Below are 55,808 nucleotides of genomic sequence, written 5' to 3'. Positions count from 1 at the left end.
CCTGGACGCTGCGCCGCAGCTGCTGGTGGCTTTCGCACTGGTCCACGGCGATGCGGTGATCGCCGACGCGCAGCGACAGCACGACGGTTTCTCCGCTGGCGTCGCGCAGTTCGGCCATGATCGGCTGGGCCAGCCGCTGAAGCTCCTCCGGGCCGTTCTGCCGGGCGCTCAACGCGATGATCGCCGGGCCGATGGCGAAACGCTGCGTCTTCGGGTCGCGGACCACGGCGCCGCGTTCCTCCAGCACGGTGAGGAAACGATGCGTCGTGCTTTTGCTGAGTCCGGTCCGTTCGCTCAGCTCGCTGAGGTTCAGCTCCGTGGCGGTCTTGAAGCAGTCGAGAATGTCGAACGCGCGATCAACGGCTCTAATCATCGTTTCACACCATGATGGCAGCGTCCATCCGCGGGGGCATGACCGCTTCCGGCGAAATGGGTCATCCTGCACAATGGAACAACCGGGCGAACGGCGCAACCGCGCCGCTCCTCGGACGGCTCTTCAGAAGAAGGTCGTGATGTTCTTGGCGAGGAGGACGTTCTGGTCGAGGAAGATCTCGCGGCGGGCGATCTTCCAGGCGCCGTCGAGCTTGCGCAGGGTGTCGCGGCGCTTGCCGACATAGATGTCGACCTCGTCGTGCAGGCGGTTGCGGTAGACCAGGAAGCGGCTGCGCACCTGCACCTCGGCCGGGTTGCCGGCGGCGTCGGGGGTGACCTCGGTGACGCGGATGTTGGTGATCAGGTGGGAGACGCGCGACTGCGGCTCCTCGGCCCAATGGATGCCGGTGGCGAGCTGCTTGACGCGCTGGGTCAGCGTCTCCTTGCCCTCGTCGATCCAGCAGGTGTCCATCTGCTCGCGGGTGTACTCATTGGCGGTCTTGTTGAACTGGACGTTGCGCGCCATCGGCATCCAGTAGCGGATGTCGTCGGTGCACAGCGCCAGCCAGTCGGCGAAGCGGCGGTCGTCGAGCAGGTCGGCTTCCATGAGCAGGAAGTCCTCGACCTCGCGGTGCAGCAGCAGCGCCTTCAGGGCGGTGTCGTCCATGGCGGGTTTCCTCAAACGGATTGGGCCGGCATCAGCTCCGACCAGCTCTTGCCGGCCATGAACTGGGCCCAGCGGTTGTAGAGGATGCGGGCGTTTTCCTCGGTGGTGTCGCCGCCCTGGACGGCGCCCTTGAGGCCCTCCACCGGCTTGGCGTAGCCGTTGCCCATCTGGTAATTGTAGGGGTGCCGGCGCGCGATGGTGCCGCGGCTGGCCTCCGACGCGTACATCCAGTTCTCCATGTCGTCGGATTCGGTCAGGCCGCCGGGGCCGGAGTAGCGCAGGTAATAGTGGCGAAGGACGTCCTTCACCTCCTGCGGCGCGTCCTTGTCCACCAGGTAGAAGCGCCACATTTCCATTTCCGTCGCGCTGATCGGGTGGAAGACGGCGAGCGTGCGCGGCTGGCGGCCGTGGAAGGACATGTTCGGGAAGATGCTCGCCGCCCCGGTGGCGACGCGCATTTTGTTGCCCAGCCGCTTGACCCGCGCCTCATAGACCTGGCGGTCGTATTCCTGGACCGCGGGGTGGCGCTGGTAGGCCGGCGCGTAGGGCGGCTCCTCATAGCGCGGCAGGTGCCCGATGACGCCGTGGCCGAGCGCCGGGAAGCCGATGATGATGTTCTGGAAGGAGCCGGTGCTTTCCATGTCGCGCCGGCCGCGCCCGGCGCTCGGCCCGATGCCGACGAGGTCGACGGAGCGGTGGCTGATGTTGTGGTAATGGTCGCCGATGAAGTTTTCCACGGCGAACTTCCAGTTGCACTTGACGCGCCATTTCTGGACGCCGCCGATGACCTCCGATCCGCCCTCCGTGCCGTCGCGGTGGTCGAGTGCGGCATCCAGGTACAGGCGCATGTCGCCGAGATAGTCGTGGAAGGACGGGGCGTTCTCGTCCCAGCTTGCCCAGATGGTGCCCTTGTGGTTCACCACGTTGGGGCAGCGGACGAGGCCCCAGGCCTTCTTGTCGAGTTCGCAGCGGTAATGCTCCTCGAAGCCGGGCACGCCGACCAGCTGGCCCGGCGCCTCGACGAGGCGGCCGTCGGTGGAATAGCTCCAGCCATGGTAGGGGCAGCTGAAGCTGCGCGTGTTGCCCTGGTCGTAGCGGCAGACCTTCATGCCGCGGTGCATGCAGCTGTTCAGAAGCACGTGGATGTTGTTCTGCCGGTCGCGCGTCAGGATGACGGAGTCGTTGCCCATGCGCGAGACGAAGAAGTCGTCCGGGTTCGGGATCAGGCTCTCGTGGCCGACCAGAAGCCAGGCGCGCGTGAAAATCCGTTCCAGTTCATGCGTGTAGATCTCGTCATTGACGAAGATCTCCCGGCTGATCTCGCCGGTCTTCACGTTGACGAGACGCTCGTACATGTCGGGTGTGATGGTCATCGATGTCTCCAGCCCTGCTCTGGTTCGGGCCCCATTCTGGTTCGGGAGCTTGCGGTTACCGTGCCCGGCGGTCTTGGGGCGTTGTGCGCCCCGTGAAAATGGAATTGCCGGTTCCGTACAGCGGTACAAAGTCAGTCTATGGACGCCTCCTGTTCACTGTCAAGGCGATGCGGCCGTTCGAATCTCCACCGCGTTCCAGAGTGTGGCACTCGGCACCCATGGCATGGGCTCGGGCCGGCGGCGCTGTTCCGAACAGGCGACGGTGCGGGTTTCCCCGGCCATTCAGCTGTATGATAACCACATGATCAGTCCTGGCAAGCGCCATGCGTCGCTTGGCCGTCGATTCGGGTGGCGTTTGGACTGAAATGGAAGGATCCTGCAGGCGCCAGCCCTGGCTTGCTGCGTGGCGGCGCGTGATTCTCTTACTGCGAGAATAGTGCTTCTTCCCACAGCCGTGTTTCGCAAGTCGGGCTGGAGACTGCGTAAAAGCCGCAAGACGATTGCGGTTATTTTTGGAATTTCATTCACCATTTGCGTTCCAAGATCGCTACCCAACTGGCCAAATGTTTGCATACTATACAAATCCTGCGGCCGATTCCGGGCCGCGCGTGGCGGAGGATGGCGCACAATGATGCGGATCAGCGGAAATGCTGCGTATCTGGGCAGCGGGCGGGCATTGCTGGACAGCCCCGCAATCGAAGTCCCCATGTCGACTCTGCCTGAATCCGTTCCAATCCGGCCAAGAAAAACCGGGGCCAGCCAATTTTGATGGTTGCGTGGCCTGTATGATAACCTTATCGTCGTTCAGCACGATGAATTCCGCCTCCGCGGAGGCGTTCACCTGGAGCGGGGAGAAGGCGACACCGGCAAGGGCGGCGCTTTGCGCGTCTCGCGGCCGCCGAACGATGCCATCCCGAAATCCCGTCGCCGTTCCCGCACGTACGAGGATTGCCATTGCATGACCAGCGATCATAAACCCCGCGTCATTCTTCTGGCCGCCGTGCCCCCGGACCTGCGCGCCGCGATCGACGCGTCCTGCGAGGTTGTGGCGGCTCCGGGAGCGGCCCTGCCGCCCGGGACGGACCTCGCGGAGCTGCTCAAGGGTGTCCGCGGAGCGCTCACCACCATCCGCGCCGGCATCGACGATCCGCTCCTGGCGCGCTGTCCGGACCTGAAGGTCGTCTCCAACGTGGCGGTCGGCTACGACAACATCGATGTCCCCGCGGCCACGCGGCGCGGCGTGCTCGTCTGCAACACGCCGGGCGTGCTCGACGCCGCCGTGGCCGACCTGACCATGGTGATGCTGCTCAGCCTGGGTCGTGGCGCCCTGGACGCGGATCGGTTCGTCCGTTCCGGAGGGTGGAACGCAGGTGCCTTCCCGCTGACCCGCGACATCGCCGGCAAGACGCTGGGCATTGTCGGACTCGGACGCATCGGCCGGATGGTAGCGCGCCGCGCGCGCGCCTTCGACATGGACGTCGTCTACTACAAGCCGAACCGCGACGCCGGTGCCGAGGCCGAGGGCCTGGCGACCTATTGCGACCGCGACGACCTGTTCAAACGGGCCGACTTCGTCAGCCTGCACCTGCCGTTCAATGAGGCCACCCGGCGCGGCATCGGCGCCCGCGAGTTCGCGCTGATGAAGCCCACGGCCTATTTCATCAACACCGCGCGCGGCAGCGTGGTGGACGAGGCGGCCCTGATCGCGGCGCTGAAGGCCAACACCATCGCCGGCGCCGCGCTCGACGTCATGGAGAAGGAGCCGATCGGCGCCGACCACCCGCTGTGCGGGCTTCCCAACGTCATGCTGCTGCCGCACATCGGCAGCGCCACCGTGGAAACCCGGCGCGCGATGATGGAACTGGCGGTCAAGAACCTGATCGCCGCCGCCTGCGGCGACCGGGCGCCCGCCATGGTCAATCCGGAGGTGCTCGACCGCTAACATCGGGGACACCGCTGCCAAAGGCTCAAACGAAAACGGCGACGCGCGAAATCCGGCGTCCGACATGGCAGAACAGGGAGCATGGGACGATGCACGATCTGACACGACGAGATGTCCTGCGGGGCGGGGCGGCCCTGGCCAGTGCCGCAACGGTTGGGCTTTCGATCAGCCGGCCTGCGGCGGCGGCGCCCGCCAACCTGGTCGATCTGAAGGCGCTTTACGAAGCGGCGAAGAAGGAAGGGGAGATCACCTACTACGCGTCCGACAACCCGACGGTGTCGCAGCGGGTGGTCGCCGCCTTCAACGCCAAATACCCCGGCATCAAGGTGCAGATCATGCGCCTTGCCAGCGGGCCGATGGCCAAACGCTATGCGACGGAGGCGCAGGCCGGCAACGTGGTCGCCGACGTTCTCCAACTGGCGGACCCCGTCCTGATCGAGGACGCCTACGCCAAGGGCTGGATCACCGACATCGACACGCTGCCCGAGCACGCGGCGTGGCCGGCGGCGTTCAAGTCCCCTCACAACGCCTACATCGGCCTGTTTCCGCAGACCATCACCTTCAACACCACGCTGGCCAAGGCGGACGATTTCGCCAACGGCTGGCCGGACCTGCTGAAGCCCAACCTGAAGGGCCAGATCATCATCCCCGACGTGCGCAACAGCCCCGGCCTGATGGACTGGGTGTGCATGCTTGCGGACATCTACGGCAACGACTTCGTGCGCCGTCTCGGCGCGCAGGAGATCCGCTGGGCGCCGAGCGCCGTGCCCGGCACCCAGATGCTGGCGGCCGGCGAGGCGGCCTGTCTGGCGCCGAACATGCGCCAGACCAGCAACCAGGTCATCGACAAGGGGGCTCCCCTGGTCGATATCGACCCGCTGCCCACCGTCGGGCATGAGTCGCAGATCACCGTGTCGACCAAGGCGCCGCATCCCAACGGCGCGCGGCTGCTCGTCGACTTCATCCTGTCGCGCGAAGGGCAGGAGGCCTACTGCAAGAACGTCTGCGCCTCGCCGCGCTGGAACGACATTCCCGGCGCGCTGAAGCTGCCCGCGGAATACCGCCGCGCGAACATTCCCGACGCGCTGCGCCGTGCACCGGAAATGCTCAGCCTTCTGGGCCTGAAGTGAGGGGACATCGCGCCATGACCATCGCCACCAGCCCCGTGCGGCTCGTCGCGGACGACGTCCCCATGTCCACCCCCCTGCCGGCCGACGTGCGCATCCGGGTGCGCAACCTCACCAAGCGCTACCGCACCCCGCGCGGCGACGTGCTGGCGCTGAACAACGTGTCGATGACCGTCAACGCCGGCGAGAAGCTGGTCCTGCTGGGGCCGAGCGGCTGCGGCAAGACGACCCTGCTGCGCTGCGTCGCCGGGCTGGAGCAGCCGGACGAGGGCGAGATCGAGATCAACGGCACGGTCGTCTTCTCCTCAGACCGCGGCATCCTGGTGCCGCCGGAGAAGCGCGGCGTCAGCATGGTCTTCCAGTCCTACGCGCTGTGGCCGCACATGACGGTGTTCGACAACGTCGCCTTTCCGCTGACCAATGCTCGCGTGCCGAAGTCGGACATCCGCGACCGCGTGCGGGCCGCGCTGGCCATGGTCGGTTGCGCGGCGTTTGAGAACCGCTTCCCGGGGCAGCTCAGCGGCGGCCAGCAGCAGCGCATCGCGCTCGCCCGCGCCATCGTCAGCAATTCCGGCGTCATCCTGTTCGACGAGCCGCTGTCCAACGTGGACGCCAAGGTGCGCGAGCAGCTGCGCATCGAGCTGGTGAGCATGCAGAAGAAGCTCGGCTTCTCGGCACTCTACGTCACCCACGATCAGACGGAGGCCACCGCCGTGGCGCACCGGATCGCCGTGATGAACACCGGCAGCGTGGCGCAGATCGGCTCCCCCTACGAGATCTACGAGCGGCCGGATTCGCGCTACGTCGCCGACTTTGTCGGCGCGACCAACGAGTTCCCGGGCACGGTGGTCGGCCGCAAGGACGGGCTGCTGCTGGTCGACACGGTCATCGGGCGGCTGGCGTCGCGCGATGCCGTCGACGTGGACGCCGGTCAGCCGGTCGTCGTCCTCATCCGTCCGGAGAACCTGCACGTCACGGCCGAGGAGGAGGGCCTGAATGTGATGGGCGCCACCCTGGAAAGCACGATGTTCCTGGGGCTTTTCACGGAGTACGTCGCGTTGGTCGGCGACAAGCGCGTGATCCTGCGCAGCATGCGCCAGGAACTGGTCCGCGAGGGGGGCGCCATCGGCATCGGGGTCCATCCGGAGCATGTCCGCGTCTTCCGCTGACCGGAGCCATTCCGTTCCGCGGGCCGCTCCGCACGCTTCGTAGGGATTGGGGAACGAACACCATGCAAGCAACGGGCAGCGCTTTCGCCCCGCTTGCCGGCGCTGCGCGTCTCGCGGGCCGGCTTTCGCCGTTCAACGTCGTGGTCACGCTGCTGATCCTGCTGACCCTGGCGCTCGTCGTCTATCCGGTCGGCGGCATCCTCCTCCGCGCCTTCGTCATCGACGGCCGGATCGGCCTGTCCGGCTTCACCGCCGCGGTGACCAACCCGGATCTCCTCGCCGCGCTGTTGAACACCGTCGTTCTGGTCGCCGTGAGCGGCACGCTGGCGCTCTTCGTGGGCGCAGCCTTCGCCTGGCTGAACGAGCGCACCGACGCGAGCACCGGTTGGACGGCGGACATCCTGCCGCTGATCCCGCTGCTCGTGCCGCAGATCGCCGGCGTGACGGGCTGGGTGATGCTGCTGGCCCCGAAGGCCGGCGTGCTCAACGGCCTGTTGCGCGGCCTGCTCGATGCCGTCGGCGTACCGATGCGCGAGGGGCCGCTGGACATCTACACCTACCCTGGCCTCGTCATCATCACCGCGCTCTATCTGGTGCCCTACGTCTACCTGATCGTGTCGGCGGCGCTGCGGAACCTTAACCCGTACTTCGAGGAAGCGGCGCGCATGAACGGCGCGGGGCCGATGAAGACGTTGTTCGTCGTGACCCTCCCGGCGATCCGGCCGGCGCTTCTCGCCTCGGCGCTGATCCTGGTGATGTTGGGCTTCGCCTTCTTCTCCGTCCCGATGATCATCGGCACGGGCGCCGGGATCGAGGTGCTGTCGGTGAAGGCCTACCGGCTGCTCTACAACTACCCGCCGAAGACCGATCTGGCGATCATGCTCAGCATCTTCATGATGATCATCGTGCAGGGCGCGCTGCTGCTGCAGGCCTGGATCGTGCGCAGCGGGCGCTTCGCGACCATCGGCGGCAAGGGCGCGCCGGCCTCGCGGATCCGGCTCGGCCGCTGGCGCTGGCTGGCGCAGGGAACGATGGTCGCCTACGTCCTGGCGACCGCGGTCATTCCGGTCGTCGGCTTGGTCATCGTCTCGCTCCAGCCCTTCTGGACGCCGCGGGTGGTATGGAGCCAGCTGAGCTTCCACAACTACCATTTCGTGCTGTTCGAGAACGACATGACGACCCAGGCGCTGGTCAACAGCCTGTCGCTGGGCGCGGTGGGTGCGACCATCGGCATGTTCGTGGCGGCGGTGCTGGCGCTGGCCGCCCACAATTCGGGAGGCCGGCTGCGCGCCGTCATCGACGCCGTCGCCACCCTGCCGGCGGCGATCCCGCACACGGTCATCGGCGTCGGCTTCCTGGTGTCCTTCAGCCAGGGCTGGCTCAACCTCTACGGCACGCTGACCATCCTGCTGTTGGCCTATCTGGTGATGTTCCTGCCCCAGGCGACCCGCTCCGCGAGTTCGGCGGTGTCGCAGGTGGGGCGGGAACTGATCGAGGCGGCCCAGGTCTTCCGCACCCCGCCCGGCCGCACCTTCCTGCGCATCCTGCTGCCCCTGATGCTGCCCGGTCTGGCGGCGGGCTGGATCATCCTGTTCGTCCAGATGTCCGGCGACCTGACGGCCTCGGTGCTGCTGGGCGGCACGAACAACCCGGTCATCGGCCAGACCCTGCTCGACCTGTGGGAGAACGGCTCCTTCCCGCAGCTGGCGGCGCTGGCGGTCATCATCACCGTGCTGGACTGCGCGGTCGTGCTTCTGGTGCTCCGCTACTTCCGCGGATCGCTGCAGAACTGATCGCGTCGGGTTCGTCTGGGCAAGCAAAAGCCCGGCGCCGTAGAGTGGCACCGGGCTTTTGTTTGGGATTGACCGGTGCGGTCAGGGCACCGTGCCGGTGATGGTCGTGTTGCGCAGGAAGGCGAAGTCGCAGCCCTCGTCCGCTTGCAGCACTTGATCGAACCACAGGCGGCGGTAGCCGCGCTCGGCCTCCGTCCATTCCGGCGGGGCCCATTCGGCGCGACGGCGGATCAGCTCGTCCTCGTCCACCAGCAACTCAAGTTGGCCGGCGGGGACGTCGAGGCGGATAAGGTCGCCGGTGCGCACCAGCGCGATCGGGCCGCCCACCGCGGCTTCGGGGCAGGCGTGCAGCACGATGGTGCCGAAGGCCGTGCCGCTCATCCGCGCGTCGGACAGGCGGACCATGTCCTTGACGCCCTGCTGGGCGAGCTTGCGCGGGATGGGGATGTAGCCGGATTCCGGCATGCCCGGCGCGCCCTTCGGGCCGGCGTTGCGCAGGACGAGCACGTCGTCGGCGCGCGCGTCCAGGTCGGGGCTGTCGATCCGGCGATCCATGTCCTCCAGCGATTCGAACACCACCGCGCGGCCGGTGTGCTGCATCAGGACGGGGGAGGCGGCGGACTCCTTGATGATGGCCCCCTTGGGCGCGAGGTTGCCGCGCAGCAGGCGGATGCCGCCCTTGGAATAGATCGGGTTGTCGAGCGGGCGGACGACCTCCTGCGGCCAGGAGGGCGGGGCCTCCTCGATCTGCTGCCCCAGCGTCTTGCCCGACACGGTGATGCAGTCGAGGTTCATCAGCGGCTTGATCTCGCGCAGGATCGTCGCCAAGCCGCCGGCCCGGTGCAGATCCTCCATGTAATGCTGGCCCGAGGGCTTCAGGTCGACCAGCACGGGCGTTTCCATCCCCATGCGGTCGAAGGCCTCCAGGTCGAGGTCGAAGCCGAGGCGGCCGGCGATGGCGGCCAGATGCACCAGCGCGTTTGTCGAGCCGCCGACGGCGTGCAGCACACGCAGTGCGTTCGCCAGGGCGGCCGGCGTCATGATCTTGTCCGGGGTCAGCCCCTCCGCGGCCATGGCGACGGCGCGCGCGCCGGTGGCCTCCGCGTGGCGCAGGCGGTCGGCGTGCACGGCCGGGATGGCGGCCCCGCCCGGCAGCATCATGCCCATCGCCTCGGTCATCAGCGCCATGGTGCTGGCCGTGCCCATGACCATGCAGGTGCCGGCGGCGGGCGCCAGCTTCCCGGTCAGTTCCTGGATTTCAGCCGCCGAGATCTCGCCGGCGCGGTGCTTGCCCCACAGGCGGCGGCAGTCGGTGCAGGCGCCCAGCCGCTCGCCGCGGTGATGGCCGGTGATCATCGGTCCGGTGACCGTCATGATCGCCGGCACGTTGGCGCTGGCGGCACCCATCAGCAGGGCCGGCACCGTCTTGTCGCACCCGCCGATCAGCACCACCGCGTCCATGGGCTGGGCCCGGACCAGTTCCTCCGTGTCCATGGCCATGAGGTTGCGCAGGAACATGCTGGTGGGGTTGGAGAAGGCCTCGTGGATCGAGACGACCGGGAATTCAATGGGAAGCCCGCCGGCCAGCATCACGCCGCGCTTGATGGCGTCGATCACCTCCGGAACGTTGCGGTGGCAGGCGTTGTAGCCGCTGAAGGTGTCGGTGATGCCGATGATCGGCCGCTCCAGGGCGTCGTCGGAATAGCCCATGGCCGCGATGAACGCCTTGCGCAGAAACAAAGAGAAGCCGGCGTCGCCGTAGTTCGCCAAACCGGCGCGCATCCCTTTCGTTTTTTCGTTCACCAACCTGCTCCTATGGTTTTGAAAGGCCGTCGCGTTCGTTCCGCGTGCGCTGGAGGGAGGAGGGGAGAAACGCCTTTGACGGTCTGTCACTTGTATGATAACCGTATCGTACTCTGTCAAGCTAAATGACAACCATTGAGGCATCTGATCACAACCGCAGCACCGTAAAAGCGGGTGCTCCTCCGGTGCCCAACATCGCCTCCCTCGTAAGGAGTCCACGGGTGACCAAAGCACGGATCTTCGGCAGCCAGGACGTGCTTGCCGGCCTTATGTTCATCCTGATCGGCGCGGCGGCCCTGGCGCTGTCCAGCGCCTATCCCCACGGCACATCGACCCGCATGGGACCGGGCTATTTCCCGACACTTCTCGGCTGGCTCCTGACCGGGCTGGGGGCGCTCATCGCGGCGCGCGGCGTCCTCAGCCCCGGCGCGTCCATCCCCGGCGGCAGCCCGCGCTGCGCGCTGGTGCTGGCGGCCGTGGTGGCCTTCGGCCTGCTCCTGAAGCCGGCGGGCCTGGCCATCGCCACGGCGGCGCTGGTCGCCCTCGGCGCGGTGGCGAACCGCGACTTCCGCGCCGTGGAGATTGTGCTGATCTACCTCGTGCTCACCATCATCGCGATCGTCGTCTTCATCCACGGCGTCGGCGTGCAACTCTCGATTGGACCTGCGTGATGGATCTGTTCAGCGCGTTGAGCCTCGGATTCGGCGCGGCGTTGCAGCCGGTCAGCCTTCTCTACTGCTTCATCGGCGTGTTGTGCGGCACGCTGGTCGGCGTGCTGCCGGGGATCGGCCCGATGGCGACCATCGCCATGCTCCTGCCGGTCACCTTCGGTCTGGACGCCACCTCCGCCCTGATCATGCTGGCGGGCATCTATTACGGCGCGCAGTACGGCGGATCGACCTCGGCCGTGCTGGTCAACCTGCCCGGCGAGACCTCGTCGGTGGTGACCTGCCTCGACGGCTACAAGATGGCGCGGCAGGGACGGGCGGGGGCGGCGCTGGGCATCGCCGCCATCGGGTCCTTCGTCGCCGGCTGCTTCGGAACCGCGCTGATCGCGCTGTTCGCGCCGCCGCTGGCGCAGCTCGCCATCCAGTTCGGACCGGCGGAATACTGCGCGCTGATGGTGCTGGGCCTGATCGCCGCGGTGGTCATGGCGCAGGGTTCGCTGCTGAAGGCGATCGCCATGATCGTGCTGGGCCTTCTGTTCGGCACCGCCGGCACCGACGTCAACTCGGGCTACCAGCGCTTCACCTTCGGCCTTCCCGAACTGGCGGAGGGCGTCGATTTCGTTGTGCTCGCCATCGGCCTGTTCGGGCTGGCGGAGATCATGGTGAACGTCGAATCGAAGGAGGAGCGCACGGTCCTCGTCAACCCGGTCAAGAGCGTCCTGCCGACCCGCGCCGACCTGCGGCAGAGCGCCATGCCGATCCTGCGCGGGACGATGCTCGGCTCCATTCTCGGCGTGCTTCCCGGCGGCGGGGCGCTGCTGAGTTCCTTCGCGTCCTACACGCTGGAAAAAAACCTGGCGCGCGACCCCTCACGGTTCGGAAACGGCGCCATCGAGGGCGTGGCCGGGCCGGAGGCCGCCAACAACGCCGGCGCCCAGACCTCCTTCATCCCCATGCTGACGCTCGGCCTGCCGTCCAACGGCGTCATGGCCCTGATGATCGGTGCCATGATCATGCAGGGGATCGTGCCCGGCCCGCAGGTGGTCAGCGAGCAGCCCCGCCTGTTCTGGGGCATGATCGCCAGCATGTGGATGGGCAACCTGATGCTGGTGGTGCTCAACCTGCCGCTGATCGGCCTGTGGGTGAAGATGCTGTCGCTGCCCTACCGTATGCTGTCGCCGGCCATCCTGCTGTTCTCCTGCATCGGCGTCTATACGCTGAGCAGCCAGCCCTTCGACCTGATCCTGACCGCGCTCTTCGGCTTCCTCGGTTATGTGTTCATCAAGCTCGGCTGCGAGGCGGCGCCGCTGCTCCTGGGCTTCGTGCTCGGCCCGATGATCGAGGAGAATCTGCGGCGGGCGATGCTGATGTCGCGCGGCGATCCGATCATCTTCCTGCAACGCCCGATCAGCCTGGGGCTGCTCCTCGTGGCGGTCGCCCTGCTGGTCGCCGTCCTGCTTCCGGCCGTCCGGAAGACGCGCGAAGAGGCGTTCCAGGAATAGCCGGTGTCCCTTTGCCGTATTGACCTTCGTGCAACCCCCCATCCCTTTGGAGTGTCGTGATGAAACGTGTGGTGACAACGCTGGGCGCGTTGCTGCTGGCCTTCGGCGTGGCCGCGACCGCCATGGCCGACACTTATCCGTCGCAAACCATCCGACTCGTCGTTCCCTATCCGCCCGGCGGCGTCTCCGACCTGGTCGGGCGTGTCGTCGCCGACGGGCTGAAGGCCAAGCTCAACCAGACGGTCATCGTCGACAACAAGCCCGGGGCGAACGGCGTGATCGGCACGCAGGACGTGATCCGGTCCAAGCCGGACGGCTATTCCCTGCTGGTCGGCGGGCTCGGCGGGCTGGTGCTGCCGCCGCTGGTTGATCCCAATTTCCCGGTCGATGTCGACAAGACGCTGACGCCCATCGCCGGCATCGCCGAGTTCGTCAACGTCATGATCGTCAACAAGGACCTGCCGGTGAACACGGTCCAGGACTTCATCGACTACGCCAAGGCGCGACCGGGCCAATTGAACTTTGGCTCCACCGGCATCGGCGCGTCCAACCACCTGACGGCCGAGCTGTTCATGCAGAAGACCGGCGTGAAGATGGAGCACATCCCCTACAAGGGCGGCACGGCGGCGCTGAACGACCTGCGCGGGGGCAGCATTCACGTCGTGTTCGAGAACCTGCCGACGGTGGTCGGCCAGATCAAGGCTGGCGCGGTGAAGGCACTGGCGGTCACCAGCCCCTACCGGGCGGAGCAGCTGCCGGACGTGCCGACCATCGCCGAATCCGGCATCAAGGACTTCACCGTCACCAGCTGGATGGGCATGTACGGTCCCAAGGGCCTCAGCCCGGACCTGAAGGCGAAGATCGCCGCGGCGCTGGTCGAGGTCGCCCGCGACCCGTCCACGAAGGAGCGCTTGCAGACCATCTCCTTCCTGCCGGTGGACCGCGATACGGAGGCCTTCACGGGCTTCGTGAAGGCCGAGCACGACCGCTGGAAGCAGGTGGTCGACACGGCCGGGGTGAAGGTGGAGGAATAACGGCCCGCAACGAAAAAGGCGCCGCGTCCGTCAGCCGGACGCGGCGCCTTTTCTGTTTGGCGCGTCAGCGGATGAACTGCTTCACGAAGTCGGCGCCGAGCCCGACCGACTCGTAATGCACGGCGCACATGTCGATCTTGGAGAAGACGTCCTCGAACCCGGTATGACGACCTTCCTCGTCGACGTAATACATGCAGCCGGACACGTTGAAGAAGGTGATCATCTCGTCGTCGCTGTCGACGGTCAGCGTGTGCGTCTCGCCCGGCGGCTCGAACACGTAGGACCCGGCCGTGGCCAGCCAGTCGTGCTCCAGGTAGCGCCACGTGCCCTTGATGACGTAGCCATGCACGGGCCCCGGGTGGCGGTGGCGGCTCAGCACGCCCGCGCGGCGGACGCGCAGCAGGTTGCACCACTGGCCTTGCAGCGTGTTGAACATCAGCGGGCGGAACCAGACGTTCGGGGCTTGCAGGACCCACAGGCGTTCGTCTTCCGGAATGGCCGTCACGACGAGTTCGGACGGCGCCAGAGGGTGCACGGACGGTGCCGGCATGGTGTTTCGGCTCCCTTATTTCAGCGCTTGGGCTGTTGTTGGTGGTTCAGAGTTGCGATTCCGGAACGCGGACGGTGATGCCGTCCAGCGCGTCGGTCATCAGGATCTGGCAGCTGAGGCGGCTGGTCTCGCCGCGCTCCGACGCCAGTTCCAGAAGCATGGATTCGGTGTCGGGCGGCTCGCCCACGACCGCGAACCAGGTCGGGTCGACGATGACGTGGCAGGTGGCGCAGGTGGCGCCGCCGCCGCATTCGGCGACGATGCCGGGGATCCCGTCGCGGCGGGCGCCTTCCATCAGCGACCAGCCGTCGGGCACGTCGACCGCGCGTTCGGTTCCATCGGGCATGACAAAGCGGGCAATGGGCATGGTGTCCTCGTTGTGCTGGCTCAGGCGACCGCGGCGATGTCCACGGGCTTGCCGAGCAATTTCTGGGCGCGGACGAAATCGACGGGGCGGTTGACCGTCTCGACCGCGGCGAGCACGCCCCCCTGGATGCGGTGGATGGCGAAGGATGTGCCGGCGTCGCCGAGCAGGATGTCCTCGCAGGGCTGCGACGGATCGATCAGCCCGGCGATCTGCAACTTCACGCCATACTGGTCGGACCAGAAATAGGGAGTCTTGGGGGCCGGGCGGGGCGCGCCGAGGATGGCGGCCGCCGCGCAGCGCGCCTGGGCAATCGCGGTCTGCACCGCCTCCAGCCGCACGTGGCGGCCGAGCGCCGGGTCGAAATGGTTGGCGCAGTCGCCGACGGCGAAGATGGTCGCCACACTGCTCCGGCAGTCGGCGTCGACCAGGATGCCGTTGCGGCACTCCAGGCCGGCGATTTCTGCAAGCCCAGTTTCCGGGACGCCGCCGACGGCGACCAGGACGAGGTCTGCGGGCAGGGCGGTGTCGTCGGCGGTGACCACCCGTTCCGCGCGCCCATCGCCCTCGATCCGCGCCACCGCGGCGCCGAGGCGCAGATCGACGCCTTCCGCCCGGTGCTTCGCCTCGAAATAGGCGCCGGTCTGGCGCGATACGCTGCGTTGCAGCAGGCCGGCGGCGCTTTCCAGCACGGTGACGTCGCAGCCGAGCTTGCGGCCCGTCGCTGCGGCCTCCAGCCCCAGATAGCCGCCGCCGATCACCACCAGCCGCCCGCCCTTCAGCAGCCCGGCGCGCAGGCGGTCGGCGTCCTCCATCGTCCGCAGGGCATGGACGCCCGCAAGGCCAATGCCGGGGATGGAGAGCGCGCGGGCACCGGAGCCCGTGGCGAGGATGGCCCAGTCGAAGGACAGCCGCTCGCCGTCGTCCAGCATTGCGACGGAGGCTGCGGGATCGAGGCCGACGACCCGGCGGCCGAGCTTCAGAGACACGCCGGCGTCGGCGTAGGCGGCCGGGCCGCGCAGGAACAGGCGCTCCGCGTCCAGCGTCCCGTTCAGAAACTTCTTGGACAAGGGCGGCCGCTCATAAGGCGGGGTCGCTTCGGCCCCCACGAGGGTGATGTCACCGGCAAAGCCGCCTTGCCGCAACGCCCAGCAGGCTTCGGCCCCGGCTTGTCCGGCCCCCACCACCAACACTGCTTTATTTGTGGTCATGCTGTTGCCCAAGCCCTTCCCGCGCCATATCTTGAGGCGCTTGTTGCAGTGGCGTGAACTTTTCCCGCTGGCGCAAATCCGCGTGGACCATCCCTCACTTGTATGATAAGAGTATTGTCATCTGTCAAGAGCCTGAAACCGACGTCCCCCTAGAACCTGCAGAGAGCTTATGGCCAATCCAGTCCCGCGCGCCCGTGCGTTGAAGCCCACCGTCAGCCTGACTGACCGTGTGGCCGAGGCATTGACCGAGGAGATCACCGGTGGCCGCTACAAACCCGGCGAGATCCTTCCCTCGGAACAGGTGATGGCGACCAGCTTCGGGGTCAGCCGCACGGTCGTCCGCGAGGCGGTCGCGCGCCTGAAGACCGCGGGCCTGCTGGGTACCCGGCAGGGGCTCGGCGTGTTCGTCGTGTCGAACCGGCGCCAGTCGTCCTTCCAGATCGACCACGGCGAGTTGGAACCGGCGGAGCAGATCGTCAAGCTGGTCGAACTGCGCATGGGAATCGAGACGGAGGCCGCCGGGCTGGCCGCGGAACGGCGCACCGAACGCGACCTGCGCGAGATGCGCAAGGCGCTGGACAAGATGGCCGAGGCGATCGAAAGCGGGAAGGTGGAGGCCGGCGTCGGCGCGGACGTGCGTTTCCACCGCGCCATCTGTGCGGCCACCCGCAACCCGCATTATTTGACCTTCACCACCTTCCTCGGCCAGTTCCTGCACGAGAACATCATGATCTCCCGCAAGCGTTCGGCGAAGAAGGCCGACCGCGGGGCGCTCGCCCAGGCGGAGCATCTGGCGATCTTCGAGGCCATTCTCGCCCGCGATCCCGAAGCCGCCCGCGCCGCCGCGCGGCGGCATGTGGAGAACACGGCCCACCGCTTGACCGACAACGACAGCTTCGTGGAAAAGGAGGAGGGCGCCTGACGGCGTCTTCCCGTCCAGCCTCCGTGACCGGGTACACCGGCCATCCCGATGATGCCAAGGCCTTTGACACGCAACCTTCCGCTCACGACGCTGCGCGCCTTCGACGCTGCAGCCCGTCACCAAAGCCTCGCGAAGGCCGCCCAGGAGCTGAACCTGACCGACAGCGCGGTCAGCCATCAGCTCCGGCGCCTGGAGGGGGCTCTGGGCGTCGCGCTGTTCGAGAAGGCGGGGCGGGGCGTCGTCCTGACCGATGCTGGCCGCATCTTCGCCCGCTCGGTCGGCGGCGCCTTGCAGGACATCGACCGGACGGCGCTCGGCCTCGTCGACGGGGGCACGCTGGGCGGCCGGCTCACCATCGCCTGTTCGCCGATGTTCGCCAGCAAATGGCTCGCCAAGAACCTGGCCGCCTTCTGCGGCGACCACAGCGGGGTCGAATGTCACATCCAGCTCGCCGAGAACAGCCGCGTTGTCGAGGTGACCGACGCCGATGTGGGCATCCAATTCGGCGGCGGCTCATGGAAGGGCAAATGGTCGGCATTGCTGGAGAACGTCACGCTGGGGCCGGCCTGCAGCCCGCGCCTGTTCAGCAAGGCCGGGCGCGGCGTCGCCACGCCTTCGGATCTGCGCGACGTCGTCCTGATCCACCAGGACGACGGTACCGAATGGCGCCGCTGGCTGGCCGAAGAGGGCGAGCACGACTTCGACAGCTACCGCCGGAACATCTATTGCAGTGATCTCAGCGTCGCCATCGACCTTGCGGTCGAAGGGGTGGGGCTCGTGCTGGTCAGCGACACGCTGTCCTCGTCGCACATCGCCGAAGAGACGCTTCTGCGTCCGTTCGGCGGCACCATCATGGCCACGGGCGGCTGGTACGTGCTGTGCGACGGCGCCAAGCTGGAACGGCCGAACACCCGCCTTTTCATCGACTGGCTGCTCGGGCGCTTCGGCAAGACGCTGGCGTTGTCGGACGATCAGGCCTGGGAGGAACGTGCGGTCGCGAGCCCGTAGAGCAGGCTCAGGATCAGCGACGCCCCCGTGGATCCCGTGATGTTGCGCGGATCGAAGGGCGGGGAGATTTCCACCAGATCCGCGCCGACCAGCCGGCCGCTGGCCCCGATCCGGCGCAGAGCGTATTGCAGGTCGGACGCCGGCAGGCCGAAGGGGTTCGGGGCGGCGGTGCCCGGCGCCTGCGCCAGGTCGATCACATCGATGTCGACCGAGAGGTAGATCGCGTCGGTGCCGTCCCCGGCGATGCGCAGCGCGTCCTCGACCACGAGCCGGATGCCGCGTTCGCGCACCTCCAGGGCGGAGATCACGGTGACGCCCATCTCCTGCGCGTAGTCGTCGAGCTGGGGCGAGTTGGTGAACTCCGCCATGCCGATCTGCACGAGGTTCGGTCCCTCCAGCAAGGTGTCCGGCATCTCCAGCGTCTTGCGGAACGGAACGCCGCTCGACTCGGCTCCGAGATGGGCCTTGCGCAGGTCGTGGTGCGCGTCGAAATGGATGACGCCCAGCTTCTTGCCCGGCCCCATGGCCTCGATCACGCCGCGCATGTTGGGAAAGGCGATCGAATGGTCGCCGCCGATCATCACCGGCACGATGCCGCGCGACACCAGCGTCCGCACCGTGTCGGAAATGCGCCGGAAGGTGCCCTCCATGTCGGTCAGGACCACTGGCACGTCGCCGATGTCGGCCGCGCGGAAGCCGGTCATGGCCCGGCGATCGCGGCTGGAGTAGGTGGTGAAGTACATCAGACCTTGGCGGACGGCGTCCGGGCCATGCCGCGAGCCGCTGCGGACCACCGAAGCGCCGTCATACGGCACGCCGACGATGGCGCAATCCAGGTTGAGCGTCCCGTCCCAACTCAACCAGGCGCCGGCGCGGTGCTCCGCCACGTCGCCCTTCATCGTATTGACGACGAGACCGGGAGGAAGAAGGCTGAGGTCGTGCACGATGTGCTCCCAATTCGCTTGAGAAGCAAACCGTTGCACTCACCGTCGCGTTCGTTAAGTGAAGTTTTCTCATCGCATTGTTGATGGGTTTTCACCGATTCTTCGTCGGTGGGAGGAAGAGCCGCCAAGAAATGGCGGAGACATGACGTCGTAAAAGCATGAAATTGCGTCATGTATCGGGTGACGAAGTTTCAATTGCCGATGCCGATTCCGTTTGTTCTTGTGGTCGAGGACGGATGCAGGATCCCGCGGGGCAGGCGTTTTCGGGGAGTTGGACCGGGGTGCACGACGCTACGGCAACGCTCGTGGACATGCCATCGCCTCCGTGCGCGCCGGCCGGCCGAAAGGCACCGCCGAACAGAAACGGCGCAAAAACTCCATCGTTGGGGGCACGAGATGAAGTCCAAGGACATCTACGAACAGATTCGGCGCAACAGCACGGACTTGCAGAATCACGTCATCGACGAATTCCGCAACGGCGGGCTCAGCCGGCGTGGCTTCCTGCGGATGGCGAGCGTGGCGGGCCTCTCCATGTCCGCGGTGAATGTCCTCGCCGGAACGCGCGCCGTGGCGCAGACCACCGGCGGCACCAGGGGCGGGGTGCTGCGCATCGGATCCGGCGTGCCCGGCCAGCAGCTCGACCCGTTCCTGATCCAGGACGGCGCCGGTACGATGGCCGTCTCCCAGGTCGGCGAGTATCTGTCCTGGTCCGAAACGGGCCGCCTGCGCCCAGTGCTCGCGGAAAGCTGGACCCCCAACGACGCCGGCACGGTGTGGACCTTCAAGATCCGCAAGGGCGTGACGTTCAACGACGGGCGGGATCTGACCGCCCGCGACGTGGCCTGGACGTTCAATCGGCTCGCCAACCCGAAATTCCCGTCGAGCGCGTCGGGCATGTTCGCCAACACCCTCAACCCCGGCGCCGTGAAGGCGACCGACGACCACACGGTGGTGTTCGAGCTGGAAAAGCCGGTCGGCGCCTTTTCCTGGCTGGTGTCGAACGACAACTACAACGCCATGATCCTGCCCGAGAACTACGACGGCGTCTGGGCGAAGGATTGGATCGGGACGGGCCCCTGGCGGATCAAGGAATACATCCCCGGCGTCCGCGCCACCTTCGTGCCGAATCCGGGTTACTGGCAGGGGCGGCCGCTGGCCGACTCCGTCGAGCTGACGATGTTCGAGGATGAGGCCGCCCAGCTTCTGGCCTTCCAGAACCAGACCATCGACATGACCGACACCGTCGGCGTCAACAACGCGCGCGCCGTCCTGCGGAACGCGTCGCGGTACAACGTGGACGTCCGGAAAACCTCCGTCCACCCGCCGATCCATTTCCGGATGGACATGGATCCGTTCAAGGACAAGCGGGTCCGGCAGGCCATGGCGCTCTGCATGGACCGCGACAGCCTCGTGAAGAAGATCATGCAAGGCTACGGCACGATCGGCAACGACGCGCCGATCGCGCCGGTGCACGAGGTCTATGCGTCCGACGTCCCGCAGCGCCCCTACGACCTGAACGCCGCGCGCCGCCTGCTGGCCGAGGCCGGCTACGGCAACGGCTTCAAGTTCACGATGACCGTACTGAACTACCAGTTCCTTCCGCAGATGGCGCAGCTTCTGCAAAGTTCGCTGAAGCAGATCGGCGTCGATTGCCAGCTTGAGCTGCTGGACAGCGCGGCCTACCGCGGGAACCTGAAGTTCGGCAGCTCGCCCATGCTGGATTCGATCTCGGGCATCAACAGCTATGGCCATCGCGGCGTGCCGAACCTGTTCTTCAACATCCAGCTGAAGACCGGCGGCAACATCAACTCGGCCCGCTTCTCCAACAGCACCTTCGACAAGCTGGCCGACCAGCTCGCCGGCGAGGTGGACCTGCAGTCCCAGCGCGCGACGGCGAAGAAGATCCACGAGCTTCTGCTCGACGAGACCCCGATGATCTACCCGGCCTTCGTCGACCAGATCTCGCTGAGCCATACCTACATCCAGGGCTTGCAGCGCCAGGCGTCCCATCCGGTCCTGCACGCCACGGTGCGCAAGGCCTGATCGCGGTGTCCCTGCCGCGCCGTCCTTCAGGGGTCCGGCCCGGCAGGGAATTCTCGGAGAAACGACATTGGCCGGTTTCATCGCTCGACGGCTGGGATCGGGGTTGCTGACCCTGGCCTTGCTGTCCGTCATCGCCTTCATCGGCACCGAAATCCTGCCGGGCGACCCGGCGCGCGCCATCCTTGGGAAGGACGCCAGCGAGGAAGCCGTGGCGAACCTCACCATTCAGCTCGGCCTGGACCGGCCGCCGGCGGTCCGTTACGTCGATTGGATCGGCCGCGCCGTCATCGGTGATCTTGGAACCTCCTACGCCCAGAAGGCGCCGGTCACGCGGATGATCGCGGAGTCCGGCGGCCGTTCCCTGCTGCTCGGCCTCGTGACGCTCGCCGTCGTCGTGCCGCTGTCGGTCGTTGCCGGGCTGTGGGCGGCGCGGCGGGAGGGCAGCGTCGTGGACCGGATCGTCACCTTCGGCGGCATGGCGCTGATGGTCGTGCCGGGATTCGTCGTGGCGATCGTGCTGATCCTTCTGTTCGGCGTGTTCGTGCCGCTGTTCCCGATCTCGGCCATGCCGCCGCCGGGCGCCGATTTCGGGGAGCGGATCTTCCACCTGCTGCTGCCCGCCGTGGTGCTGTCGGCGACTCTGTTCGGCTATCTCGCCCGCGTGGTCCGGGCGAACGCCCTGGAGGTCTACCGCAGCGACTATGTCCGCACCGCCGCGCTCAAGGGCCTCAGCCCCGCCAGGGTCATGCGCCGGCACGTCTTCCGCAACGCCATGGCCCCGTCGCTGATCGTCTTCGCCACGCAGGTCGGCTACCTGCTCGGCGGTTTGGTGGTTGTGGAGAAGATCTTCAACTACCCGGGACTGGGCGTAATGATGCTGCGCGCTGCGGAATACAGCGACATGCCGGTGCTGGAGGCCGGGATCATGCTGATCGGGCTGTCCTACGTCCTCCTGACCCTGGCGGCGGACGTGGCGCAGCGCCTGCTGGATCCGCGGCTGCGCAAGGCGGTGGCGTGATGGCTCTGGCGACACCCTCTTCCGTGACGGAAACCCGCGCCGCGACGACGCGCTACCGCCCATCCGTCAGCTTTCTCGTCGGGGCGGCGGTGTTCCTGTTCTGGGTGGCGGCGGCGGTCGCCGGCCGGCATGTCGTGCCGCACGACCCCTTCGCCGTCCAGCCCGCCCTGATGCTGGAGCCGCCGAGCGCCGAGCATGTCTTCGGCACGGACGAGCTGGGGCGCGACGTGTTTTCCCGCGTCCTGGTGGGATCGCGCGACATCCTGACCGTATCCTTCTCCGCGGCCCTGCTCGGCACGCTGTTCGGCACGCTGCTCGGCCTGTGCATGGGATATTTCCGGGGGCCGTTCGACGAGCTGTTCTCGCGCATCGGCGAGGCGGTCATCTCGCTGCCGGTCATCATCATGGCGCTGGTGCTGATCGCGGCGCTCGGCCGCTCCAACCCGGCGCTGATCGGCGTCATCGCCTTCGACTTCATGTGGGTGGTGGCCCGCACCATCCGTGGCGCCGTGCTCCAGGAGAGCGAGAAGGACTACATCCTCGCCGCCAAGGTCCGCGGCGACAGCGCCCTGTTCGTGATGGTGCGGGAGCTGTTTCCCAACGTCTTCCCGATCGTGATCGTGGAGTTCACGGTCCGTATGACCTTCGCGGTGTTCGCCGTCGCCAACCTGTCCTTCCTGGGCTTCGGCGTGCAGCCGCCGGCCCCGGACTGGGGCTTGCTGGTCGCGGAGTCCTACGGCTCGCTGATTTCCGGCGAATGGTGGGTCGCTCTGTTCCCGACGCTGGCGATCGGCAGCCTGGTCATCTCCATCTACACCGTCGCCAACGAGGCCAACCGTTGGCTGTCGGGATCCTCTTTGTCCTCCTGATGCCATCCATCCAACAAAGGTGTTCCACAGCATGCCGAGGGAAGTCATTGAAGGCCGCGCGCTTGCGGAGTTTCCGGTTGCCGAGGCGGTCGCCGATTATCTGGACGGGGCCGAGGCGCGTCTGCTGTCGCGCGACGAGGCGGACGGCGCCTTCAGCGCCCACGTCCTGGCCCACGCCGATGTCGGGTTCGAGTATCCGGAAGGGCGCACGCTCGAACTGTTCGTTCTGACCGGTTCGGCCACCGCCAACGGCCAGCCCGTGCCGCGCGGCTTCTTCGTCTACCTGCCGCCGAGCGGGGGAGGGCGCTCCATCCGGCTGCATGCCGGGTCCACCGTCTTTCTCGCCACCGGCGAGCGCGGCATCGGCTCCGGCTCGTTCGAGATCGTCGATCCCGAAACCAAGCCCTGGCAGGTGAGGACGAGCAGCAACGAGCACGCCAGCACCGGCACCACCACCAACGTCGTCAAGTACCTGCGGGTCGACGCGGAGAACCGCAACAACTTCGGCATCGACGTGATGTGGCCCGGCAGCGGGCAGGACAGCGCCGAATGGCACACCGTCGCCGACGAGCTGTTCCGCCTGCGCGGCGACCTGCTGCTGGCCGACCCGGTCACGGGCGAGCCGTTGGTGTCGGGGCCCGGTTCCTATTGCTGGCGCCCGGCCATGTCGCGGCACCTCCCGAAATACAGCCACACCGGCTGCGTCCAGATCTTCCGCAACCGCGACTGGCCGGCGGACGGCGGCAAGGGCGAGATGGTCTACGCCACCGCCCCCGACTGGGACCGACACCTGGCCGCCTACAAGGCCAAGTTCGACACGATCGATCCGGTGCCCGGGCTTTGATCGCGTCAGCGCAGCGCGGCGTCCGTGGGAGTGCGGGACATGGTTGATTGGGTTCTGGACGTCGAGAATCTGGGCATCACCTACCGGTCGTCGCGCGGCACCGTGCAGGCGGTCGGCAGCGTCAGCTTCCAGGTCCGGCCCGGCGAGGCCGTGGGGATCATCGGGGAGTCCGGATCGGGAAAGTCCAGCGTCGCCTATTCGGTGGTCGGCTGGACCCCGCAGGCCCACGTCAGCGGCCGGATCGACGTGGCCGGGCGCAACGTCGTCGGCGCGCGGGAAGCCGACATGCGGGCGCTGCGGGGGCGGGTCGTCTCGCTCGTCCCCCAGGACCCGAAGAAGTCGCTGAACCCGAGCATGCGTGTCGGCGCGCAGGTGCTGGAGCAGATCCTCCAGCACAACCCCGCCCTGCCGCCGAAGGAGGCGCGGGAGCGCGTGCTGTCGCTGTTCGAGCGCGTCAACCTTCCGCATCCGGACCGGCTGTACGAGCGGTACCCGCATGAGATCTCCGGCGGGCAGCAGCAGCGCGTGCTGATCGCCGCGGCCGTCTCGTGCGAGCCGCAGCTGATCATCATGGACGAACCGACGACGGGCCTGGACGTCACCACGTCGGCCAGGATCCTCGACCTGATCCAGGATCTGCGCGACCGGTCCGGCTGCGCGCTGCTGTTCATCAGCCACGATCTGTCCGTCGTGGCCCGGGTGTCCGACCGCATCCTGGTCATGCGGCAGGGCGCGGTCGTCGAGTCCGGGCCGACGCTGGACATCTTCGCCCGCCCCACGCACGACTACACGCGCCGCCTGATCGCCGCGGTGCCCAAGAGCGTCGACATCCCCCGACCGTCGGGCTCGGACGCCACGCCACCCGTCCTGACCGCGGACGGAATCCTGAAGCGGTTCGGGGGCAAATTCTTCCGCCGGCATCAGGGGCTGACGGCCGTGGACCATGTCGGCTTCGCGCTCGGCCAGGGGCAGACGCTGTCGGTGGTCGGGGAAAGCGGATCGGGCAAGACGACGCTGGCGCGCATCGTGACCGGCCTGATGAGGGCCGACGCGGGGGCGATCACGCTGGGGTCGGCATCCCTGTCCATGACGCCCTCGCGCCGCACCCGCGCCCAACGCCAGGCGGTCCAGCTGATCTTCCAGAACCCGGACGCCTCGCTCAACCCCCGCCACAGCATCGATGACATCCTGAAGCGCCCGATGCGCCTGTACGGCTCCTGCCCGCCCGCCGATATGGACGCGCGCGTGGCGGAGTTGCTGCAGGCGGTCCAGTTGCCCGCCGGCTACGCCCGGCGGCTGCCGTCGCAGCTCTCCGGCGGGGAGAAGCAGCGCGTGGCCATCGCGCGGGCCTTCGCGGCCAAGCCGCGGCTGGTCGTGTGCGACGAGCCGACCTCCGCGCTCGACCTCTCGGTCCAGGCGGCGGTGCTGGACCTGCTGCTGCGCCTGCAGCGGGAGGAGAACGTCTCCTACCTCTTCATCACCCACGACCTGAACGTCGTCCGCGCGCTCGGCGGCCGAATCATGGTCATGCGGAACGGCGTCTGCCTGGAGGCCGGTGCCGTGGCCGAGATCTTCGACAACCCGCGCCACGACTACACGCGCGAGCTGCTGTCGGCGGCCCCCGCCCTGAACGACGTCGTGAGCCAGCTCATCAACAAGCGCGGGACCGTGCCGGCCAGCTGACCGCCGCCGCCCATTCTCAACAGGAGTTCCCTTCATGGTTGCGTCCGAAGCTCCCGAATCCCTGGATGCCTTCACGATCACGCCGGCACCGCCGGCGAAGCCGGAGCTGTTCGTCGATCACGAGAAGACCGGGCGCAGCGGTCATATCGGCCACGCCCTGTTCCAGCGGCCGGACGGGGAGATCTTCGCCTTCTTCCCCAATTGCGCGTCCGACGATCCGGGCCGGCACGGCACCACCGGCCATTCGGCGACCGGATGGATGGAGGTCAAGCGCTCCCGCGACGGCGGGCGGAGCTGGAGCGAACCCGTTCCCTTGGACTATTCCAAGCGCACCTTCGACGCGAAGCTCGGCCACACCATCTTCACCGAAAAGGCCGTGGTGACCGACAACGGCACCATCGTCCTGTTTCATCTTCTCTGCGACGTCTCGAAGGACGCGCTGTGGGAGCCCTATCTGGTCCCCACCTCCACGCGCAGCACCGACGGCGGCGAGACGTGGAGCGAGCCCATCGAGCTTTGCCCCGACCGGGGGCGCATCTACAGCGCCATCCACGCGGACGGCCTCGTCTGCGCGCTGAAGTTCCGCAACGACGCCGAGGAGAATTTCTGTGGCTCGACGGACGAGCACATCTATTCGCTCTACGCCAGCCGCGACGACGGCGCCAGCTTCCACCGCATCAGCGACCTGCCCTTCGACACGCGCGGCCGCGGCTATGGCACCCTGTGCCGGCTGAACGACGGCCGGTTGATCGCCTACGTTTACAACAGGAACGACGAAGAGCATCTGGACTATGCGATCAGCAACAACGGCGGCATCAGCTGGAGCCCGCCGCGGCGCAGCGTCTTCGCCAAGCGGATTCGCAACCCGCAGATGATCGGGTTCGGCGGCGGCTATTTCATGCACGGACGCAGCGGCACCTACGGGCCGGAACCGGGCAAGGGCCACTTCGTGATGTATTATTCCCGCGACGGCGTCACCTGGGACGACGGCATCTACCTCGCGAAGCGGGAGCACGGGCAGGGCGCCTACTCCAACAGCCTGGTCGTGAGGTCCTCCGAAGGACACGTCGATGGAAAGGGGCCGTTGCGCCTGCGCATCCACGCCTCCCACGCCTACTCCGCCGATTCCACCAACATCGTGGCATGGTGGGTGGACGAGGCAGCGCGAGGCTGACTGATGCGGACCACGCCTGACGGCGAAGTCCGCGGCACCCTCTCGATCAAAGCGTGAGCATTGATCTGCCGGGTTGCGCGTGGAGCTGTGCGTTCCAGCGGCATGCAAGACGGCTGCGAACAAGCTCCACGCTCAACCCGGGACTCAACCAAACTCGTTCACGGCTCCCTCGGCGTTACGGTGCGTGCCGAAGGGTTGCCGCCTTTTGGTTCGCCACCGTAAATGGTTCGAAACCAGATCTGGGTGATGCCGTCCGCCATGTCCCAGGCGTCCGGAAAAGACATGGATGCGCCGGCTCCGGACCAAGATGTCGAGACCGACACCGTTCTGGTCGATGGCGCGCCGCAGGTAATGCTGCTTGCCGCGGATGTGGAGGAACACCTCGTCGAGGAAGCACTTATCACCCGGTCTGGGTCGGCGGCGCTTGAGCGTGATAGCGAACTCCCGCCCGATGCGCAGCCCCCACTCCCGGATCGTTTCGTAACTGACCTCGATGCCGCGCGCCGCCAGGATCAGTTCGACTTCGCGCAGGCTCAAGCTGAAGCAGTGGTACGCCACACCGCTTCGCTGATGATCGCGGCGGGAAAGCGGAAGCCGCGGTACGGATTGGTCGGCGTGCTCATTCCCGGGAACCTGCCACGGACACCACCCGCAAGCCAACCTGACAGAGCCAGGGGGGGCGCGTGTGATGTCGCCGGCCCCCTCCCAATGCCCCCATGCTCTCCATGCGGCCGGGTCGCACTGTCCTAGATTATTCCGCCCCAGGCGCCGCTTTCCACAGGATCAACGACCTGGATGTTGTTCTCCACGCCCTTGACACCGGGCACCTGCTCGGCGGCAACACGGATGGCGTCGCGCTGGGATTCTGTGCTGACGAAGCCCCAGAGGTGGACGATGCCGTTGCGCACCACGATGGCGTCGTGGGCGCGTGGATCCCAGGCCAGTTCCTTGGCGGCGGAAAACACGCGCTCATACAACTCACGGTCGTCCACGGCGGTCGGCGGCGGCTCCGACGCGACGCTGACGAGCGCGCGCAGCAGGTTGGCACGGCTGATGATGCCGATAAGCCGGCCGTTGCGCACCACCGGGACCCGCTTGATCCGACGTGTCTCCAGAACCCGCACGATTTCTTCGGGTGAGGCGCTTTCGTCCACGGTGATGACGTTCGGGGTCATCACGTCCCGAACCTTGCGGGCGTGGGATTTGATGAAGTCCTCCGCCGGCTCGGTGCCGCCGCTCAACAGGCGCAGCCACCAGGAGCGGTGACGTGCGGTGCCTATTTCGGCACGGTGCAGCAGATCGCCTTCGCTGATCAGGCCCAGAACGTGGCCCGCAGCATCCACCACCGGCAAGCCGCTGATGCGATTGTCCAGCATCATCCTGGCCGCTTCCGCAATGGTCGCGTCCGGGCCGATGGTGATGACCTTGGGGGTCATCAGATCGACAGCCTTCATGAGCTTCCTCCCTGTACTCGCAGTATCAGCGACGCTCAAGACTGTGTCTTGGTCCTCACACCGGAATGATCCGGTACGTCAGGTACATTTTGAGCATCGGCTCGGTGTCGACGCCGTGGAGTTCCCACCGGAGATTGTAGGGTTGGTCAGCATCGGGCTGTTCCCAATGCATGTCCTGGGGTTGTGGCACCGGTCTGGGGGGCACATACAGAGCCAGTGTCGGAATGTCGACCTGATCGGGACGCCCGCCTGGTGGCGACGAGGGCATGGACGAGGGCATGGTGGTGTCCACGTTGCACTCGGCCTGGCTGCGCCCATCCATGGACACCCGGAGCGTATAGCGTTCCCGCCGCTCCGGTCGAAGGTCGTGGACATAGCCGTCAACCAAGACGATGGACGGTGTCCATGCTACGACACCGTAGTGACCGGCGCAGACACCCGCACCGCCGTGGGCCGCCATGCTCTCGCCCTCACCGGTGTCCGCGCGTCCCAGTACGACATGATGCGGGATGGAGTCGGCCTTCATGATTGCCCTCCAAGCATTTGTCACATTCTTCGGTACGAGGGATGAATGCTCAAAGCATATTTTCATATGAGTGTGCTCTGCACGGGCAAAACCGGCAAGAATGCGAAGGTGGGGAAAACATCGCTTTCGATTGGAGGTGTAGCGCCTCGGATTGGGATTGGTCTTCGTATGAAGCGGGGCTGCGCCGGAGCGGCAGCCTGATCTTTCGGATCGATAAGGCCGCGCTTGCCGGCTGGCGGTCGGCTCCTCGGACCACTCGCCGCCGGCGCAAGGCGATGGTGCGTTGTGCTTCGGCCAGCCGACATTCCCGGTCGCCGGACGCGATGACCGTTCGGCCCGGCACGGCCTGAGGGACGCGGGGAAGGCTTGAGCCTGTCCGCAGCGCGATTTACGCAACAACGCCTTTCTCAACGGGATACGTCGACGACGATGCGGCCGCGGATCTTCCCGGCGAGAATCCTGGTCGCCAGTTCGGGGAGCGCGTCGAAGGGCTGCACCTCGTACATTGTCTTCAGCGCGCTCCGGTCCAGGTCGTGCGCCAGCCGTGTCCAGGCGGCGTCGCGGCGGTCCGGCGGAGCCATGACGGAGTCGACGCCCAACAGCGCGACGCCGCGCAGGATGTGCGGCAGGACCGTCCCCGGTAGATCGGAGGAGCCGGCCAAGCCGCAGGCGGCGATGGCACCACCCCACGCGGTCTGCGACAGCGCGTTGACCAGCGTCTGCCCGCCCACCGAGTCGACACCGCCGGCCCAGCGCTCCTTCTGCAAGGGGGCTCCCTTTTCCAGAAGGGCGGCGCGGTCGATGAAGCCGGCCGCACCCAGGCCACGCAGATAATCGTGCGTTTCGGGCCGGCCGGTGGAGGCCACCACCGGATAGCCGCGCTTGGCGAGCAGCGCCACCGCGACCGAACCGACACCGCCGGCGGCACCAGTGACCAGGACCTCCTTGCCGCCCGGCTGGATCGCGCCCCACCGCTCCAGCGCGTCCACGCAGAGCGCGGCGGTGTAGCCGGCGGTGCCGATGCCCATGGCCTCTTCGAACGAGAAGGCGTCCGGCAGACGGGTCAGCCACTCCGCCTTCAGGCGCTGAAAGCGGGTGTAGCCGCCCCACTGCGTTTCCGACAGACCCCAGCCGTTGACGACCACCTTGTCGCCGGGCTTCCAGTCGGCGGAGCGGGACTCGACCACGGTGCCGGCGAGGTCGATGCCCGCGACCATCGGCAGCTTGCGGGCGATCCGGCCCTTGCCGGTAACGGCGAGGCCGTCCTTGTAGTTGAGCGTGGAGCAGGCGACCTCGACCAGCACATCGTTGTCCGGCAGGTCAGCCAGCGTCAGCGTCGTGAAGCCACCCTTCGGCTTGCCGTCGACGTCCTCAATGACAAAGGCTGTGAAGTTCTCGGCCATGGTGGTTCTTTCTCTTCGTTGAAGACGATGTCGGATGGGCACCGTCACTCGCCGCCACGGAACACGGGGGCGCGCTTTTCCAGGAAGGCGCTGACGCCTTCGCGGGCGTCCGCCGCTTTTTCCAGCCGGCGGGCGACCGTCGCCTCATAGGCGCCGGCGGCGTCGACCCCCTCGCGCTCGCCCAGGATCACCCCGGCCTTGATCGCGGCCACCACCGACGGGGCATTCTTGGCGATGGCACGCGCCAGGACGAGCGCTTCCTGCAACGCCTCGCCCTGTCCGGCCAGACGGTTGACGAAGCCGGTTCGGTAGGCTTCGTCCGCGGGCAGGGGATTGGCCGTCAGCATCAGTTCCAAGGCGCGGGCGGACGACATCAGGCGCGGCAGCCGGCCGATCTGCCCACCCTCCGGGAGCATGCCCAGGCGGGCGCCCGGCGACCCGAACGTCGCGTTGACGCTTGCGACGCGCAGGTCGCAGGACAAAGCGAGGATGAGCGCGGCGGCGTAGCAGTGCCCGTTGACGGCCGCGATGACCGGCTTCGTCATGTCCCGCGGGCGCAGGAACGGGGCCTCTCCCAGGTTCGTCGCCGCGTGGGCGCCGGAGGCGATTTCATTCAGATCGTGTCCGCTTGAGAAGGCGATGTCGCCGGCGCCCGTCACCACGACCACCCGCACGGCGCCGTCGCCGTCCGCGTCGTTCAGGTGGCCTAGGAAATCCGCGGCCATCGTGCCTTCGAACGCGTTGCGCTTGGGTTCGTTGGAGATGGTCAGGATGCGGATCGCGCCCTCGGTCTGGGCGGTAATCTCGGGCATGTCAGAAGTCCTCTTCGAGGCCGGTTGGCTTTTTTCACAGGGAGGCGCGGTGCAGGCGTCAGCGCCAGATCTTGTCCTGCCAGTCGTAGGCGCCGACGCGGAGGTCGGGCTTCTCCGCCAGCAGATGCTTCTTCTGCACACGCTGCGAATCCGTGAGGGGGAAGGCGTCGCGATACTCGTAGTAGCGGGGCACCTTGAAGGCCGCGAGATGCCGCCCGCAGTGATCGGCGATGCGCGCCGGCGTGCAGGTCGAGGGATCGACCCCCGGCGCCAGCTGGATGTAGGCCTTGATTTCCTCGCCGCGATAATCGTCGGGAACCGGAACGATCGCGGCGTCCTGGATTTCGTCGAGCGTGCGCAGCACCACCTCGACCTCGCGGGCCGAAATGTTCTCGCCGCTGCGGCGGACCATGTCCTTGGTCCGGCCCAGGATGTAGTGGTACCCGGAGGAGTCCACGCGGGCCAGATCGCCGGTGCGGAACCAGCCCTTGCGGAACGCCTGCGCCGTCGCCTCCTCGTTTCCGAAATAGCCCTTCAGCAGGCCGCGGCCACGCACGCAAAGCTCCCCGGTCGCGCCCGTCGGCACGGGGTTGCCGTCCTCGTCCGCGATCATCGCGTCCCGGAAGGGGGCGACCACCCCGCAACTGGCCGAGCCGGTCATCTCGGCGATCCGGTGCGCCGGCATGTAGGTGCCGCCGCCGATCTCGGTCATGCCGTAGAACTCCTGCCCGTACACGTCGAAGCGGCGCTGGAAGTCGGCGTGGCTTTCCGGGCCGAACGCGAAGATGGTGGCCAGCTTGAGCGCGTTGTGCGCATCCGCTGGCCGGGCCGGCTGCTTGTAGACCATTTCGAACAGCGCGCAGTAGTCGCACTCCAGCTGCGCGACATCGAGCATGAAGCGCTTGGCGCCGGGCTTGCGCGGGAAGAAGGCGCAGCCGCCGCTCACCATCGCGTTCAGCAGGATCCTCTGCCCGACCATGTAGAAGAAGCTCGATCCCACATAGAAGCGCCGCAGGTCCGTGGCGAAGAACTCGGTGGAGCTGAAGCCCAGGCAAAGCCAGTAGTCGTTGGTCAGCATGCAGGCTTTCGAAAAGCCGGTGGTGCCCGACGTGTACTGGAGGTTGAGGACCGCGTCGGCGGAGCGGGGCGTGGACGGTGCGCGGCGGCCCTGCGCCTCGTCCATCAGCGCCTGCCAGCGGCGATGCCCGCCCAGCGCCCCATCGCCGATGACGATGACGCTGGACGGGGGGAGCGACACCGTCTCAAGCGCGTCGAGATGCGGCAGGAACTCCGCCTCCAGGATGAGGAAGGCGGCGAGCGAGGTCTTCAGCACATACTCGACCTCGCGGGAGGTGTAGGTGGCGTTCACCGGCACCATCACCGCCTGCAGGCGGGACAGAGCCAGCCACGCGATGGGAAACTCCTCCCGGTTCCAGGCCATGACCGCGACATGCACGCCGGGGCCGATGCCGAGCGCGGCGAAGGCCGCGGCGGCGGTTTCGACCTTGGCCAGCACCTCGCCCCAGCTCCGCTCGACACCGTCGTCGATGAACCGCCACGCCGGGGCGTCCGGGTGCCGGGCGGCGGTTTGCGCCAGGAGGTCGAACACCGAATCCGGAAGCGTTGCCGTTTCCAGACGGCGGGCGAGAGCGTCGGGCTCTTCCGTGCGAAAATCTGCGAACATCACTCTTCCCGTAGATGAGGGGTGGCCCGTAGATGAGGGGGGTGTCGCGACCGGTTATCCCGCGCGCCGTGCGGCGCGGCGCTGGATGCGGTCGCTCAGGAAAACCGCGGCAAAGGTGGCCAGGATGAGCAGCGACGCGACCGCCGCGACAACCGGCGTCAGGTCGTGTCGCATGTCGGCCCAGATCCGCATCGGCAAGGTTTCGTTGCGGCCCATCACGAACAGGGCGATGACCAGTTCGTCGAAGGAGATGAAGAAGGCGAAGACGCCCGCGGAGATGACCGCCGGCCGGATGGTCGGCAGCGTGACGTGCCAGAAGGCCTCGTGCGGCCGGGCACCCAGGACCCGGGCGGCCCTGGCGAGCGTGTCGCCGGTTTGGCGCAGCGCTCCCGACACCGTCGTCGTGACGAAGGGCAACGCGAGGACGGCGTGCACCAGCACGATGCCGCCCATGGAGCCGTAAAGGCCGAAGCGGCTGAAGACGAGGAGCGTGCCCAGGGCGAGAATGATGACCGGCACGACCTGCGGACCCAGGAAGATCGGTCCCGCGATCCGCACCGCGCGGCCGTCGCGGCTCAGGACGAGCGCCGCCGCCGTGCCGACGACGGTCGCCAGCAGCGCGCTGGCGGCTGCGATGACCAGGCTGCGCCAGGTCGCCTCGATCCAGCCGGGCGTGGCGAAGAAGTCCTCGTACCAGTGCAGCGTGAAGCCGGTCGGCGGGAATTTGAGATAGCGCGTCTCGCTGACCGACATCGGCACCACCAGCAGCAGCGGCAGCAGCAGATAGAGGAGGACGCCGACGAAATAGACGGGCAGGAGGTAGCGTCCGGACTGTTCCCACAGCGTTCGTTTCATCGCGTCCCTCCATGGCCGCTCAGCCGGGTGACGCGCCGGAAGAGCAGGGCGACGGCGCCCACCATCAGGAAGCCGGCGACCAGCAGCACCATCCCGAGAGCCGAACCCAGCCCCCAGTCGAGGGTCACCGTGATCTGCGTCGCGATGATGTTCGCGATCATGTTTTCCTTCGGCCCGCCGACCAGCGCCGGGGTGATGAAGAAGCCCAGGGCCAGGACGAAGGTGAGCATCCACGCGTTGACCGCGCCGCCGGCGCTCAGCGGCAGGAAGACGTGGAGGAAGCCACGCCACGGGGTGGCGCCGAGGATGCGCGACGCCAGCAGCAGGGAGCGGTTGATGGTCGTCATGCTGGAGAACATGACCAGGATGGCGACCGGCAGGAGCACCTGCACCATCGCGATGTACACGGCCCCACGGCTGTAGAGCATCTGGAGCGGCGCATCGATGAGTCCCGCACCGATCAGCATGGAGTTCACCAATCCCTCGCGGCCCAGGACGACGATCCAGCCGAAAGTCCGCACCAGCACGCTGACCCAAAGCGGCGTCAGAATGAGCAGGAGGAGCATCGTCCGGCGCCGCGGCGGGCAGGACGCCAGACAATAGGCGGCGGGGTAGCCGGCGAGGACGCAGGCGAAGGCCACGCCGGCGGCGAGTTGCAACGTCCCGAACAGGATGGTGCGGTAGGGACCCTCGCCCAGCGCTTCCCGGTAATGCTCCGCCGTCAGCCCGGCATCGCCCTGCAGGCTCCACAGGGCGACCTCGCCCACCGGGACGAGGAAGGCCAGGAGGAACAGCAGGGCCGCCGGGGCGAGCAGCCAGAGGGACGAGATGGGCGCGCGCCGTCGGCGCGCCGCCGCCATCCCATCACGCGGCATGGAAACGCCGTCGCTCATTGCAGACGCCAAGTTTCCCACCGCTTCTGAATGCGCGGCAGGTTTTCGGCCCAGAACTCGGCGTTCAGCGCGAACTGCACATCCATGTTTTCCGGGCTGGTCGGAAGTTGCCTGGCTTCCTCCGCCGACAGGATCTTGTAGAGGTCGGGGTTGAAGCTGGAGTAGGGCATGGCGCGGGCGATCTCGGCCAGACGCTGCGGCTCGTTCCAGCAGTACTTCATGAACTGCATGGCCGCGGCGGCGTTGTTGGCGCCCTTGACGATCGAATAGTAGCTGACGTCGAGCGAGCCGCCGTTCCAGATCAGCGCGACCGGGAGCTTGTCCTTCTGCAACTGCTGGATACGGCCGTTGAAAGCGGTCGCGTAGAACACTTCGCCGCTGGCCAGCAGCTGGACCGGCTGCTGCCCGCTCGTCCACCATACGGTGATCGCCGGCTTGATCTCGTCGAGCTTCTTGAAGGCGCGATCCACGCCTTCCGGCGAACGGAGCACGTCATAGACCTCGGACGGCTTCACGCCGTCGGCGATCAGCGCGAATTCCAGGTTCTCGGCCGGGGAATTGCGCAGCGTGCGGGGGCCGGGGAACCGCTTGACGTCCCAGAAATCCTTCCAGCCGGTGAAGGTGGCGCCTTGCGGCAGCTTGTCCGTGCGCACGCCGATGGTGGTGGAGTAGGCCACCGATCCGATCGCGTGGGTCTTGCGGGCGATCGGCGGCAGCTTGTTTTCGGGATCGACCACCGACCAGTCGATCGGCTCCAGCCACCCGTTCTTCTGCGACACCGGCAGTCCGGAACGCTCGGTGGGCGCGATGTCCCACAGAATGTTCCTGGTGGTCTGCTGGGCGCGGATCTGGGCGAGGGAGTCCTCCGTCGCGGCCTGCGTGACGGTGATTCCCGTCTCCTTGGTGAAGGGCTGGATGCAGATGCGGTTGAGTGTTTCCGCCCAGGCGCCGCCGTAATTCGCGATCACGACCGTCTTGTCCCGGGATTGAGCCAGCGCCGCACCACCCGCGGCGCCGACGAGCGCCGCTCCGAGAGAGAGGCTCCACAGCAGCTTGTTCATAGAACGCTCCTCTATCAGCTTTTCATCGACTGGTTCTGGGGAGGTCCGGAACGAGAACGACGTCGGACGGGCGGAGAACGAGGTTCGCCGTCTCTCCGCGTTCCGGGATTCGATCCCTGTCGCGTCTCTGTTCCCGGAAGTGGATGAGCGCACCGTGATCGGTGCGGGCGCTGTATTCGATCACGTCGCCCAGGAACACGGCCTCCTGGATGGTGACCGACACGGCGATGTCCGGCCCTTCGGCCGGGCGGCGCTGCAGCTTCTCGGGGCGAATGCTCGCGTACCAGGAGCCTGCACGGGCCGTGAATGTGTTTTCCCGATAGGTGATGCCGAGTTCGGGTATGGCCACCGATCCGGGCTGCGCCACGTCGGCGGCAAGCAGGTTGGTCTGCCCGATGAAATCGGCGACGAAGCGGCTTTGCGGCGCGTCGTACATTTCGGACGGCGTGCCGACCTGCTCGATCCGCCCGTCGCGCAACACGACGATGCGCGACGACATGGCCAGGGCCTCGCGCTGATCGTGGGTCACATAGACCACGGTGCAGCCGAGCTGGTGCTGGATTTCCTTGATCTCGAACTGCAGCGCCTCGCGCAGTTTGAGGTCGAGGGCGCCCAGCGGTTCGTCCATGAGCAGGACCGGAGGCTCGAACACGATGGCCCGGGCGAAGGCGACGCGCTGCTGTTGTCCGCCGGACAGGTCGCGCGGCATGCGACCGGCCAACGGGCCGAGCCGCACGATCTCCAGCACCCGCTCCACCCGCTCCTTGATGTCCCGGCGCGGCATACGGCGCATGCGCAGCGGGAAGGCGATGTTGTCGAACACCGACATGTGGGGGAACAGGGAATAGTTCTGGAACACCATCCCCAGGTTTCGCCGCTCCGGCGGCTCGTCGATCACCGAACGCCCGTCGATGCGGATATCGCCCGAGTCGGCCGCGGAAAAACCCGCAAGTGCATTGAGCGCGGTGGTTTTGCCGGACCCGCTCGATCCAAGGATCGTCAGAAACTCACCCGGACGAATCGTCAAGGAGAAGTCATGAAGGGCCTTTACCGATCCATAGGCCTTCCTGACGGATTGGAACTCGATCGTCGCGCCGGTGGACCTCGTTTTCAGGTTCGCCTCCCTGGTCAAGGTGCCACTTGAGGGTTTATTCACGTCCACCATCGTAGGTACCATCGGCCTGTCCAGTGATGACGCATTGTCTAAAAATGACAGTATGTATAAAAAAATACTGCGTCAAGAGGGCGCAGTGCGATTGACCAACATTCAGGGTTAGGACCGATGCGGTCGAAGGATGAGGGCGCAAGGATGCGGGAGGGTGTGGGTGAACCGGGAAGCGAGCCCGCGTGCGGCGAAGGCTCCGCTCCGCTGTTCTTCGAAGAGGTGCTTGCGATGTGGAGCCGGGAACGGACGCGCCCGAAACGGGAGCGGACGCGCTACATGCTGCTCTCGATCGTCGCCCGCCACCTTCGCACGTTTCCGGGAAAGCTGATGACCGTCGAGGCGCTGCTCGACGAAGCTGGGTTGTCCAGGGGTACTTTCTATAATCATTTCAAGGATATGGACGAGTGCGCGGCCGTCCTCGTCACCCTGTTCTTCGAGCATGTGACGTATCGGCGCTCCGCAAACCGGGGGCCGAGGAGCAGTTACGATGCGATCCTGGATGCCAACACGGTCTATTGCCGCGCTTACGAGGCGAACGCGGGCGTCTACAGCCTGTTCTCCGAACTCGCCACGCGTGACCCGGAGGTGCTGCGCATACGCGAACGCATGAACTCCGAGTGGGTCGAGCGCATCATAGCCGTGGTCGCCCGCCGTCGCGGCCATCCCTTCACCGAGGGCGAGCGCGGTAAATTCGAAGGCGTGCTGAGATTGATGATCGCCATGACAATCGAAAGCCTTCGCGAGCGATTCGTCCATGGCGACGCGCTGCTGTGTCGGTCGTTTCCCACCGCCGACAGCTTGGCAAAAGCTCTATCAGACCAGTGGTACAAGGCGATGACGGAGTTCGATTGTCCAGCCCAGCAGGCGACAGACGCCACTTGAGAACTTGTTCAAGCCAGGCTCTAGATGCCGTAATGGGCCTTGCGCCAAGCTCCATGATGCTTGGGGCCGATCCGCTCGGACCCCGTTTCTCACACCATCATTGTGGGTACAGCCGCCCGCCCAAGCCAGAGGTTGGTGAAAGGCCCATTACGGCATCTAAAGGCGCTGTCTCCGCCGGATCGCGCCTGCATTCTCATTTTGCAACAGAATCCGTGTTCGTTCAGCGCCCCATGGACGTCGGCAACCGGCAGACCCTACGGCCCTTAGCCTTCATGCACAGACACCTCAACCGGTTGCGTCTCGCTTCCTGAACACGTCCTTGTGCTGCGAACTGAGTTCGTTCTTTAAGATCTTTCCCATGGCATTCCGGGGCAGGGCATCCTGGACGATCACGGCCTTGGGCAGCTTGTATCCGGCGAGTTCGCGCGCCGCCCGTGCGAGAATGGCGGCCGGATCGAGCGACTCGAACCCTGGTTGGGGCTCGACGGCGGCCACCACGCCCTCGCCGAAATCGGGGTGGGGAACGCCGAAGACGGCGGTCTCGCCCACCCCCTCGATGCGGTTGAGCACGATCTCGACCTCGCGCGGATAAACATTGTAGCCGCCGGAAATGATGATCTCCTTCGCGCGGCTGACCAGCGTGAGGCGGCCATCCGGGGTGGCGCGCGCCAGATCCCCCGTCATGAAGAAGCCATCCGGCCGGAAGTCCGCCGCCGTTTTCTCCGGCATCCGCCAATAGCCCTTGAACACGTTCGGACCGCGCAGTTCGAGGCCGCCGACCGTGCCCGCAGGCTGCGGCTGTCCGGCGGAGTCCACAACCCGGACCTCCAGCCCCGGCAGGGGATAGCCGACCGTGCCGGGAAGGCGCTCGCCGTCGAGGGGGTTGGAGGCGATGATGGTGGTTTCGGTCATGCCGTAGCGCTCGAGAATCCGATGCCCGGTGCGGGCCTCGAACGCCTCGAAGATTTCCCGCGACAGAGGAGCCGAGCCGCAGGTGAACAGGCGCATGGTTCCGCAGCGCTCCCTGGCGAGCCGCGGGTCGGCCAGGAGGCGCGTGTAGAGCGTCGGGACCCCCATGAACACGGTGCTGTGCGGCAGATGCTCGATCGCGGCGTCGGCCGTGAATTTGGGAAGGAAGACGCAGGACCCGCCCGCACACAGCATCGCGTTCAGGGCGATGAACAGGCCGTGTGCGTGGAAGATGGGCAGGGCGTGCAACAGCACATCGGCGTCGGAGATGCCCCAGAGCGCGTTCAGCGTGCGGGTGCCGAAGGCCAGATTGCCGTGGGAGATCATGGCGCCCTTGGGGCGCCCCGTCGTTCCGGAGGTGTAGAGAATCGCCGCCACCGTGTCGGGGTCGACCTCGGCGACCCGCTCCCAGGGCGGCCGTCCGCGGCACGCCGCCGTCACGGTTCCTTCGCCGTCCGGATCGAGCGTGAAGGTTCGGCACCCGGCCGGCGGCACCAGATCATCGACGACCGGAGTCTGTCCGACGAACACCGTGGGTTCCGCGTCGTCGAGAAAGTAGCGCAGTTCGGCCAGCGTGTAGGCCGTGTTGAGCGGCAGGTAGACCGCCCCGAGTTGCAGGACGGCGAGATAAAGGCACACCGCCTCCGGCGACTTCGCCACCTGCACGGCGACCCGGTTTCCCGGGCCGACGCCGGCCTCGTGAAGGACGTGCGCCATGCGTCCGGCGGTCCGCCGCAGGTCCGCGTACGTCCATTCCTGCCTCGCCTCGGTTCGCAGGGCCACCCGCGCGTCGGACGGCGCTCCGGGTTTCAAAAGCAGGCTGTAAAGATTGTGCGTCATTCCGGTGTTCCTGTCGCCGCGATGCGGGCCATATGATTCCGAGGCGGAGGACGGTTCGCTTCAGGGAATGAGCACGATCGATCCCGTCGTGCGGCGGGCTTCCAGGTCGCGGTGCACCGATGCGGCCTCGGTGAGCGGCGCCCGATGGGCGATGCCGACTTGGACCCGGCCCGAGGCCAGGGCTTCGAACAGCCCGCCGGCCAGGGTCTCGATGTCGTCGCGGCTGCGGGTGACCGTGGCCAGCGTCGGCTTGGCGAGGAAGAGCGAGCCCTTTTGCGCCAACACGCTGATATCCAACGGCGGCACCGGGCCGCTCGCCTGCCCGAAGCTGACCATCAGGCCGAAGGGCTTTAGACAGTCCAGCGACGCCATGAAGGTGTCCTGCCCGACGGAATCATAGACCACGTCGACACCGCGGCCGCCGGTGATGTCGCGGACGCGCGCGACGACATCCTCCTCGCGGTAGAGGATGACGTGATCGCAGCCGGCGCCACTGGCGACGGCCGCCTTTTCCGGCGAGCCGACCGTGCCGATCACCGTCGCCCCCAGAGCGTGCGCCCACTGGCACAGCATCTGGCCGACGCCGCCCGCCGCGGCGTGCACGAGAAGGGTTTCCCCCGCCTTGACCGGGTGGACGCGATGCAGCAGATACTGCGCCGTCGTCCCCTTGACCATCGCGGCGGCGGCCACCTCGTCCGACACCGTGTCCGGCAGTTTCACCAAGCGGTGCGTGGGAACGATGCGCCGCTCGGCGTAGGCGCCGAGCAGCATCCAGTAGGCGACGCGGTCGCCGGGCGCCACATCGGTGACGCCGGGGCCGACCGCCTCGACGACGCCGGCGCCCTCCACGCCCAGCACGGCCGGGCGCGGGATCGCGTACTGCCCGGAGAGGGCCGAGCGGTGATAGGTGTCGATGAGGTTGACGCCGATCGCCGTGTGGCGGACCAGGGCCTCCCCCGGGCCGGGCGGCGGCACGGCCACCTCCTCCCAGACCAGGGCTTCGGGACCGCCGGGCTGGTGGACGCGGATCGCATGAACCATGCTCGTCTTCCCTTTCACGCCGATGTCAGCCGTCCGGTGATCAGGGCGAAGACGGCGCTGAAATCCTTGTTTCCGTGACCGTGCTCCACAAGCATCTGGTAGAGCGCGGCGGCGCTGCCGGCGAGCGGCGTGGCGGCGCCGCTGGTGGCGGCCGCGTTCTGGGACAGGCGCATGTCCTTCAGCATCATCGCTGCCGCGAAGCCCGGCTGGTAGTCGCGGTTGGCCGGCGATGCCGGCACCGGCCCCGGAACCGGACAATAGCTCTGCAAGGCCCAGCAATTGCCCGAGGACACGGTCATGACGTCGTAGACCGTCTGGTGGTCGAGCCCGAGCTTCTCGGCCAGGGCGAACACCTCGCTGATGGCGACCATGCTCATGCCCGCCATCATGTTGTTGCAGATCTTCAGGGCCACGCCGTTCCCGGATGCGCCGACATGGAAAATCCTGGGACCCATGGCGGCCAGCACCGGGCGGGCGCGCTCAAAGCCCTCGGCGGTGCCGCCGACCATGAAGGTCAGGGTCCCGGCCTGCGCCGCCGGGACCGCGCCGGACACCGGGGCGTCCACCATGACGAAACCGGCCTCGGCCGCCGCCTTGCTGACCGCCCGCGCGCTCTCCACGTCAATGGTGGAGCAGTCGATCAGCATCGTGCCCGGACGGGCGTGCGCCAGCACGCCGCCCTCACCCTCAAACGCGGCCCGCACATGCTTTCCCGTCGGGATCATGCTGATGACGGTGTCGGCATCGCCCAGCGCCTCGGCCAGCGTGGCCGCCACGCGGCCCCCGGCGGCGTAGGCGTCGCGCGCCGCGGCCACGACGTCGTACCCGACGACGTCATGCCCGGCCTTGGTCAGGTTTTCGCACATGGGACGGCCCATGTTGCCGAGTCCGATGAACGCAATCCGCGCCATGATGTTCCTCCGGAAGGGTCTCTCAGTGGGTCACTTCTTGACCAGGGAGCATTTGCTTTCGCTCAAGGGGATCGCCGCCTGATCGCCGGGGATGGTGCGCTGAACCTTGTAGTAATCCCAGGGTCCCTTGGACTCGGCCGGAGTCTTGACCTCGATCAGGTACATGTCACGGATGACCCGGCCGTCCTCGCGGACCTTGCCGCCCTTGGTGATGAGATCGTCGACGGGAAGTTCCCGCATCTTGGCGGCGACCACGGTGCCGTCGTCGGTGCCGGCCGCCTGCATCGCCTTCAGGTAATGCGTCACCGCCGAGTACACGCCGGCCTGGACCATGTTGGGTTTGCGCTTCATGCGCGCCTCGAAGCGCTCTCCCAGCTTGCGGCTGCCCTCGTCGCGATCCCAGTAGTAGGCCGTGGTCGCGATCAGCCCCTTGGCGTTTTCCAGGCCGAGCGCGTGCACGTCGCTGATCAGGACGGCCAGACCGACGAGCTTCTGGCCGCCGCTGGTGATGCCGAACTCCGCCGCCTGCTTGACCGCGTTGGTGGTGTCCGTCCCGCCGTTGGCGAGCCCGATGATCGCGGCCTTGGACGCCTGCGCCTGGAGAAGGAAGGACGAGAAATCGGCGTTGCCGAGCGGGTGCCTGACCTGCCCCAGCACCTTGCCGCCGTTCTCCTTGACCGTCTTGTCGATGTCGGCGGCCATCTGATGACCGAAGGCATAGTCGGCGGTCAGCATGAACCAGTCCTTGCCGCCGTCCTGGACCACGGCACGGGCGGTTCCGACCGCCTGGGAATAGGTGTCCCACATCCAATGGAAGCCGTTGGGCGAGCAGTCTTCGTTGGTAAGGCGCGTCGTCCCCGGACCGGTGGCCAGGGTGATCTTCCCCCGTTCGCGGGCGAGGTTCTGGACCCCGATGGCGATGGCCGAATTGGTCAGGTCGGCGATGGCATGGACGCCCTGGGTGTCGAACCATTCGCGGGCTTTCGCCAGCCCGATGTCGGGCTTGTTCTGGTGGTCCGCCGACAGGATCTCGATCTTCTTGCCCAGAACCTGGCCGCCGAAATCCTCGACGGCCAGCCGCGCCGCCTCGACCGAACCGGCGCCGCCGAATTCGCTGTACAGGCCCGATTGGTCGTTCAGAACGCCGATCCGGATGACGTCGGCGGCCTGGGCCGCTCCGGCCGCCAAGGTCGTCGTGGCCAGAAGAGCGGCGATGAAGGACGTACGCATTCTTGTTTCCTCCCTTTTTTGATGAGTTCTTGATCAGTCCATGTTGATGATGACCGTCTTCTTGTTCGTGAAGTGATCGAGCATCGCTTCGAGGGATGCTTCCTTTCCAAGGCCGGACTGCTTGAAGCCGCCGTAGGACAGGCCCGGCTGAACCACGAGGTTCTGGTTGACCTGCACGAAGCCGGCCTGGAGCCGCCGGGTCGCGTCGAGGGCGGTGCGAAGGTCGCGCGTCCAGATGGTCGCGGCGAGGCCGAAATCGCTGTCGTTGGCCATGGCCAACGCGTCCTCGTAGTCGCGGAAGGCGATCACGCAGGTGACCGGTCCGAAAATTTCCTCGCGGGCCAGCCGGTGATCGTTGGCAAGTCCGGTGAAGAGGACGGGCTGCACGAACAGGCCGCGCGCCAATCGCTCGTCCGTCGGCAGGGCCGAGCACCGGTGCGCCACCGCGCCCGCCGTCGCCTCGCCAAGCGCGATGTAGGACTGCACCCGGTCGAACTGCTGTGGCGAGATGATGGTGCCGATGTCCGTCGCCTCGTCCAGCGGGTCGCCCATGGTCATGGCGTCGACCTTCGCCTTCAGTTTGTCGATGAAGGCGTCGTGAAGGCTCTCGTGGACGAAGATGCGCGAGGAGGCGGTGCAGCTCTGGCCTTGCCGCGTGAAGCGCATGCCCGCCACGGCGCCGTCGATGGCCTTGTCGAGATCGGCATCGCCCATCACGATCATCGGGCTTTTGCCGCCCAGTTCGAGGGTGACGGGGATCAGCTTGTCGGCCGCCAGATGCGAAATGATCTTCCCCGTCTCCACCGAGCCGGTGAAGGTCACCTTGCCGACCCCCGGATGGGTGACCAGGGGCGCGCCGCATCCGGGGCCGTCACCCGACAGGATGTTGAGGACACCCGCCGGCAGCAGCTGGTTCATGACCTGGATGACGCGCAGGGCCGCGAGAGGCGCCTCCTCGGCGGATTTGACGATGACCGCGTTTCCGGCGACCAGCGCCGGCGCGATCTTGAGCGCCATCAGGTACAGCGGCACGTTCCACGGGATGATGGCGCCGACGACGCCGATCGGTTCGCGCTGGGTGAAGGTCAGCATCTTCGGGTGGAACGGAACGGTTTCGCCCTTCAGCTCGGACGCGAGCCCGCCATAGAAGGTCAGGGTGTCCGCCACCAGCGACGCCTCGACCCGGCTTTCGGTCCGAATGGCCTTGCCCGTCTCCAGGGCGAGCAGGCGCCCGATCTCCTCGGCATGGCCGACCAGACGGCGCCCGCATTCGACCAGCAGCCGTCCCCGCTCGCGCGCCGAGAGGCGAGCCCAGGCGCCTTGCGCTGCGACCGCCGCACGGACGGCGGCGTCGACATCCCGCTCGCCGCCGTCCGCCGCCGTGGCGATCACGTCGCCCGTCGCGGGGTTCACGACATCGAAGGTCTTCCCCGTGGCCGCCGGCCGGAGTTCGCCGCCGATCAGCAGCAAACCCGACAGCTCGCGCGCGAGGGCATGGGGGGTCGTGTTCAGAACCAGGTTCTGGTCGGTCATGGACGGTCTCTTTTCGAATGGGGCCGGTCGAATGGGGCCGGTCGAATGGGGCTGGTGTGCCGATCCGGCGCGCGTCGGGGGCAGGGGCGGTCAGGACGCCCGGCGCTGCGACCAGACCTTCAGGGCGTTGGCGAACTCGTCCGACCGCAGGCTCGCGGCGAAGGCCGCTTCCGCCGCCCGATCGTCCAGTTCGCCGCGGGCGATGTCGTTGAGCGCGCGTTTCATGCCGGCGATGGCCTGCGGCGCGCAGGCCGTGATGCGTCCGGCCAGTTCGTCCACGGCGGCCTGGAGGTCGTCGGGAGCGACGACCCGGTCCAGGAAGCCGATGCTCAGCATGTCGTGGTCGGCGATCGTTTCCGCCGTGAGAAACAAGCGCTTGGCCGCGTTGAGGCCAAGCCGCGACACGTAACGGCGAAGGCCACCGGGGTAGAAGTGTATGCCAAGCTGCCCGGCCGGCATGCGCATGCGCATCCCGGTGACGCCGATGCGGAAGTCGCAGGCGAGCGCAAGATCGGTGGAGCCACCATAGACGCTGCCGTTGAGCGCGCAGATCGTCGGGACGCGGACCGCTTCGACGCGATCGCACAACCGTGCAAAGGCGTTCTCCCCATCCTGGCCGTCCGCCTCGCCGCGCTGGGACGACTGGGCCGCGCTCAGGTCGTAGCCGGACGAGAAGCTCGGCCCCGTCGCGGCCAGCACCAGCACGCGAACGGACGGGTTCGCTTCGGCCGCCGCGATTTGTTCCTCCAGAATGGCGATGTCCGCCGCGTCGATCCGATTGTGCTGGAGCGGGCGGTTGAGCCGGATGGTGCCCACCGCGTCGTTCATGGTCAGTTGGGGGGCTGTCGCCGGCCCGTCCGATTGCCCCCGTGGCGTCCCGTTCATCGTTTCCTCCCAGGTGCCGTCATTGGCGACGGCGCGGCCGTATGGATACCGCCTTTGTTTTTCTAAAGAACCATGAGTGAGTTAATGCATACCAGAGAGTGATAATGGAATGCAACAACGAAAGTTTGGCACGCTCATGGTTTGTGGCCCCCCGCAATCGGTGGCATCGGTTTCTGGTCGTGCCTTTACACGTTTAAGAGCGCTGAAAATGTCCGCCGGGTGAGGGGGCGCTGCGCTCTGCGACGGCCTGATTCCTCCACTGGCTGCGGCTGCTCGGTCGACCAAAACCAAGTTTTGGCATACCATCGCATTGACGCCGCCCAGCGGACGCGATACGGTTGACCAATCCCGATTTGCCAACGGATCATGCCATGCAGGCGGAAAAGCCAAGCCGCGTAACGGAAATGCGGCAGGTGCTCGAACAGGAAATTCTGGGCGGGATCATCGCGCCCGGCGAGCGCCTGGACGAACGAGCCTTGGCCGAACGGTTCGGCGTGTCACGGACGCCGGTGCGCGAGGTGCTGTCCCAGCTTGGCTCGAGCGGTCTGGTCACGATAAAGCCGGGAGCCGGCGCCTCCGTCTTGCGGATGTCCGCCAAGCAGCTCGTCGGCATGATGGAGGTTCTGGTCGAACTGGAATCCCTGGCCGCCAGTCTTGCCGCCCGCCGCATGGGAATCGCCGGGCGCAAGCGTCTTCTGGAGGTGCACGAGGCGAGCCGCGCCGCCGCCGAGGCCAGCGACATCGAGGCCTACGACAATCTCAATCGCGAACTGCACGAGTTGATCTACGCCGGAAGCCGGAACGAGCATCTGGAGCATCAGGCGAAGCTCATTCGCAGTCGCTTGCGCATCTACCGCCAGTATCCGTTCCAGCACACCGCGCGCCCTTTGAAATCCTACACGGAGCACGACCTTTTCGTGAAAGCGATCCTGGAAGGGGATGGCGAGGCCGCGCGCCGGCACATGCACGACCACATGACCACGGGCGGGAGCATTTGGGTCGATATGGTGGTTTCCATGCCGCCAGTCGGCGACCATGAGTAGCGATGTTGTTTTTTTGAACAGGATTGCTGCGCAAATTGGCGAAACGGACGGGGAGCAGAAGCAGGACCGGCAGGATCGACGCAACCGCGAGCGCCATGGCCGGACGAACAACGCTGACCCGGTGGCGAAGGAGCGCCTCTACCAGCGGGCACTTACGCCATCCTCCCGCGTCACGTAGGTGTAGAAGCGCACCGAACCGTCCAATTCGGTTTCACGGTAGAGGCCCTGGATCTCGTTGTCGAAGCCCGGGAAGCGGTTCGCGCCCTCTTGGAAGACCTGCAGATACTCGATCATCGGCCGGGCGCGTTCATCCAGGCGCTCCCCCGGCACGATGGTGGCGATGCCCGGCGGATAGACGACGAAGAGCGTGGTGGCGATCCGCCCGGCGATTTGGTCGATGGGCAGGTAATCGACGTCGTTGCGCACCAGCCGACGCACCGCCTCGCGCGGCGGCATGACCATCTCCGGCAGATGGTCGGGTCGGAACATGCGGCGCTGCAGCTCGTTGGTGCGGCGCCCGCGGTAGAAGCCGTGCATCTCCGCGCACAGGTCGCGCAGCCGGCGGCCGGCGTAGCGGGCGGGCCGCCGGGCGACGAACTCGGGGATGACGTCCTCCAGCAAGGCGTTGTCGTCGTGCAGCCGCTTGAAGGCCACCAGCGCGCTCAGCAGCGTTCCGGCCTTGCTCGATTCCACGCCCGGCGTCAGCAGGAAGAGGATGGAGTTCAGGTCGTTCTTCTCCGGCACGATGCGGTTCTCGCGCAGGTACTGCGCCAACACGGGAGCGGGGATGCCGTGCTCCTCGTAGGCCCCCGTCCGCCGGTCGAAGCCGGGCGTCAGCAGCGTCAGCTTGTTCGGGTCGGTCATCGCGTAGCCGGCCGCGACATGGCGGAAACCGTGCCAGTCCGCGCCCGGTTTGAACTCCCAGTGACGCACGTCGGAGGCCAGCGCGTCGGTCGGCACCTCTTCCCACGCGGTCTCCGCGCCGTCGAACGCGACGCGGTCGGGCACGAAGGGGTCGAAGAACCAGCGGCGCGCCGGGTCGCTCTCGCGCTCCTCGAACTCGCGGCGGATGGCGCGGATCTTCTTGCGCAGTTCCACGCCCAGCCGGATCGTGTCGTCCCACAGCACCTCGCCCGAGCGGCCTTTCATCATCTGCGCGCCGACGTCCAGCGACGCGAACAGCGGGTAGAAGGGCGAGGTCGAGGCGTGCAGCAGGAAGGTCTCGTTGAAGCGGCGGTGCTCCACCCGGCGGCGCTGGCCGCGGATGTGGCTGTCCTTGACGTGGATCTGCGAGGCCTGCGAGAAGCTGGCCAGCTGCTTGTGGGTGGACTGGGTGGCGATGATGCCCGGATGGCCGTCGTGCAGCCCGTCCAGCCCCATGGCGAAGCGGCCCTTGAACAGCGGGTGGAACTTCAGGAAGCCCGCCCACGCCTCGTCGAAGAGAATATAGTCGCAGAGGTGACCGATCTTCGCCAGGATCGTCTCGGCGTTGTAGATGGTGCCGTCGTAGCTGCACTGCTGGATCACCGCGGCGCGGAACGGCCGCTCACGCTTCCAGGCGTCGGGGTCCTTGACCAGCGGGTTGCCGCGGATCTTCTCGCGGATGCGCTCCTCGTCCAGCGCCTCGTGGTCGATGGGACCGATCAGGCCATAGGCGTTGCGGTCGGTTTCCAGAAACACCGGGATCCCGCCGCCGAGGAACAGGCCGCCGTGGTGCGCCGCCTTGTGGTTGTTGCGGTCGAACAGCACGAGGTCGTCCTCGGCGACCAGCGCCGACAGCACGATCTTGTTCGACGCCGAGGTGCCGTTCAACACGAAGTAGGTGCGTTCGGCGCCGAAGATCTTCGCCGCCTCCTTCTGCGCCTTCAGCGCCGGCCCCTCGTGGACCAGCAGGTCGCCCATCTCCAGCACCGAATTGTCGATGTCGTCGCGGAACACCGCCTCGCCCAGATGCTCGACGAAGATCCGGCCGATCGGGCTGCGGCTGTAGAAGATGCCGCCGTTGTGGCCGGGGCAGGTCCACAGCTGGTTGCCTTCCTCGGCGTAATCGACCAGTTCGCCGAAGAAGGGCGTTTTCAGAGTCTCGGCATACTGCTTGAGACGGCTCACCAGATTCTTGGCGATGAACTCCGGCGTCTCCTCGGCCAGGAAGACGTAGCCGTCCACCTGGTTCAGCACGTCCACCGGAATGTTCTCCAGCCGCTGCCGGCGCACCAGCAGGATGATCGGCATCTCCAGGCCGCGCTTGCGCGCCAGGGCGATCAGCGATGCCGGCTTGCCCTCCAGCCCGCGCTTGCCCCAGTCGACGATCATGCAGCCGATCGCGGCGTCGGTGCGGATCGCCAGTTCGGCGTCCTCCACCCGACGCGTCCGCACCACCTCGAAGCCCAGCCGCTCGACCTCCGCGACGATCTGCTGCACGCGCACGCCTTCCAATTCGTCGGGGTCGAAGGCCGGGGCGCAGACCAGGAAGGAGAAGCGTCGGAAAAAGTCCATGCCGGACCTCCAAAGGGGGGCGTGAAAGGGGAAGGCGTCAATCGCCGGCCTGGACGATGCCGCCGCGAACGTCGTCCGGCAGCTCCGCGTCGGCTTTGCCCAGGCTGCGCTGCAGGAAGACGCTGTCGGTCCAGCGTCCGAACTTGAAGCCCACCGACCGCAGAACGCCGGCCCGGACGAACCCGAACGCGTCGTGCAGCCGCAGCGACGGCGTGTTGGCGCTGTCCACCACGGCCACCATCTGGCGGCAGTCGGCGGCCGTGCAGGCCTCGATCAACGCCGGCAGCAGGCGCCGGCCGATGCCGAGACCCTGGCGGTCCTTGTGGACGTAGATCGAGTGCTCGACCGTGTAGCGATAGGCGGGACGTTTGCGGAAGGGAGCGGCGTAGGTGTAGCCGACGACCACGCCGCCGATCTCGGCCACGAGATGCGGCAGGCGCCGCTTCAGCATGGCCTTGCGGCGGCGCTTCAGCTCCTCGGGGTGCAGCGGCTCGATGTCGAAGGGACCGAGGCCGTGCTGGATGTGGTAGCTGTAGATCTCCAGCATCGCCGCCACATCCGCCTCTGTGGAGGGGCGAATGCTGATGGAGAGAGACGTGTCGAGCACCGGTCTGCCCCTTCAGCCTGCGGAACGGCTTTGCGCCGGGTGGGCAACCTAACCGAACTCGATGACAGGCGTGTGACGCACGGCCGGAGTTTCACGAAAGGATCATCCCGTTCCGGCCGGGGCGGACCGGCTTCGCCGGCTTCCGCCCAGCGTGGATAAGGGCGCGCGTTCAAGGAACGCCAAGCCGGCATCAGCCGACCGGGCCGACGATCGGGTCGATCCGCGTGGCATCATCGGAAAGCGATCGCAGGAAAATAAAATTTCACCGAAACGTCATGACAACGTTGTCATCCAAACGGACCGGCGATATGATAACGTTGTCATTAGCGATCATGTTCATCGCCTTGCCCTCATCTGGCCGGTCAGGATTGCCCCCATGAGCCTGTTTCTCGATGCCCTGCTCGACAGCAGTTTAGACGACAGCATCCGGGGGGTGCCGCCTGGGGCAGCGCCGCTGCGGCTGCGCGATGTCGGCGCCCGGGGCTGGCGGCCGGCCGCCGGCGACATGGCGCTCCCGGTGCTGACGCTCGACGAGGACGCCTTCGCCGCCAACCGCGACCTGATCTTCGCCTACGCGCGCCGCCACGGCGTGGCGCTGGCCCCGCACGCCAAGACGCCGATGGCCCCGCAGATCGCCTCCGCCCTGGTGGAGGCCGGTGCCTGGGGCGCCACAGTCGCCAACCTGCAGCAGGCGGCCGTTCTGCTGCGCGCCGGCGTGACCCGGCTGATCCTCGCCAACGAGATCGGTGGCCGGGCCAGCGGCGAGCGGCTGGGCGCGCTGCTCGCCGCCCACCCCGACGCCGACCTGCGCGCCTTCGCCGATTCCCCCGCCGCGGTCGAGACGCTCGCCGCCGCGGCGCGCGCCGCCGGGCGGCGGCTGCCCGTCCTGGTCGAGGTCGGCGCCGGCCGCGCCGGCGCCCGCGACCGGGCGGCGGTGGACGCGATCCTCGCCGCGGTCGTCCGGCATCCCGGCCTGCTCGTCCTCGACGGCGTCGCCACCTACGAAGGGGCGGTCGCCACCGCCGATCCGGCCGAGACCGCCGCCAACATCGCCGCCCTGATGCGGCGCACGAAGGAGGCCTTCGCGCTGGTGCGCGCGCTGGCCCCGGAGCGGCCGCTGCTGCTCACCGCCGGCGGTTCCGCCTTCTTCGACATGGTGGTGACCGGTCTGGCGCCGGTCGCCGCGACGGACGGCAACGCCACGCTGGTGCTGCGCAGCGGCGCCATCTTCTTCCACGACCACGGCGTCTACGAACGCGCGCTCGGCGCGCTCGACGCCCGGCAAGGGTTCGCCTGCGGCGGCGCCACGGCGGCCGATTTCCGCCCGGCCCTGCGCCTGTGGGCGGAGGTTCTGACCCGGCCGGAGCCTGAACTGGCCATCTGCGGCTTCGGCATGCGCGACGCCTCCTTCGACCAGGGACTGCCCCGCCCCCTGCGGGTCCACCGCGACGGCACCGCGCTCTCCGCGGAGGGCTTGCGGGTGACCCGGCTGAACGACCAGCACGCCTTCGTCGCCGTGCCGGCCCGCCATGATCTCGCCGGCCATGATCTCGCGGTTGGCGACATCGTCGAATTCGGGATCTCGCACCCCTGCACCTGCATCGACCGCTGGCGGGTGCTGTTCGGCCTCGGCGCCGACGGGCGGGTCCGCAGCGCCTACCGCACCTTCTTCGGCTGATCCAAGGCGGTCCGACACGCCATGCAGACATTGAATTTCCAGCAGCTCCTGCGCTACCAGGACCAGCTGATCGACGGCACGCTGCACACGCTGCTGCTGACCCTGGTCGCCGCGCTGATCGGCACCGCCATCGGCGTCGCCGGGGCGGCGGCGGTGCGCAGCGGGCCGCGCCCGGTGCGCTGGGCGATCCGCGGCTATGTCGAGCTGATCCGCAACACGCCCTCGCTGATCCAGCTGTTCGTGGTCTTCTTCGTGCTGCCGGGCTTCGGGCTGCGGATGGGAGCCTTCGAGGCGGCGGCGATCGCGCTCGGCCTCTATTTCGGCGCCTACTGCACCGAGATCGTCCGCGCCGGGCTCGACGCCATTCCCGGCAGCCAGGTCGAGGCCGGCCAGTGCCTGGGGCTCACCCGCTGGCAGGTGTTCCGCCACATCGTGCTGCCGCCCGCCCTGCGCAGCGTCTATCCCGCCTTCACCAGCCAGTTCGTCCTGCTGCTGCTCGGCACATCGCTGGCCTCGCAGATCTCGGCGGAGGAGCTGTTCCACACCGGCGGCTTCATCGAGACGCGCACCTACCGCAGCTTCGAGGTCTATGCCGTGATCTGCGGCATCTACTTCGCCCTGGTGATGACCTTCAAACTGCTGTTCGCCGCGGTGGGGCGCCTCGCCTTCCGCTGGCCGGTGCGGCGCTGACGGAGACACCGGCCATGCGTTCCTTTTCCCTCGCCGACTTCCTGTCGCTGCTCAGCGCGCTGCAATGGACGGGCGTCCTCGTCCTCATCGCGCTCGCCTTCGGCGCTCCGCTGGCGCTGGGGCTCGCCCTGATGCGGACCAGCGCCCGCCGCGCGCTGCGCTGGACCGCCACCGCCTTCCTCCAGCTCGTCCAGGGCGTCCCGCTGCTCGGCCTGCTGATGTTCTTCTACTTCGGCATGCCGGTCTTCCTCGGGGTGGAGATGCCGCCGCTGGTCGCCGTCGGCATCGCCATGACCGTCTACACAGCCTCCTTCCTCGGCGAGATCTGGCGCGGCGGCATCGAGGCGGTGAAGCATGAGCAATGGGAGGCCGCCGCCTGCCTCGGCCTGTCGACCTGGCACCAGTTCCGCTACGTCATCGCCCCGCAGGCCTTCCGCATGGCGCTGCCGCCGACCGTCGGCTTCCTCGTCCAGCTGATCAAGGGCACCTCGCTGGCCTCCATCGTCGGCTTCGTCGAACTCGCCCGTGCCGGCCAGCTGGTCAGCGCCGCCACCTTCCAGCCCCTGCTGGTCTACTCGATCGTCGCGGCGATCTACTTCGCCGCCTGCCTGCCGCTCACCCTGTGGGCGCGTTCCCTGGAGGCCCGTCTCAATGGCGCTCGTTGACATCAAGAACGTTACCAAGAGCTACGGTTCCATCGAGGTGCTCAAGGGGGTTTCGCTCAGCATCGACGAGGGCGAGATCGTCACCATCATCGGCAAGTCGGGCTCCGGCAAGTCGACCCTGCTGCGCTGCATCAACGCGCTGGAGCGCATCGACGGCGGCGAGATCACGGTGGAGGGCCAGTCGGTGCGCACCGACATGCCGAACCTGCGCGGCTTCCGCCAGCGCGTCGGCATCGTCTTCCAGGCCTTCAACCTGTTCCCGCACCTGACGGTGGAGCGCAACATCACGCTGGCCCCGATCCTCAACAAGCGGATCGCCAAGGCGGAGGGCCGGGCTCTGGCGCTCGACGTGCTGACCCGCGTCGGGCTGGCCGACAAGATCGACGCCTATCCGGCCCAGCTCTCGGGCGGGCAGCAGCAGCGCGTCGCCATCGCCCGCTGCCTCGCCATGGGGCCGCACCTGATGCTGTTCGACGAGGTGACCTCGGCCCTCGACCCGGAGCTGGTCGGCGAGGTGCTGAAGGTGATGGAGGACATGGCGCGGCAGGGCATGACGATGGTCCTGGTCACCCACGAGATGGGCTTCGCCCGCAACGTCGCCTCCAAGATCGTCTTCATGCACCAGGGCCGCGTCTGGGAGGAGGGGCCGCCGGCGGACCTCTTCGCCAACCCGCGCACCCCCGAACTGCGGAGCTTCATCGCCTCCGCGCGCTGAAGCGCGCCGAACCGACCACCGGTTCCTTTCGAAAACCGGACAACGACCAGAACAGAGGAGCAATGTCGTGAGACTCTTCCGGACCCTTGCCGCCGCCGTGGCGGTCTGCGCCACCGTCGCCCTGTCCTCCGCCGCCCTGCCGTCCGCCGCGAAGGCGGATGCCCTGCAGAGCGTGCTGTCGGCCGGCAAGCTGCGCGTCGGCGTGCTGATGGACGCCGCCCCCTGGGGCTTCAAGGACGCCAAGGGCGAGGCCGCCGGCCTCGACATCGACCTTGCCAAGCTGATGGCCGCCGACATGGGCGTGAAGCTGGATCTGGTCCAGGTGACCGGCGCCAACCGCATCCCCAGTCTGCTCGCCAACAAGGTGGATGTGCTGATCGCCGCCGCCGGCGCGACGCCGGAGCGCGCCCAGCAGGTGACCTTCTCCCAGCCCTACGCCGCGGTCAATCTCGGCGTCTACGGGCTGAAGGCGATGGCCACCGCCACCGACCCGGCCGAGCTGAAGGGCCACAGCATCGGCGTCGCCAAGGGCTCGACGCTCGACATCTGGCTGACCGACAACGCCCCCGGCGCCAAGCTGGTCCGCTTCGAGGACACCCCCGGCGCCATCGCCGCCTATCTGGCCGGCCAGGTCGAGACCTTCGCCGAGAACAGCGCCATCGCGCTGAAGGTCACGGAAGACAATCCCGGCAAGGATGTCGAGCTGAAGTTCCTGATCCGCCAGTCGCCGGCCCATGTGGTCGTCCGCCACGGCGAACAGGACATGGTCAACTGGATCAACACCTTCCTGTTCTACAACCGCCTGAACGGCAAGCTGAGCGCCCTTCAGATGAAGTGGTTCAAGGAAAAGCAGACGCTTCCGCAGATGTAATCCGCCGTTCGGCATCGCAAGAGAGGTTTCATTCGATGATCACGAGGTTCCAGGTCGGTTCGCGCATGAGCCAGGCCGTCGTCTGCCAGGGCATGGTCCACATCGCGGGCCAGGTCGCCAACAACCGCAAGGGTTCGATCGGGGAGCAGACCCGGGACGTGCTGGCGAAAATCGACGCCCTGCTGGAGGAAGCCGGCACCGACAAGTCCAAGCTGGTCGCCGTCAACGTCTTCCTGCCGCACATCACCGACTTCGACGCCATGAACGAGGTCTACGACGCCTGGATCGACCCCGCCAACCCGCCGGCCCGCGCCTGCACCGAGGCGCGGCTGGCCGACCCGGACCTGCGCGTCGAGATGACGGCGCTGGCCGCCCTCTGAAGGGCCTCTTAGGCGAACCGGAGGGGGCGCCGGGCAGCCGCTGCCTTGGCAAACGCTGTTGAGGCGCCCCTCCGCCACAAGGTTTTTGGCCACAAGGTTTTTGGAATGCACACTGGCCTCTACCACGCGCTCGATTTCGCCGCCGACGGCAAGTCGCTGGATTTCCTCAGCATCCCGTTCTCGGTGGACCGCTCCCCCTACTATCAGGTGAAGGTCCCGGTCTGCCGCGTGCGCAACGGGGCTGGTCCGCGCGTGCTGCTGATGGCGGGCAACCATGGCGACGAGTACGAAGGCGAATTGCTGCTGGGCCGCCTGTTCCGCCGTCTCGACCCCGCGCGCATCCGCGGCGAGGTGACGATCCTGCCGGCCACCAACGCGCCGGCCGTGATGGCGGCGCGGCGCCGCTCGCCGCTGGACGAGGGCAACCTCAACCGCGCCTTTCCCGGCGACCCGGCCGGATCTCCGACCTTCCGGCTGGCCCATTTCCTCGAACACGAGCTGTTTCCGCGCCACGACGTGGTGTTCGACCTCCATTCCGGCGGCACCTCGATGGCCCACCTGCCTTGCGCCCTGATCGAGCGGCAGGGCACGCCCGACCGGCTGGGCCGCGCCCTGGAGCTGATGCAGGCGCTGGGTATGCCCTACGGCTTCGTGGCGGAGAACGGCGCGACGGCGCCGACCTCGATGGCGGCGGCGGCGCGGGCCGGGATCATCGGCATCAGCGGCGAGTTCGGCGGCGGCGGCACGGTGACGCCGGAGACCATGGCCTACACCGCCCGCGCGATCGACAACCTGCTGATCGCCGTCGGCTTGACCGATGCGCCGGTCCTCTCGGTTTCCGGGCCGGCTCCGGCCCCCAAGCAATTGCCTATGCAACTGCTTCAGCTTGACAGCCACCGGCAGGCCATCTACGCGCTGCGGCGCGGCTGGTTCGAGCCGGCGGTCGACATCGGGGCGCGGGTCGCCGCCGGCGACCTCGCCGGCTGGTTCCACGACCTGACGCGCCTCGACCAGCCGGAGGAGGAACTGCGCTTCCAGGAGGCGGGCATCGTCATCTCGCGGCGCCTGCACAGCGACAGCGAGGCCGGCGACTGCCTGATCCAGGTGGCGCGTCCGGTCGAGGAGGCGGGAATCCTGGCGCGCGCGGCCTGACCGCGGATTGACAACCGCGGACCAACAGACGGGAGACGGGCGGCATGAGTGACACCGGTGCGGCAAAGCGGCCGCCGACCATCGACGACGTCCTCCGCCTGCGGGCAGCGGAACCGCTTCCTTCAAGCGACGGGGAGCCGGTCGAAGGGGTGTCCCGCGAGGGGGCGGCTCCGCCGCGCATCGTCGAGATCGCCCGGCTTGCCGGGGTCTCGCCGATCACCGTCTCGCGCGCCCTGCGCCATCCGGAAAAGGTGGCCGAGGCCAAGCGCCGCAAGATCCTGGAGATCGTGGAGCGCACCGGCTACGCCACCAACCCCCATGCCCGCGCGCTGAGGTCCGGCCAGTCGAACATCGTCGCCGCCTTCGTCTCGAATCTTCAGAGCCAGCAGTTCTGCCTCGCCGTGCAGGGCTGCGGCGAGGTCCTGGAGCCGCAGGGCTACCAGTTGATGATCGGGCAGACCTCCTACTCCTACGCCAAGGAGACGACGATGATCCAGTCGCTGCGCGAGATGCGTCCGGCGGCGGTGATGTTCACCGGCGTCATCGAGATCGAGGAGAACAGGCGGGCTCTGCGGGCGCTGGGAATCCCGATCATGGAAACCTGGGCCTATCCCCGTGACCCGATCGACATGCTGGTCGGCTTCTCGAACATCGACAGCGGCCGCTTGGCGGCCGAGCATTTCGCCGAGCGCGGCTACCGACGCGTCGGGTTCATCGGCCGCCGCAGCGGCCGCGGCGCCCTTCGCCTCACCGGCTTCCGTGAGGGCGCCCGCGCCGCCGGGCTCGACATCGTCGCCGAACTGTCGGTCGACGGGGTCAGCAGCATGGTCGATGGCCGCCGCGCGCTCGGCGACCTTCTGTCGTGCAACGCGGCGGTCGAGGCGGTGTTCTGCGCCAACGACCTGCTGGCGACCGGCGCGCTGCTGGAGGCACGCCGGCTGGGCATGCGCCTGCCCGATGACATCGCCATTCTCGGCTTCGGCCACAACGACGTCGCCGAAGAGCTGCCGCCCGGCCTGACCACCATCGGGATCGACAGCCGCGACCTCGGCCGCCAGGCCGGATCGATGATCCTGCAGCGGATGCGCGGCGAGATGCCTTTGCAACCGACCTGCGCCGTCGAACTGACGCTGACCCGCCGCGGCAGCAGCTGATGGGCGGGCGCCAGCCCGGTCTCACGTCTGCTGAAAGTGCCTAACAAAACGGGCTTTGGGCTGTTAGGAGGGGCATGGCTGCACCTCTCGTTTCCGACGCCCTATGGGCGCTGATTGAACCGTTGCTTCCTCC

At 67.3% G+C, this 55,808-nt stretch carries 51 protein-coding genes (1 of these 51 running past the window's edge); 25 read left to right on the top strand and 26 right to left on the bottom strand.

Annotated features, from left to right (window positions below):
• The 3 genes from ACFPMG_RS21730 to ACFPMG_RS21720 all read right to left on the bottom strand — a co-directional run.
• A protein-coding gene (locus ACFPMG_RS21730) for an IclR family transcriptional regulator (protein ID WP_376997280.1) crosses the window boundary here: on the bottom strand, positions 1-373 show its beginning. Its footprint begins 428 nt before the window's first position; only the first 373 of its 801 coding nucleotides appear in the window; it begins with the start codon at positions 371-373; its stop codon lies off the left edge, out of view.
• A gap of 123 nt (positions 374-496) precedes the next feature.
• Positions 497-1,039 (bottom strand): 3-phenylpropionate/cinnamic acid dioxygenase subunit beta, encoded by a 543-nt coding sequence (locus ACFPMG_RS21725; RefSeq protein WP_376997279.1) that lies wholly within the window; start codon positions 1,037-1,039, stop codon positions 497-499.
• Positions 1,040-1,050: 11 nt separating this feature from the next.
• Positions 1,051-2,412, bottom strand: a complete 1,362-nt coding sequence (locus ACFPMG_RS21720) for an aromatic ring-hydroxylating oxygenase subunit alpha (RefSeq protein ID WP_376997277.1) — start codon at positions 2,410-2,412, stop codon at positions 1,051-1,053.
• Positions 2,413-3,370: 958 nt separating this feature from the next.
• Here ACFPMG_RS21720 and ACFPMG_RS21715 point away from each other — a divergent pair.
• From ACFPMG_RS21715 to ACFPMG_RS21700, 4 genes are all read left to right on the top strand, one after another.
• Positions 3,371-4,354: a 2-hydroxyacid dehydrogenase gene (locus tag ACFPMG_RS21715; RefSeq protein WP_376997276.1), complete on the top strand. Its 984-nt coding sequence runs from the start codon at positions 3,371-3,373 to the stop codon at positions 4,352-4,354.
• Between the two features lie 89 nt (positions 4,355-4,443).
• A complete protein-coding gene (locus ACFPMG_RS21710) occupies positions 4,444-5,484 on the top strand; it encodes an ABC transporter substrate-binding protein (RefSeq protein ID WP_376997275.1) in 1,041 nt (346 codons plus the stop codon).
• Positions 5,485-5,498: 14 nt separating this feature from the next.
• Positions 5,499-6,650, top strand: a complete 1,152-nt coding sequence (locus ACFPMG_RS21705) for an ABC transporter ATP-binding protein (protein WP_376997274.1) — start codon at positions 5,499-5,501, stop codon at positions 6,648-6,650.
• A gap of 62 nt (positions 6,651-6,712) precedes the next feature.
• Positions 6,713-8,443 (top strand): ABC transporter permease, encoded by a 1,731-nt coding sequence (locus ACFPMG_RS21700; protein ID WP_376997272.1) that lies wholly within the window; start codon positions 6,713-6,715, stop codon positions 8,441-8,443.
• An 81-nt stretch (positions 8,444-8,524) separates the two neighbouring features.
• On the opposite strand, the gene ACFPMG_RS21695 is transcribed toward ACFPMG_RS21700, so the two are convergent.
• Entirely contained in the window at positions 8,525-10,246 is a 1,722-nt protein-coding gene (locus tag ACFPMG_RS21695; protein WP_376997270.1) for an IlvD/Edd family dehydratase, read from the bottom strand.
• A gap of 221 nt (positions 10,247-10,467) precedes the next feature.
• On the opposite strand from ACFPMG_RS21695, the gene ACFPMG_RS21690 reads away from it, so the two are divergent.
• From ACFPMG_RS21690 to ACFPMG_RS21680, 3 genes are read left to right on the top strand one after another with little or no spacing between them, the layout of a single operon-like run.
• Positions 10,468-10,917, top strand: coding sequence for a tripartite tricarboxylate transporter TctB family protein (locus ACFPMG_RS21690; RefSeq protein ID WP_376997269.1), 450 nt, complete (start codon positions 10,468-10,470; stop codon positions 10,915-10,917).
• Positions 10,917-12,416, top strand: a complete 1,500-nt coding sequence (locus ACFPMG_RS21685) for a tripartite tricarboxylate transporter permease (RefSeq protein ID WP_376997268.1) — start codon at positions 10,917-10,919, stop codon at positions 12,414-12,416. Before ACFPMG_RS21690 ends, ACFPMG_RS21685 begins: the two co-directional genes overlap by 1 nt.
• A 59-nt stretch (positions 12,417-12,475) precedes the next feature.
• The gene (locus ACFPMG_RS21680) at positions 12,476-13,450 is read left to right on the top strand and encodes a Bug family tripartite tricarboxylate transporter substrate binding protein (protein WP_376997266.1); all 975 of its coding nucleotides are present in this window, start codon (positions 12,476-12,478) and stop codon (positions 13,448-13,450) included.
• A 64-nt stretch (positions 13,451-13,514) separates the two neighbouring features.
• On the opposite strand, the gene ACFPMG_RS21675 is transcribed toward ACFPMG_RS21680, so the two are convergent.
• Genes ACFPMG_RS21675 through ACFPMG_RS21665 form a run of 3 tightly spaced genes read right to left on the bottom strand, consistent with a single transcriptional unit; the run spans position 13,515 to position 15,575 of the window.
• On the bottom strand, positions 13,515-14,000 hold the full coding sequence (locus tag ACFPMG_RS21675; protein ID WP_376997264.1) for a 2,4'-dihydroxyacetophenone dioxygenase family protein: 486 nt from the start codon (positions 13,998-14,000) through the stop codon (positions 13,515-13,517).
• A 46-nt stretch (positions 14,001-14,046) separates the two neighbouring features.
• On the bottom strand, positions 14,047-14,367 hold the full coding sequence (locus tag ACFPMG_RS21670) for a 2Fe-2S iron-sulfur cluster-binding protein (protein ID WP_376997263.1): 321 nt from the start codon (positions 14,365-14,367) through the stop codon (positions 14,047-14,049).
• Positions 14,368-14,387: 20 nt separating this feature from the next.
• Positions 14,388-15,575, bottom strand: a complete 1,188-nt coding sequence (locus tag ACFPMG_RS21665; RefSeq protein ID WP_376997262.1) for an NAD(P)/FAD-dependent oxidoreductase — start codon at positions 15,573-15,575, stop codon at positions 14,388-14,390.
• Positions 15,576-15,744: 169 nt separating this feature from the next.
• On the opposite strand from ACFPMG_RS21665, the gene ACFPMG_RS21660 reads away from it, so the two are divergent.
• Both ACFPMG_RS21660 and ACFPMG_RS21655 read left to right on the top strand, forming a co-directional pair.
• A complete protein-coding gene (locus tag ACFPMG_RS21660) occupies positions 15,745-16,497 on the top strand; it encodes a FadR/GntR family transcriptional regulator (protein WP_376997260.1) in 753 nt (250 codons plus the stop codon).
• A 63-nt stretch (positions 16,498-16,560) separates the two neighbouring features.
• Entirely contained in the window at positions 16,561-17,505 is a 945-nt protein-coding gene (locus ACFPMG_RS21655) for a LysR substrate-binding domain-containing protein (RefSeq protein WP_376997259.1), read from the top strand.
• Here ACFPMG_RS21655 and ACFPMG_RS21650 read toward each other — a convergent pair.
• Positions 17,469-18,449, bottom strand: a complete 981-nt coding sequence (locus ACFPMG_RS21650) for an agmatinase family protein (RefSeq protein WP_376997257.1) — start codon at positions 18,447-18,449, stop codon at positions 17,469-17,471. The genes ACFPMG_RS21655 and ACFPMG_RS21650 overlap by 37 nt on opposite strands.
• Before the next feature lie 396 nt (positions 18,450-18,845).
• Here ACFPMG_RS21650 and ACFPMG_RS21645 point away from each other — a divergent pair, with 396 nt between their 5' ends.
• The 6 genes from ACFPMG_RS21645 to ACFPMG_RS21620 all read left to right on the top strand — a co-directional run bounded on the left by ACFPMG_RS21645 (position 18,846) and on the right by ACFPMG_RS21620 (position 26,080).
• Positions 18,846-20,492 carry an ABC transporter substrate-binding protein gene (locus ACFPMG_RS21645; RefSeq protein ID WP_376997256.1) on the top strand — a complete coding sequence of 549 codons (1,647 nt, stop codon included), beginning with the start codon at positions 18,846-18,848 and terminating at the stop codon, positions 20,490-20,492.
• Between the two features lie 67 nt (positions 20,493-20,559).
• Positions 20,560-21,510: an ABC transporter permease gene (locus ACFPMG_RS21640; protein WP_376997255.1), complete on the top strand. Its 951-nt coding sequence runs from the start codon at positions 20,560-20,562 to the stop codon at positions 21,508-21,510.
• Positions 21,510-22,379, top strand: a complete 870-nt coding sequence (locus ACFPMG_RS21635; RefSeq protein ID WP_376997253.1) for an ABC transporter permease — start codon at positions 21,510-21,512, stop codon at positions 22,377-22,379. The genes ACFPMG_RS21640 and ACFPMG_RS21635 overlap by 1 nt, the downstream gene beginning before the upstream one ends.
• 31 nt (positions 22,380-22,410) lie before the next feature.
• Complete coding sequence (locus tag ACFPMG_RS21630; protein WP_376997252.1) at positions 22,411-23,223, top strand: pirin family protein; 813 nt, start codon at positions 22,411-22,413, stop codon at positions 23,221-23,223.
• 39 nt (positions 23,224-23,262) lie between these two features.
• Positions 23,263-24,906, top strand: a complete 1,644-nt coding sequence (locus ACFPMG_RS21625) for a dipeptide ABC transporter ATP-binding protein (RefSeq protein WP_376997251.1) — start codon at positions 23,263-23,265, stop codon at positions 24,904-24,906.
• A gap of 34 nt (positions 24,907-24,940) precedes the next feature.
• The gene (locus tag ACFPMG_RS21620) at positions 24,941-26,080 is read left to right on the top strand and encodes a sialidase family protein (protein ID WP_376997250.1); all 1,140 of its coding nucleotides are present in this window, start codon (positions 24,941-24,943) and stop codon (positions 26,078-26,080) included.
• A 144-nt stretch (positions 26,081-26,224) separates the two neighbouring features.
• Here ACFPMG_RS21620 and ACFPMG_RS21615 read toward each other — a convergent pair whose 3' ends face one another.
• The 10 genes from ACFPMG_RS21615 to ACFPMG_RS21570 form a co-directional block, all read right to left on the bottom strand.
• A complete protein-coding gene (locus ACFPMG_RS21615) occupies positions 26,225-26,617 on the bottom strand; it encodes a DDE-type integrase/transposase/recombinase (protein WP_376997249.1) in 393 nt (130 codons plus the stop codon).
• Positions 26,618-26,826: 209 nt separating this feature from the next.
• Entirely contained in the window at positions 26,827-27,534 is a 708-nt protein-coding gene (locus tag ACFPMG_RS21610; RefSeq protein WP_376997248.1) for a CBS domain-containing protein, read from the bottom strand.
• A 55-nt stretch (positions 27,535-27,589) separates the two neighbouring features.
• Positions 27,590-28,060 carry a hypothetical protein gene (locus tag ACFPMG_RS21605; protein ID WP_376997247.1) on the bottom strand — a complete coding sequence of 157 codons (471 nt, stop codon included), beginning with the start codon at positions 28,058-28,060 and terminating at the stop codon, positions 27,590-27,592.
• A gap of 407 nt (positions 28,061-28,467) precedes the next feature.
• Positions 28,468-29,463 (bottom strand): MDR family oxidoreductase, encoded by a 996-nt coding sequence (locus tag ACFPMG_RS21600; RefSeq protein WP_376997246.1) that lies wholly within the window; start codon positions 29,461-29,463, stop codon positions 28,468-28,470.
• Between the two features lie 44 nt (positions 29,464-29,507).
• Positions 29,508-30,275 carry an enoyl-CoA hydratase/isomerase family protein gene (locus ACFPMG_RS21595; RefSeq protein ID WP_376997245.1) on the bottom strand — a complete coding sequence of 256 codons (768 nt, stop codon included), beginning with the start codon at positions 30,273-30,275 and terminating at the stop codon, positions 29,508-29,510.
• A 58-nt stretch (positions 30,276-30,333) separates the two neighbouring features.
• A complete protein-coding gene (locus tag ACFPMG_RS21590; RefSeq protein WP_376997243.1) occupies positions 30,334-31,959 on the bottom strand; it encodes a class I adenylate-forming enzyme family protein in 1,626 nt (541 codons plus the stop codon).
• 54 nt (positions 31,960-32,013) lie between these two features.
• A complete protein-coding gene (locus ACFPMG_RS21585) occupies positions 32,014-32,814 on the bottom strand; it encodes an ABC transporter permease (protein ID WP_014198829.1) in 801 nt (266 codons plus the stop codon).
• Positions 32,811-33,707 carry an ABC transporter permease gene (locus ACFPMG_RS21580; protein WP_137118549.1) on the bottom strand — a complete coding sequence of 299 codons (897 nt, stop codon included), beginning with the start codon at positions 33,705-33,707 and terminating at the stop codon, positions 32,811-32,813. Before ACFPMG_RS21580 ends, ACFPMG_RS21585 begins: the two co-directional genes overlap by 4 nt.
• Positions 33,704-34,768: an ABC transporter substrate-binding protein gene (locus tag ACFPMG_RS21575; protein ID WP_376997242.1), complete on the bottom strand. Its 1,065-nt coding sequence runs from the start codon at positions 34,766-34,768 to the stop codon at positions 33,704-33,706. Before ACFPMG_RS21575 ends, ACFPMG_RS21580 begins: the two co-directional genes overlap by 4 nt.
• Positions 34,769-34,790: 22 nt before the next feature.
• Complete coding sequence (locus tag ACFPMG_RS21570; protein ID WP_376997241.1) at positions 34,791-35,933, bottom strand: ABC transporter ATP-binding protein; 1,143 nt, start codon at positions 35,931-35,933, stop codon at positions 34,791-34,793.
• 276 nt (positions 35,934-36,209) lie between these two features.
• Between ACFPMG_RS21570 and ACFPMG_RS21565 the strand changes: the two genes are divergently transcribed.
• Positions 36,210-36,815: a TetR/AcrR family transcriptional regulator gene (locus ACFPMG_RS21565; RefSeq protein ID WP_376997240.1), complete on the top strand. Its 606-nt coding sequence runs from the start codon at positions 36,210-36,212 to the stop codon at positions 36,813-36,815.
• Positions 36,816-37,100: 285 nt separating this feature from the next.
• Here the strand turns inward: ACFPMG_RS21565 and ACFPMG_RS21560 are convergent, their stop codons facing one another.
• The 6 genes from ACFPMG_RS21560 to ACFPMG_RS21535 form a co-directional block, all read right to left on the bottom strand.
• Complete coding sequence (locus ACFPMG_RS21560) at positions 37,101-38,624, bottom strand: AMP-binding protein (protein ID WP_376997239.1); 1,524 nt, start codon at positions 38,622-38,624, stop codon at positions 37,101-37,103.
• 60 nt (positions 38,625-38,684) lie between these two features.
• The gene (locus ACFPMG_RS21555) at positions 38,685-39,665 is read right to left on the bottom strand and encodes a quinone oxidoreductase family protein (RefSeq protein WP_376997238.1); all 981 of its coding nucleotides are present in this window, start codon (positions 39,663-39,665) and stop codon (positions 38,685-38,687) included.
• Positions 39,666-39,679: 14 nt separating this feature from the next.
• Complete coding sequence (gene mmsB / locus ACFPMG_RS21550; RefSeq protein WP_376997237.1) at positions 39,680-40,576, bottom strand: 3-hydroxyisobutyrate dehydrogenase; 897 nt, start codon at positions 40,574-40,576, stop codon at positions 39,680-39,682.
• Positions 40,577-40,606: 30 nt separating this feature from the next.
• Positions 40,607-41,806 (bottom strand): ABC transporter substrate-binding protein, encoded by a 1,200-nt coding sequence (locus ACFPMG_RS21545; protein WP_137106270.1) that lies wholly within the window; start codon positions 41,804-41,806, stop codon positions 40,607-40,609.
• 33 nt (positions 41,807-41,839) lie between these two features.
• Complete coding sequence (locus ACFPMG_RS21540) at positions 41,840-43,339, bottom strand: aldehyde dehydrogenase family protein (protein ID WP_376997236.1); 1,500 nt, start codon at positions 43,337-43,339, stop codon at positions 41,840-41,842.
• A 90-nt stretch (positions 43,340-43,429) separates the two neighbouring features.
• The gene (locus tag ACFPMG_RS21535; protein WP_376997235.1) at positions 43,430-44,224 is read right to left on the bottom strand and encodes an enoyl-CoA hydratase/isomerase family protein; all 795 of its coding nucleotides are present in this window, start codon (positions 44,222-44,224) and stop codon (positions 43,430-43,432) included.
• 338 nt (positions 44,225-44,562) lie between these two features.
• Here ACFPMG_RS21535 and ACFPMG_RS21530 point away from each other — a divergent pair, with 338 nt between their 5' ends.
• Entirely contained in the window at positions 44,563-45,267 is a 705-nt protein-coding gene (locus ACFPMG_RS21530; protein WP_376997234.1) for a GntR family transcriptional regulator, read from the top strand.
• Positions 45,268-45,405: 138 nt separating this feature from the next.
• Here the strand turns inward: ACFPMG_RS21530 and ACFPMG_RS21525 are convergent, their stop codons facing one another.
• Together ACFPMG_RS21525 and ACFPMG_RS21520 are read right to left on the bottom strand one after the other, a co-directional pair.
• Positions 45,406-47,763 (bottom strand): Orn/Lys/Arg family decarboxylase, encoded by a 2,358-nt coding sequence (locus ACFPMG_RS21525; protein ID WP_376997233.1) that lies wholly within the window; start codon positions 47,761-47,763, stop codon positions 45,406-45,408.
• Between the two features lie 37 nt (positions 47,764-47,800).
• A complete protein-coding gene (locus tag ACFPMG_RS21520) occupies positions 47,801-48,370 on the bottom strand; it encodes a GNAT family N-acetyltransferase (protein WP_376997231.1) in 570 nt (189 codons plus the stop codon).
• A gap of 376 nt (positions 48,371-48,746) precedes the next feature.
• On the opposite strand from ACFPMG_RS21520, the gene ACFPMG_RS21515 reads away from it, so the two are divergent.
• The 8 genes from ACFPMG_RS21515 to ACFPMG_RS21480 all read left to right on the top strand — a co-directional run bounded on the left by ACFPMG_RS21515 (position 48,747) and on the right by ACFPMG_RS21480 (position 55,675).
• A complete protein-coding gene (locus ACFPMG_RS21515; protein WP_376997229.1) occupies positions 48,747-50,048 on the top strand; it encodes an alanine racemase in 1,302 nt (433 codons plus the stop codon).
• Positions 50,049-50,069: 21 nt separating this feature from the next.
• Entirely contained in the window at positions 50,070-50,738 is a 669-nt protein-coding gene (locus ACFPMG_RS21510; RefSeq protein ID WP_376997228.1) for an amino acid ABC transporter permease, read from the top strand.
• Positions 50,739-50,752: 14 nt separating this feature from the next.
• Positions 50,753-51,403 carry an amino acid ABC transporter permease gene (locus ACFPMG_RS21505; RefSeq protein WP_014198859.1) on the top strand — a complete coding sequence of 217 codons (651 nt, stop codon included), beginning with the start codon at positions 50,753-50,755 and terminating at the stop codon, positions 51,401-51,403.
• Positions 51,390-52,118, top strand: coding sequence for an amino acid ABC transporter ATP-binding protein (locus ACFPMG_RS21500; protein WP_376997226.1), 729 nt, complete (start codon positions 51,390-51,392; stop codon positions 52,116-52,118). The genes ACFPMG_RS21505 and ACFPMG_RS21500 overlap by 14 nt, the downstream gene beginning before the upstream one ends.
• A gap of 67 nt (positions 52,119-52,185) precedes the next feature.
• Positions 52,186-52,989 (top strand): transporter substrate-binding domain-containing protein, encoded by an 804-nt coding sequence (locus ACFPMG_RS21495; RefSeq protein ID WP_376997225.1) that lies wholly within the window; start codon positions 52,186-52,188, stop codon positions 52,987-52,989.
• 35 nt (positions 52,990-53,024) lie between these two features.
• Positions 53,025-53,369, top strand: a complete 345-nt coding sequence (locus ACFPMG_RS21490) for a RidA family protein (RefSeq protein WP_145704490.1) — start codon at positions 53,025-53,027, stop codon at positions 53,367-53,369.
• A gap of 105 nt (positions 53,370-53,474) precedes the next feature.
• Complete coding sequence (locus ACFPMG_RS21485) at positions 53,475-54,521, top strand: M14 family metallopeptidase (protein WP_376997224.1); 1,047 nt, start codon at positions 53,475-53,477, stop codon at positions 54,519-54,521.
• Between the two features lie 44 nt (positions 54,522-54,565).
• Positions 54,566-55,675, top strand: a complete 1,110-nt coding sequence (locus ACFPMG_RS21480) for a LacI family DNA-binding transcriptional regulator (protein WP_376997223.1) — start codon at positions 54,566-54,568, stop codon at positions 55,673-55,675.
• Positions 55,676-55,808: the final 133 nt, after the last annotated feature.

This window comes from Azospirillum himalayense (assembly GCF_042657465.1).
In the GTDB taxonomy this organism is placed as follows: domain Bacteria; phylum Pseudomonadota; class Alphaproteobacteria; order Azospirillales; family Azospirillaceae; genus Azospirillum; species Azospirillum himalayense.
Note: the sequence above shows the minus strand (reverse complement) of the source record. Positions and strands in the feature narration are given on the sequence as shown.

What these genes read in the sequence shown, in the direction of transcription:
- ACFPMG_RS21725 (WP_376997279.1), bottom strand. Translation starts at nt 1,039, where the DNA reads ATGGACGACACCGCCCTGAAGGCGCTGCTGCTGCACCGCGAGGTCGAG.
- ACFPMG_RS21720 (WP_376997277.1), bottom strand. Translation starts at nt 2,412, where the DNA reads ATGACCATCACACCCGACATGTACGAGCGTCTCGTCAACGTGAAGACC.
- ACFPMG_RS21715 (WP_376997276.1), top strand. Translation starts at nt 3,371, where the DNA reads ATGACCAGCGATCATAAACCCCGCGTCATTCTTCTGGCCGCCGTGCCC.
- ACFPMG_RS21710 (WP_376997275.1), top strand. Translation starts at nt 4,444, where the DNA reads ATGCACGATCTGACACGACGAGATGTCCTGCGGGGCGGGGCGGCCCTG.
- ACFPMG_RS21705 (WP_376997274.1), top strand. Translation starts at nt 5,499, where the DNA reads ATGACCATCGCCACCAGCCCCGTGCGGCTCGTCGCGGACGACGTCCCC.
- ACFPMG_RS21700 (WP_376997272.1), top strand. Translation starts at nt 6,713, where the DNA reads ATGCAAGCAACGGGCAGCGCTTTCGCCCCGCTTGCCGGCGCTGCGCGT.
- ACFPMG_RS21685 (WP_376997268.1), top strand. Translation starts at nt 10,917, where the DNA reads ATGGATCTGTTCAGCGCGTTGAGCCTCGGATTCGGCGCGGCGTTGCAG.
- ACFPMG_RS21680 (WP_376997266.1), top strand. Translation starts at nt 12,476, where the DNA reads ATGAAACGTGTGGTGACAACGCTGGGCGCGTTGCTGCTGGCCTTCGGC.
- ACFPMG_RS21675 (WP_376997264.1), bottom strand. Translation starts at nt 14,000, where the DNA reads ATGCCGGCACCGTCCGTGCACCCTCTGGCGCCGTCCGAACTCGTCGTG.
- ACFPMG_RS21670 (WP_376997263.1), bottom strand. Translation starts at nt 14,367, where the DNA reads ATGCCCATTGCCCGCTTTGTCATGCCCGATGGAACCGAACGCGCGGTC.
- ACFPMG_RS21665 (WP_376997262.1), bottom strand. Translation starts at nt 15,575, where the DNA reads ATGACCACAAATAAAGCAGTGTTGGTGGTGGGGGCCGGACAAGCCGGG.
- ACFPMG_RS21660 (WP_376997260.1), top strand. Translation starts at nt 15,745, where the DNA reads ATGGCCAATCCAGTCCCGCGCGCCCGTGCGTTGAAGCCCACCGTCAGC.
- ACFPMG_RS21645 (WP_376997256.1), top strand. Translation starts at nt 18,846, where the DNA reads ATGAAGTCCAAGGACATCTACGAACAGATTCGGCGCAACAGCACGGAC.
- ACFPMG_RS21635 (WP_376997253.1), top strand. Translation starts at nt 21,510, where the DNA reads ATGGCTCTGGCGACACCCTCTTCCGTGACGGAAACCCGCGCCGCGACG.
- ACFPMG_RS21630 (WP_376997252.1), top strand. Translation starts at nt 22,411, where the DNA reads ATGCCGAGGGAAGTCATTGAAGGCCGCGCGCTTGCGGAGTTTCCGGTT.
- ACFPMG_RS21625 (WP_376997251.1), top strand. Translation starts at nt 23,263, where the DNA reads ATGGTTGATTGGGTTCTGGACGTCGAGAATCTGGGCATCACCTACCGG.
- ACFPMG_RS21620 (WP_376997250.1), top strand. Translation starts at nt 24,941, where the DNA reads ATGGTTGCGTCCGAAGCTCCCGAATCCCTGGATGCCTTCACGATCACG.
- ACFPMG_RS21610 (WP_376997248.1), bottom strand. Translation starts at nt 27,534, where the DNA reads ATGAAGGCTGTCGATCTGATGACCCCCAAGGTCATCACCATCGGCCCG.
- ACFPMG_RS21605 (WP_376997247.1), bottom strand. Translation starts at nt 28,060, where the DNA reads ATGAAGGCCGACTCCATCCCGCATCATGTCGTACTGGGACGCGCGGAC.
- ACFPMG_RS21600 (WP_376997246.1), bottom strand. Translation starts at nt 29,463, where the DNA reads ATGGCCGAGAACTTCACAGCCTTTGTCATTGAGGACGTCGACGGCAAG.
- ACFPMG_RS21595 (WP_376997245.1), bottom strand. Translation starts at nt 30,275, where the DNA reads ATGCCCGAGATTACCGCCCAGACCGAGGGCGCGATCCGCATCCTGACC.
- ACFPMG_RS21590 (WP_376997243.1), bottom strand. Translation starts at nt 31,959, where the DNA reads ATGTTCGCAGATTTTCGCACGGAAGAGCCCGACGCTCTCGCCCGCCGT.
- ACFPMG_RS21585 (WP_014198829.1), bottom strand. Translation starts at nt 32,814, where the DNA reads ATGAAACGAACGCTGTGGGAACAGTCCGGACGCTACCTCCTGCCCGTC.
- ACFPMG_RS21580 (WP_137118549.1), bottom strand. Translation starts at nt 33,707, where the DNA reads ATGAGCGACGGCGTTTCCATGCCGCGTGATGGGATGGCGGCGGCGCGC.
- ACFPMG_RS21575 (WP_376997242.1), bottom strand. Translation starts at nt 34,768, where the DNA reads ATGAACAAGCTGCTGTGGAGCCTCTCTCTCGGAGCGGCGCTCGTCGGC.
- ACFPMG_RS21570 (WP_376997241.1), bottom strand. Translation starts at nt 35,933, where the DNA reads ATGGTGGACGTGAATAAACCCTCAAGTGGCACCTTGACCAGGGAGGCG.
- ACFPMG_RS21565 (WP_376997240.1), top strand. Translation starts at nt 36,210, where the DNA reads ATGCTGCTCTCGATCGTCGCCCGCCACCTTCGCACGTTTCCGGGAAAG.
- ACFPMG_RS21560 (WP_376997239.1), bottom strand. Translation starts at nt 38,624, where the DNA reads ATGACGCACAATCTTTACAGCCTGCTTTTGAAACCCGGAGCGCCGTCC.
- ACFPMG_RS21555 (WP_376997238.1), bottom strand. Translation starts at nt 39,665, where the DNA reads ATGGTTCATGCGATCCGCGTCCACCAGCCCGGCGGTCCCGAAGCCCTG.
- mmsB (WP_376997237.1), bottom strand. Translation starts at nt 40,576, where the DNA reads ATGGCGCGGATTGCGTTCATCGGACTCGGCAACATGGGCCGTCCCATG.
- ACFPMG_RS21545 (WP_137106270.1), bottom strand. Translation starts at nt 41,806, where the DNA reads ATGCGTACGTCCTTCATCGCCGCTCTTCTGGCCACGACGACCTTGGCG.
- ACFPMG_RS21540 (WP_376997236.1), bottom strand. Translation starts at nt 43,339, where the DNA reads ATGACCGACCAGAACCTGGTTCTGAACACGACCCCCCATGCCCTCGCG.
- ACFPMG_RS21535 (WP_376997235.1), bottom strand. Translation starts at nt 44,224, where the DNA reads ATGAACGGGACGCCACGGGGGCAATCGGACGGGCCGGCGACAGCCCCC.
- ACFPMG_RS21525 (WP_376997233.1), bottom strand. Translation starts at nt 47,763, where the DNA reads ATGGACTTTTTCCGACGCTTCTCCTTCCTGGTCTGCGCCCCGGCCTTC.
- ACFPMG_RS21515 (WP_376997229.1), top strand. Translation starts at nt 48,747, where the DNA reads ATGAGCCTGTTTCTCGATGCCCTGCTCGACAGCAGTTTAGACGACAGC.
- ACFPMG_RS21510 (WP_376997228.1), top strand. Translation starts at nt 50,070, where the DNA reads ATGCAGACATTGAATTTCCAGCAGCTCCTGCGCTACCAGGACCAGCTG.
- ACFPMG_RS21505 (WP_014198859.1), top strand. Translation starts at nt 50,753, where the DNA reads ATGCGTTCCTTTTCCCTCGCCGACTTCCTGTCGCTGCTCAGCGCGCTG.
- ACFPMG_RS21500 (WP_376997226.1), top strand. Translation starts at nt 51,390, where the DNA reads ATGGCGCTCGTTGACATCAAGAACGTTACCAAGAGCTACGGTTCCATC.
- ACFPMG_RS21490 (WP_145704490.1), top strand. Translation starts at nt 53,025, where the DNA reads ATGATCACGAGGTTCCAGGTCGGTTCGCGCATGAGCCAGGCCGTCGTC.
- ACFPMG_RS21485 (WP_376997224.1), top strand. Translation starts at nt 53,475, where the DNA reads ATGCACACTGGCCTCTACCACGCGCTCGATTTCGCCGCCGACGGCAAG.
- ACFPMG_RS21480 (WP_376997223.1), top strand. Translation starts at nt 54,566, where the DNA reads ATGAGTGACACCGGTGCGGCAAAGCGGCCGCCGACCATCGACGACGTC.